Here is a 50,264-nt window from a genome sequence, read left to right on the forward strand (position 1 = left end):
AGCATGTAGGCCAGCCCGTGGGCGTCACCGGCGACGATCTCGGCCCGGGCCTTCCGGAGCCACTGTTCCCAGGGAGTCACCTCGTACCGGTGGTACAGCTCGATGCCGCGACCGAGGTTCGCCAGCAACCGGTCGTAGCGGAGATCCAGATCAGCAGGTGACCCACCGGACATGACGGACTACTCCGGGACCGCGATCCGGCCGTCGACGGCGGCGAGGCCGATGTCGGACCGGTAGTGGCCGTCGGCCATGCTGATCGTCGCGAGCTCCGCGTAAGCCTTCTCCCGGGCCTCGACCAGGGTCGCCCCGCGGCCGATGACGTTGAGGACGCGTCCGCCTGCGGACACCAGACCACCCTCACGGGCCGGATCGGCGGCGACACCGGCGGCGCGCACGCCGCGGGCCTCGTCGCCGGCGGCGGCACCCTCGATCGGCACCCCGGTCACCGGCGCCTCCGGGTAACCCCCGGCGGCGAGCACGACGGTCACGGCGTACCCGTCCTCCCACTCCAGCGGCGGCAGCTCGTCGAGCGTGCCGGTCGCCACCGCATTGAGCACGCCACCCAGCGGCGTCTTCAGCAGGTCGAGGACGGCCTGGGTCTCCGGGTCGCCGAAACGGCAGTTGAACTCGACGACCGCCGGGCCCTCGGAGCCCCACGCCAGACCGGCGTAGAGCAGACCGGAGAAGGGGCAGCCCTCGGCGACCATCTGCCTGGCGACGGGGACGCAGACCTCGTCGACGATGCGCTGCACACCGTTGACCGGCAGCCACGGCAGCGGGGTGTAGGCACCCATGCCGCCGGTGTTCGGGCCCTCGTCGTTGTCGCGGACGCGCTTGTGGTCCTGGGCCGGCAGCAGCGGGACCACGGTCTCCCCGTCGACCAGGCAGAACAGGGACACCTCGGGGCCGTCGAGGAAGCTCTCCAGCAGCACCGGATTCCCGCCGGCGTGCACGTCATGGACGTGCTGGACGGCGGCGGCACGGTCGGGGGTGACGACCACACCCTTGCCGCCTGCCAGACCGTCATCCTTGACGACCCAGACGGGGCCGAAGCGGTCGACGGCGGCGTCGATCTCCTCGTCGGTCGCCCCCGGGCCGACGGCCTCGGCGTGGGCGGTCTTCACTCCGGCGGACGCCATGATCCCCTTGGCGAAGGCCTTGGAGCCCTCGATGCGGGCGGCGGCGCCCGACGGGCCGAAGACGGCGAAACCTTCGGCGCGCAGTGCGTCGGCGACACCGGCGACCAGCGGGATCTCCGGGCCGATGACGACCAGATCAGCGGCGAGCTCCCGGGCGAGTGCGACGACTGCGGCGGCGTCCTCCCCCTTGATACCGGGGTGCAGGGTGGCCACGCCGGCGATGCCCGGGTTACCCGGGGCGACGTGCACCTCCGTCACCGAGGGGTCGAGCGAGAGGGAATAGGCCAGGGCGTGTTCGCGGGCTCCGTTGCCGATGACGAGTGTGCGCATGGGTTCCGATCTTAACGGCTGCGGTATGACTACGATCGGCAGCATGGCATCTGTCTTCAGCAAGATCATCGCCGGGGAGATCCCCGGTCGCTTCGTGTACCGCGACGAGACCGCCGTCGCTTTCCTCACCATCGAGCCGGTCGCCTACGGGCACACCCTCGTGGTGCCGGTCGAGGAGGTCGACCGCTGGACCGACCTGACCCCCGAACTGTGGGCCCACCTCAACGAGGTCGCCCAGCAGGTCGGTGCGGCGATCGTCGACGAGTTCGACTGCCCCCGCGCCGGCTACCTCATCGCCGGTTTCGAGGTCCCCCACACCCACATCCACGTCTTCCCGGCCGCCGACATGTCCGGCTACAACCTCACGAACGCCATGTCCATGGACGAGACCGATCCGGTGCAGATGGACGCCGCCGCGGAGAAGATCCGTGCCGGTCTGCGGGCCCGGGGCGTGGACGGCGTCAACGAGTAGATGGCCGTGAACGACGCCTCCCCGTCCTCCTCCGACGACCTCGCCCCGTATCTCGACGCACTGACCGCCGCTGCGGCCGGGGCGACCGCAGACCCGGGGCAGCGCTCGTGGACGGACCAGCTGGCGTCCTTCTCCGACGGGCTGCGCAACACCCTCGGTTTCACGTCTCGCCTGGTCAAGATGGCTCCGCAGCCTCCGGGGGAGGACACCGTACCGATGGGCGCCCGGCAGAGTTTCGCCGGTTACGTCGATGACCTGTGGTGGGAGAAGCCGCCCGCGTACCGGCCGTACCCGGTGGTGCTGATCCACGGGACGATCTCGTCGAAGTCGGTGTGGCAGAACCTCGTCACCGACCTGCGCGACGACGGGTTCGTGGTCTTCGCCCCCGACTACGGACGCCACGGCACCGGTGAGATCCGGCAGTCTGCCAGGGATGTCGCCGCCTACATCGACCAGGTGCTCGCGGCGACGGGGGCGGACAAGGTGGACGTCGTCGCCCATTCGCAGGGCGGCCTGCTGGCCCGGTACCTCATCAACCAGGAGGGTTTCGACGCGAAGGTGCACCACCTGGTGACGTTGTCCGCCCCGCACCACGGCACGACGGTGAGCGCCCAGTTGACCTCGATCATCGCGGCGAACGACCTGGCGGCGAAGGTCGCCGAGACGACGGTGACGCGGATGATGGGTGTGGCGGGGATGCAGCAGGTCGTCGGCTCTCCGCTGCTCACCGACCTGTCCTATTCGCCGGAGACGCGGCCCGGGGTGCGCTACACGTGTCTGGCGACGAAGGTGGACACGACCGTGGTGCCGCCGGAGTCCGGGTTCCTGGAGCCGGACGCCGCCGATGAGACGGGCATCCGGGTTCCCGTCGAGGTCGCCAACGAGTTCGTGCAGGACCTGGGGGCCGGGCGGGTACTGCACAATGAGATGCCCTCGGACCCGGACGTGCAGCGCATCGTGCACGGTCGGTTGGTGGAGGGATTGGTGGAGACCCTGGAGCGTCCGGAGGGTCTGGAGGGTCTGGAGGGGTAGGGCTCACCGGTTCACCGACGGGCGAGTTTGAGCGTCGCCAGCTGATTGAGCGACACCCCTTCCCGGCCCGCTTCCATGGCGAGGTCTCGGTGCAGGGTGGGCGGGCCACCTTTCCCCTGGTTCACCTGCAGGCAGAATGTGAGCACCGACCGCACGTCGCCGCTGCCTGTAGTCACGACGCTCCCGAAGTTTGCGTCACCGGACCAGCACTTCCATGCCACGGATCTGCCGGAACGGTGACGCGAACGCCGGTGACCATCCCCACCAACGCCCCCTCACCCCGCGTCCGCGAGGCACTCCTTCGCCCGGTCCAGGTTCTCCCGGGTCACCGCCGGATCAGTGGACCACTGCGTGTAGTCCGACGGATGCTCAAAGAGCATCTGCATCCCGCCCAACCAGTGGTCGAACGTTTCGGCGCCTTCAGCATCGTCCGGAATGCAGGCGTCGGCGAAGTAGCTCTCGATGGACCGCTTCGTCTCCTCCGCGTCCAACCGGTCCGGCGCGGTGATCCCCCGCTGCCCACTGACGCCGACGACCGGACCGTCCGGAACCTCCTGCCACCAGGAGTTGTCCACGAGATACACCCGATCCGGCAGGTCGCCGCGGAACGGGGAGGACGCGTAGAGCTGCCCCACCGTCGCCACCACAGCGTCGAGGTAGCCGGTGTTGCGGGGCTCGGTGCAGACATCCACGCCGTCACCAGTGCCCCGGCACTCCGTCTCATCGGCCGCGACAGTACTGCTCCGGTCAGTGTCCGGGACCTGGTAGGACAGCGCCATCCCGAGGACCACCGCGACAATCAACCCGACCGGTGGCAGCCAGATCCCGCGCCACCGCATTCCCGCCGACACACCGAGCACACCACCGATGATGACCATCACCAGGATGAACAGCACCATCGGCAGCGCATCCCGGAGATCAGCGGCCACCACCGGGGCATCCACCCCGTCGACGAGTGCTCCTCCGGCCGCCACGGCAAGGAACAGGACGGCCACCGCCCCGGCACCGACCACGAGCCACACCAGCACCGGACGCAGCGCTGCCCGGGTCACCGCCCCGGCCCCGCGCTCACCGAGGGTCTCCCACACGGTGAGTCCGCTGCGCCACCGGTACTGTCCGGCGATCACACCACCGGTCAGTGCCAACGGCATGCAGAAGACGAGCAGTACCGGGAAGTTCTCCCCCACCAGCAGACGGACACTGCCAACCCAGTGCTCCAACTGGACACCGAGGGTCCACGCCATCGCCACCGCAGGCAGGCCCACGATGACGGCCAGGAGCATGGCACGTGCCCGACCGCGCCGGGCCATGTCCCCGTGCCCCGCCCTACCTGTATGCCGGACCTCGTCCGCACCGATCTGCAACGCTGGCGGACGCCACCGCGTCAGCCAGACCACCGCACCGAGTGCGAACACCACCAGACAGGTCCACCAGCTGAGGTCGGGGCTGCCGTCCCAGAGGGTCAGGGTCCCCGGCATCGCCAGCGCGTAGGGGACCGTCGTTCGAAGGCGGCGAGGTTACCGGGATCCCCGGGTGCCGCGCCGGGGGCGAAGGCCCCACGCTCACCGGCCCAGACGATGCGTCCGGTGTCGATGACGGTGACGGTGTCCGCGGTGTCCGCGGTGTCCAGGATGTCCTCGATGATGTGGGTGGAGACCAGGACCACGGCGTCCCGGGAGACCTCGCGGGTGATGTCGCGCAGGATGCCGCGCTGGACGACGTCCAGACCGGCGGAAGGCTCGTCGAGTATCACCAGGCCGGGCTGTCCGATCAGTGCCGAGCCGATGCCGACGCGGCGTCGCATCCCGCCGGACAGGGCCCTGATCTTCGTGTCCGCCCGGTCACCGAGACGGACGAGACCGATCACGCGGTCCACCTCCGCCTCCGTCTGCGCCTTCGGGAGTCTGCGCAACCAGGCCATGTAGGCGAAGTGCTCGCGGACGGTGAAGCGTGACTTCCCGAGGTTCTCCTGGGGCAGGTGGCCGAGGTGGCGGCGGATGCTGGCGATCTCCCCCGATCCGCCGAAAGTCACCGAGCCGGAGGAAGGCTTCTGCAGTGTGGCGATGGTGCGGATCAGGCTGGACTTGCCCGCACCGTTGGGCCCGAGCAGGGCGTGCAGGCCGGGGCCGAAGGTGGCTGTGGCGGCGTCCACGGCAGGACGCGCCCCACCGCGCCTGCCGTAGCGGACGGTCACCTGGTCGAGGTCGAGGGTTGCCATGGCGTTCCTCCTGGCGGGAGAGTTGATTACTCGGTAACTTACCCTGTAATCTCTAGCACAACTTACCGGGTAAGCAACAGAGACGAGCCACATGTCCATCAAGTTCGCACTGCTCAGCCTGCTGGCCGAGCGACCGGCCGGCGTCGGCCAGCTGCGCAGCAGATTCGAGGAACGCACCGGCCATCTCTGGCCGGTGAACGTCGGTCAGGTCTACCAGACCGTCCAGCGCCTCGACCGCGACAAGCTCATCGAGGTCACCGGTAACGAACCCGGCGCGTCCGGACGCCACACCGACCTCTACGCTCCCACCGACGCCGGGCTCACAGAGCTCCGCGACTGGTGGTCCGCACCGGTCCTGCCGCCCCGCAACGACCGCGACGACCTCGTCATCAAGACCGCGATGGCCGCGAGTTCCCCACCAGGACAACTCCCCGAGGACCTCACCCTGCTGATCCACCACCAGCGCCTTGCGGTCCTCGACGAACTGCGGGAGCTGACACAGCTCAAGGCGTCAACCCCCGCGGTGCGCAGTGCCGCCCGCCTGCTGCTGGAGCGCCGGATCTTCGACCTGGAGTCCCAGGTCCGCTGGCTCGACCGCATCGAGTCCCTGCCGCCCGCACCTGCCACACACACCGCCTGTCCCACGCCCACCACCAACCAGGAGCACTGAGCCATGACCCGCCCCAACAGCACCTCACCCCTGTCCCCGCAGCGGCTCAGCAGCTACGGGACCTCCAACGCCCCGGCGCTGCGCCTGGAGCACGTCACCCGCACCCACCGCGACGGGCAGACCACCGTCACCGCGCTCGACGACGTCTCCCTGACCGTCGAACCCGGTGAGCTCGTCGCCGTCATGGGCCCCTCCGGGTCCGGCAAGTCCACCCTGCTCAACGTCGCCGGGACTCTCGACACACCCACTTCCGGCACGGTGCGCATCGGCGGAGTGGATGTCTCCGAGCTCTCCCCCACCAGGCGCGCCGAGGTCCGCCGCCGACACGTCGGCTACGTCTTCCAGGACTACAACCTCGTGCCCACCCTCACCGTCGCCGAGAACATCTCGCTGCCCCTGGAGCTCGACCGGGTCGGACGCCGTGACGCCCGACGCCGTGCGCTCGACGCCCTCGGGGACCTGGGGCTCACCGCTCTCGCCGACCGGTTCCCCACCGAGGTCTCCGGTGGGCAGGCGCAGCGAGTCGCTATCGCCCGGGGACTCATCGGCGACCGTCACCTCGTACTCGCCGATGAACCCACCGGGGCACTGGACTCGGTCACCGCGGACTACGTGATGGAGCTGCTGCGCACCCGGGTCACCGACGGTGCCGCCGGGCTGCTCGTCACCCACGAACCCCGCTTCGCTGCCTTCGCCGACCGCACCGTCCACCTGCGCGACGGCCGGATCCTGGGTGGTCAATGATGTCGCTTCCGACTCCGGGCCCGGGTCCGCTGCTGCGCGTCGCCGTCCGCGACCTCACCCGCCACAGGATCAGGACGCTCGTCGCCCTGCTGCTCTTCGCCCTGCCGGTGTCACTCATCGTGGGTTTCGCATCACTGATCGAGTCCGACAACCGGATGTCCCTGCCGAATCCGGTCGCCGGGTTCGACTCCGTGGTCTTCAACGACAGCGGGGACGCCTCCCGCAGCATCTTCAGGGACTCCGCCGCCCAGGACTCCCGCCTTCACGACCTGATCGGGGAGGACGCCGACGATCTCACCCTCGGCACCACCGGTGTCAGCGCCGTGACCGCCGGTGAGCGGGAGACGACCACCAGCCTGCTGTCGCTCACGGACAACACGTCCACCGACGGCCCATCCGTCAGGCCGGGGACCGCCGCCGTGGATGACCGCACCGCCTATGTCCTCGGAATCGGTCGGGGCGGTACCCTCACCGTCGGCGGCACCGACCTCACCGTCACCGACATCTACCAGGGCATCTCGGACACCGGCCTGATCGTCAACGCCAGCGATGCTCTTCCCGACCGGGGGACGGCCTTCCGGTGGTACCTCCCCGCAGAGGCGGACGGCATCAGGGAGGAACCGTGGATCAGCCTCAACGACGACGAAGTCGTTGTCGACGGTGTCTCCGTCAACGAGATCTACACCGTCAGTAACAGCCTTCCCGACAGTCCCCACCTCATCCCCTGGGGTGATCTGGGCCTCGGCGCCTTGCGCAGCAGCATCGGTTACTACGGCAACGACCTCGGTATCCTCCTCACCGTCGTCGCTGTCGCCGTCATGGCCGTCACCCTGATCTCCGCGGTGATCACCCCGGTCTTCGCCGTCGCCGCGCGCCGACTCCGGCACCAGCTGGCCCTGCTCGCCACCCACGGAGCCACACCCGCGCACCTGCGTCGCATCATGCTGTACGAGGGCCTCATCGTCGGGACTGTTGGTTCCGCCCTGGGCCTGGTGCTGTCCACCGGCGTCGGTGCTGCGGCGATCCGGCTCTTCTCCACCGGGTCCTACGCCTGGGCGTGGGATGTCGCCGTTCCGGTGGTGGCCGTCGCCCTCGTCTGCGGGGTGGCCTCGGCTCTCGTCCCGGCGGTCAGAGCAGGACACGAGAACCCCGTGACCGCCCTGTCCGACGGCAGTTCCACGGTCCTCACCCCGTGGCGTCCCCGCACCTTCATCGGTCTGCCGCTGGTCGTCCTGGGCGTTGCACTGGCACCGGCGTCCAACGATGACGCGCTGCGCGCCTTCGGCATCGCGCTGGCGGGCATCGGACTGGTGTGCTCTGCGGAGCTGGTTGTCCGGCTCGTCGGCGCGACTGCGCCACATCTGTCCACCGCCGGTCGGCTCGCGGTGCGCGACACCGTCCGTAACCGGCACCGGACCGTTCCTGCCGTGGCCGCCGTGTCAGGCGTCACCATGCTCGTGACCATGCTGGTGACATATCCGGATGGCGGGTACGCCTCAGATTCCCGGTTCAAGGACACCGTCGTCACGGCCTCCGCCACCGCCGGCGGAACCGCGGACACCGGGATCGGCGCCTACTCCGAGGACCTCGACCGGGTCGCGGGGATCGTCGGCACCGACCAGCGGGTCGACGTCTACGGTGGCGTCCTTTCCGCCGAGGCCAGCTTCACCGGTCGTGCACCACAGTTCGCCACCGCGGTCGGACAGACCCTCACCGACCCGATCTGGCAGGGTGTCGGATGGTCCCCGGTGCTGGTCACCGCGGGAGACGCGCTCAGCATCTACCGTGACATGACCACCGCCGACCTGCGGGACGCCACCGACCTGCTCGCTTCAGGCACCGCCGTGGTCGGCGATCCCGCCCTGGTGCACGACGGCCGGGTCCGCATCACCGTGGAGCCGGGGTACGACGGAGATCTTCCCGGAGCTGTCCCCACCGACCCCGACGACGGCTTCGAGGTCGACCCCTTCTGGTATGGAAGCGCCGAATCCGTCCGAGACTCCACCAGTATCTACCTGCCGGCGGTGGTCCTGCCAGGCCTGGCCGGTCACGGTGGCGTCGCGGTCTCCCCCGACACCGCGGAGTCTGTGGGTCTGCAGACCTCCTACGACGGATCCGTGTTCCTCCTCGACCACCCGGTCTCCACGCTGAAGGCCCTGGAGATCACGGCGCGCACCGGAACCCCGTCCTTCCTCGACGTCAGCGTTCCCGCACTCGCCGCAACGGACCTGCTCTGGTCCGCTGTGCCTGTCCTGTTCAGTCTTCTGACGACGGGTGCCACGGTACTGCTGGTCGTGCTCCTCGCCGCGTCGGAATCGCGGCGCGACCTGGCGACGATCACCGCGCTCGGAGCCCCGCCCGGACTGCTCCGCAGGTTCACCGCCACCCAGGCGCTGGTCGTCGCCGGTGCGGGGACGGTGGCCGGTGTGGTGGTCGGTGCGACCCCGGCGCTGATCGGCGGTGATCTGCCCGACATGTCCGGCGGGAAGTGGCTGTTGTTCGGTGTCGTCGCAGTGGCAGGACCGGTGCTGGCCCGGGTCCTCGGCAGCGTGATCGGCACCGTCTCCTCCCTCGACAGGGCACCCGTGCGGCGACGGGAGTGACCGTGGCACAGTAGTTGGAGTGAACATTCCAGCTATCGGCCGTCTTCTCGATCTCCTGCCTGACGACGCCTGGGCCGAGTCCCGCCACCGGCGCCCCCTCCCCCGCACCGATGATCCGGCGACCCGCCCGGTCGTGCTGGTCCACGGTGCTGTCGGCTCCCGCAGCAACTTCACCGGCGTCGTCGCCGAGCTGCGGGGCCCCGCGCTTCACTCCGTCGCAGGGCGTCCCGTCCTCTCCGTCTCCTACGGTCACCACGGCACCGCGCCGCTGGCCGGTAACTTCGCCGAGGTCCGCGAGAAGCTCGGGAACATTGTGGCGGACGCCGGCACCGTCGACCTCGTCGGCCACTCCCAGGGCGGGCTGCTGGCACTGGCGGCATCCGGCACCCCGGAACTGCAGGGCAAGGTCGGGCGGCTCGTCGGCCTGGGCGCGGACTTCCGCGGCGTCACCGGATTCCGGCGCATCATGCCGCTGGCGTCCCGCGTCGTCCCCGCCTGGCGCGGCCACCTCGCCGACTCCCCCGAGCTGGCGTCCCTCATGCTCTACGCGCGACGCTCGACCGTCCCGGTCACCCAGATCCTCACCACCCGCGACCGCTACATCCCCTCCGACCGGGCCCGCGCCTTCAGAACGGAGGACGCCGCCTCCGGAACACCCGCCCACCAGGGCCCCACCACCGTCATCGAGATCGACGGCATCCCCCACGAGAAGCTGCCCCACAGCCGCCGGGTCGGACGCCTCGTCGCCGGAATACTCGGTTAGGGCGCCGGTGACGAGCCAGACTACAACTCCTCGATCTCATTCTCGTCGAGCATCTCGGCGGCCGCCGGCAGGCGCACGTGGAAGGTCGTACCCTCCCCGACCACGCTCTCCACACTGATCGTGCCACCGTGCGCCTCCACCAGACTCTTCACGATCGACAGGCCCAGACCCGACCCGCCCGAAGCCCGCGACCGTGACACGTCGGCACGGTAGAACCGCTCGAACAGGTGCGGCACATCCTCGGCCGGGATACCCGCACCGTCGTCAATGACGTCGACCCCCACCGTCGCCGGTTCGACGCCGGGGGCGGACTGGGTGAGCTTGAGGACCACCGAGGCGTCGTCCCCGCCGTGGCGCACCGCGTTCGTCACGAGGTTGCCGATGACCTGGTGCAGCCGGTCGGCGTCCCCGATCGTCACCGGGATCGACCGCGTCTCGTTGACCAGCGACACTGAACGTCCCGGGAACCCGGCCCGCGCATTCTCCACCGCCGCGATCCCCAGGTCCAGCAGATCGACCGGTTCCCGGCGCATCGGGCGTCCCTCATCCATCCGCACCAGGGTCAGCAGATCCTCGACCAGCAGGCTCATCCTGCCGGCCTCCGAGGAAATCCGGTCGATGACCATGTCCGCGTCCGTCGTCGCCCCGGACTTGTACAGGTCCGCGTACCCGCGGACACTGGTCAGCGGGGTGCGCAGCTCGTGCGAGGCGTCACCGATGAACCGCCGCATCGACGCCTCCGCCTGACGCGCCTGTTTCTCGGAGTGGTTCATGGCGATGAACGCACCCTGGATCTGGGCGAGCATCCGGTTGAGGGCCCGGGAGAGTCTTCCGACCTCCGTATTCGGCGACCACTCCGGGACACGGTCGTCGAGCTGGCCCTTGGCGATCCTGCCGGCGGTGCGTTCCACCAGGTAGAGGGGCTGCAGGGCACGACGGATGAGGTAGAGACTGCCGACCACCAGCAACACGAGGACGATGGCCCCGATGCTCACCAGCACCACGAGGAGCTGGTGCATGATGTGGTACTCACCCTCCATCGGCAGGGCGACGATCACCACGGTCCCGGAATCGTTGACCACCGCCGCCGCACGCCACGGCGTGGGCGACTCCGAGTCATCGGTGGCGGGGACAGTCACCGGAGGCGTCGCCACGGTCAATGAGGAGACCTCCGGGGCGGACTTCCCCTGCTGCGGGTTCACAGAGATACTCCACCCCGAGCGGCCGTACACGGCGACGAAGAACTGACTCGGCGGACGCAACGGCCCGGGCTGGCTGTCGTCCGTCTCCGGCGAATCCAGGTCCGTCTCCGTCGGACGGGACGCCCAGTCGCGGGTCGCCGTCGTCAACTGGTCGTCGACCCGGTTGGTGAGGAACTGCTGCATCATCCCGCTGACCACGGCGCCCGAGACCGCCAGCCCCAGGGCCGCCATCGTCGTCATCACCAGGACGAGTGAGACCCGCAACGGGAAATGGGACAGGAACACACCGGGATACCGTCGCGCCGACCTGTCCTTCGTCCCCGACCGCCCGCCGGACCGCATGCTCACCACAGGTCAGTACCTCAGATTCCGTGCCGTTGCCTTGCCATTACCGTGCCAGTACCCGTGCCAGTACCGTGCTAGTTTCGGGGCGTGCGCAGCACGTAGCCCACACCGCGGACGGTGTGGATCAGGTGCGGCTCCCGGGTGTCGATCTTGCGGCGCAGATAGGAGACGTAGGACTCGACCACGTTGCCGTCGCCGCCGAAGTCGTACTCCCACACCGCGTCGAGGATCTTCGCCTTGGAGACCACCACCTCGGCGTTGATGAGGAGGTAGCGCAGCAGCTTGAACTCGGTCGGCGAGAGGTCGACGACCTTGCCCGCCTTCGTCACCTCGTGCATGTCGTCGGAGAGGGTGAGGTCCGCGTACGAGATCAACGACTCGTCCTCCTTCTCCTCCGGCTGGACGCGGCGCAGGATCACCCGCAGCCGGGTGATGACCTCCTCCAGGGCGAAAGGCTTGGTGACGTAGTCGTCGGCGCCGAGGGTCAGACCGTGGATACGGTCGTCGACGGCGTCCTTCGCAGTGAGGAAGAGAACCGGCGCGTCATCACCGGACTGACGGAGTTTACTGAGGAGGGTGAAGCCGTCCATCCCCGGCATCATCACGTCGAGGATGTAGGCGTCCGGACGGAAGTCCGCGGCGATCTCGAGTGCGGTCGCCCCGTCATTGGCGGTGCGCACGTCGAAGTCCTGGAACTCCAGGCGGGCCTTGATCAGGTCGGCGATGTTGGCTTCATCATCGACGACGAGCACCCGGGTGTCATGGGTGGAGACGGTCTGATGGTTCTGATGGGTGAGCGGCACGGTCATGCTTCCTAGTCTGGACAGACACCCCGGAAAACGGGTGCATACCGCCTGTACTTTACCTGTGGAAGCGCCGGGGGTTCACCGACACCCGGGCCCCGGCAGCTCCGATTCGCTGGTCAACAACCCCCTGAGCAGATAAAGTGGCTCGCCGTGACTACCAACTACACCTACCGCGGACGCCACCGCGCAGTCTCCGGGACCCACACGCGCCGCAACATCGCCCTGCTCGGGGCCTCCACGGCCGCCCTCGCCGGTCTCGGCTCCGCCCCGGCCATGGCATCCCCCACCGATGACCTCCGGGCGCAGGTGACCGAGGGTGCGCTCAACGCCCACGACACGGCCCTGGAGCAGTCCGGCCAGGTCCCGGAGCAGTTCCGCGACGTCTACGAGCAGGGCGTGACCGACCTGACCAACGCGGTCGCCCCCGGTGCGCTCGACCAGCGTGCCGCCGAGCAGGCCGCCGCCGCGGCCGCCGCCGCCGAGCAGGCACGGCTGGACGCCTGGAACGACACGGTCAACACCCCGTGCCCCGCCACAGCGAAGGCCTGTGTCGATCTCGACGGACGCCGCGCCTGGCTGAAGGACGGCGGCAACACCGTCTACGGCCCGGTCTACATCTCCTCCGGCGCCCCGGGCGCGGACACCGAGACCCCCCGGGGCACCTTCCACGTGACCTACAAGGTCAAGGACGAGATCAGCCGCGAGTTCAACGATGCCCCGATGCCGAACTCCGTGTACTTCACCTGGTCCGGCCACGCATTCCACCAGGGCAACCCGAACATCGACTCCGCCGGGTGCATCCACCTCGGCGGCAACGACTCCGAGGCTTTCTTCAACCAGCTCCACGAGGGTGACGAAGTCTTCATCTACTAGCGTCGCCCGAACGCCGACCGGACCCCGCACACGACTCAGGGTGTGCGGGGTCCGCCGTGTCCCGACCCGATCCAACCGGCCCGATCCAACCGGCCCCGATCACCGAAGCCGGGTGAGCACGTTCTCCGCACTGATCAGACACATCGGCACACCGACGCCCGGCGTGGTCGTCGATCCGGCGTAGAAGAGATTGTCGACCGCCCGCGACCGGTTCGTGCCGCGCAGGAACGCCGACTGCCCCAGGGTGTGCGCCAGACCCAGCGCCCAGCCGTGCCAGGAGTGGTACCTGCCGGCGAAGTCCGCCGGCCCCAGCGTGCGGCGCACGACGATACGGGACGCCAGGTCGGCGATCCCGGCACGCTCGGCGATGAGACCGACCACCGCGTCCGTGATCCCGGCCACCGCGGCGTCCTCGGCGCCGTAGGCCGACCCGTGGCCGAGGTCGGTGTCGGCGGCGACGGGCACGAGCACGAACAGGTTCTCGTGGCCGGCCGGGGCGACACCGGGGTCCGTCGCCGAGGGCTTCGAGACATAGACGGATCGTGAGGCGCCGCCGTGCTCGAACACGGCGGCGAAATCGGGTGTCCAGTCCTCGCTGAAGATGAGGGTGTGGTGCGCCAGCTCCGGTAGCGGCCCCCGCACCCCGAGCATCACGACGACCGCGCCGACGCCGGCGTCGACACCCCGCCAGTGCGGCTCCGGGTAGGTCCGTAACCCGGCGGGCAACAGGGCGGTCTCGGTGTGGTGCAGGTCGGCGGCGCTGACGACCAGGTCGGCGTCCAGGACCGTCCCGTCCGCCAGCTCCACCCCGGTGGCGGTGGCCCGGCCCGGCCAGATCCGGCCCAACCCGGGGATCCGGCGCAGCGGGTTGGCGGACGCCCGGTCGGTGCGGACACGCACGACCTCGGCGCCGGTGCGGACCACCGCACCGTTCTCCTCGGCGAGCCGGCGCAGTGCGTCCACCACGGCGTCAAACCCGCCGAGCGGGTACTTCACTCCCTGGACCAGGTCGGTGTAGCTCATGAGCTGGTACAGCGCGGGGGTCCGCGAGGGACGTGAGGAGAGGAACACCGCAGGATACGACAGGATCTGGCGCAGGCGACGGTCGGCGAAGCGGCTGTCGACGAGGTTCTCCAGGGAGCCGGTGAGCAGCCGGGCCAGGCGTGACGCCCGACGCAGCACCGGCCGCCCCAGGAAGGGACGCGGTGAGGAGAAGTGTGTGTAGAGGAAACGCTCGACAGCGATGCGGTAGGTGTCGCCAGCCTCGGCGAGGTAACGGCGGACCTTCTCCCCCGCCCCCGGCTCAATGCCCTCGAAGAGGTCCGCCACGGCGTCGGCCCCCACCGGCACGTCCACCGGGTCCAGTCCCTCGGGCAGGACGCGGTACCCGGGGGTCAGGTCGACGAGGTCGAGCTCCGCCTCCGTCGAGGTGCCCATGAGCCGGAAGAAACGGTCGAAGGCCTCGGGCATGAGGTACCAGCTCGGGCCGGTGTCCCAGCGGAACCCCGGGGCATCGTCGACGGTGAGCGATCCGGCGCGACCACCGACGGTGTCCCCCCTCTCCAGCAGGGTCACCCGGTACCCGTCGCGGGCGAGCAGTCCGGCCGTCGCCAGGCCCGCCACGCCCCCACCGATGACGATCGCCCGGCTCACCGGAGAATCGCCTTCATCGCCGCCCGCACGGTGACCAGGGCTTTCCTCGGTGCGGGCACGCTGACCCGCACCGCGTCCGGCCCGGTGAGGTCGGCGGCGGGAGTCTCCCGCAGCCGGTCGACGAGCCCGCGGTAGAGCGCGGACGCGGCGGCCACCCCGACCCGGGCGCCCCGGGGCAGGGCGGGGATGCGCTCGCACCCGGCGTCCAGCTCGGCGACGCACTCGTCGAGCAGCGCGGTCTTGGCGCTCTCGGTGAGGGTCCCGTCGGCGGTCGTGGGAAGGTAGTGGCGGCGCAGGACGGTGGTGTCCGCGCCGATGTCGCGCAGGAAGTTGACCTTCTGGAACGCCGACCCGAGGGACGCCGCCCCCTCGGCGAGCCAGGCCCGGTCAGCGGTGACGGTGCCGTGCGTGCCGAAGATGTCGAGGCACATCAGACCGATGACCTCGGCGGACCCGTGGATGTAGGCGGCGAGGGACGCCCCGTCGTGGACGCCGGGGTCCAGGTCGGCGCGCATCGAGGCGAAGAAGGCCCGCAGGTGCGCGGTATCGAGCCTGCAGCGGCGGGCGGTACCGGCGAAGGCGTGGAGCACCGGATCGGTGTGGAAGGCGGTGGCGCCGGGGGCGGCCGGCTCGGCGGCGGCGAGCACGGCGTCCTCGTAGGCGTCGAGGTGCGCGCGGATGCCGGTGCCGTCCTCCCCCGCGGCCGCCGCGGCGCCGTCGACGATCTCGTCGGCGATCCGGACGACGGCGTAGAGGTTGCACACGTCACGACGCACCGGCGGGGACAGCAGACGCGTGGCCAGAGTGAACGATGTCGAGTACCGGGCGATGACGTCGGCGGCGACGCGATCGGCCATGGCCCGGTACCGGTCCTCCGTCGTCTTCCTCAGCTTCATCACCAGCCCACCGTACCGCCAGGCGTACCGTTTCCCACATGGAAGGTCCACGAACCAGCAGCGTCACCCACACCGTCCGGTTTCTCACCACCGACAAGAGCGGCGGCATCCTCCCGGTGGCTTACGGCGTCATCATCGCGCTGGCGGCGTCGCTGCTCTCGGCGATCCTCGCCGGGGTGTACCTGACGGTGCACAACCGGATGTACGCGTGGAAGGGGGCGGTGGCCGATGACGACATCAAAGAATGATGGGTACCATCACGGCAACCTCCGGCAAGCACTGGTGGAGGCGGCCGTCGCGATACTCGAGCGCGGCGACACGTTCTCACTGCGAGCTGTCGCCCGGGAGGCCGGAGTGTCCCCGACCGCACCCTACCGCCACTTTTCCGACCGGAGCGAGTTGGAATCCGCCGTCGCCGCCGAAGGGTTTCAGAGTCTCGGCGACAGCCTCCTCGCCGGGGGTGACCTGCCGTCGACGTCCGGCGGTCTCACCGAGTTCGCCGTTCGGTACGTGCGGTTCGCCCTGCGACGGCCGCGTATGTTCAGCCTCATGTTCGGCACGGTCTGCGACGACCGAGACGATGACCGGGTCCTCGCCTCCGGTCGGCTCCACGAGAACCTTGGCTTGGCGCTCGCCCGCGTCTACCCCGGGAGGTCGGAGACTGAGATCACTGCGTTGTCAACAGGCCTGTGGTCGACCGCCCACGGGCTGGCCTGCCTGCACGTGGACGGGAAACTCTCCGCAGCCGATCCCGGCGAAGTGGACGACCGGGTCCGCGAAGCCTTCAGCGCCATTCTCCCACCGGCCTGAGCTCCGCCAGCATCCCGACCCCGCTTCTGCCCGGCCCTGCTCCAGGTAGTGCAACCGCACACTAATGTTGACAGCGCTTACATAGGCGCCTACCGTCGTCCACACCATCGGAGAACCATGTCCACAAAGGAGACACCACACCATGACTGCAGTCCTCATGGCCGTAACCGCGGCCCGCCACTGGACACTGACCGACGGCACCCGACACCCCACCGGCTTCTGGGCCGAGGAATTCCTCGTCCCCTACGGCATCTTCACCGACGCCGGCTTCGACGTCACCGTCGCAACCCCCGGGGCCGCCACCCCTGTCGTCGACGAACTCAGCCTTGGCCTCACCGGCGGCGTCCTGCCCCACACCGTGAAGAAGTTCCGCACCCGGCTCGCCGACCTCACCCCGGTCCTCGACAACCCCGCCGACCTGCACGCGGTCAACCAGGACGACTACAACCTGGTCTTCTACCCCGGTGGCCACGGCCCCATGGAGGACCTCGCCGTCGACTCGGTCTCCGGCACGATCCTCACCGAACGCCTCACCTCCGGACGCCCGCTCGCCCTGCTGTGCCATGCACCCGCGGCCCTGCTCGCCACCGTCGACAACAACGGAGAGACCCCCTTCGCCGGGAAGCACGTGACCGGCCTGTCCAACCGAGAGGAACTGGTCAACTCTTTCGCTAAGAAGGCCCCGTGGTTGCTCGAGGACAAGCTCCGCGAGATCGGCACCGACTACGACAAGGCACTGATCCCCTTCCGCCCGCACGTGGTCCGCGACGGCAACCTCTTCACCGGCCAGAACCCGCAATCGTCGAAGAAGCTCGCCACAACCCTGGTCAACGTACTGTCCCAGCCCCGGTAACGGATCAGAGGAACGACCATGCAGACCATCCTCGGAGCCAACGGCCAGATCGGCACTGGACTCGCCCACGAACTCCACGACAACTACACCACCGACCTCCGGCTCGTCAGTCGCCACCCGAAGCGGCTTCACGAGACCGACCAACTGGTCGCAGCTGACCTCATGAACCCCGGCGACACCGACGCCGCCGTCGCCGGCAGCGACATCGTCTACCTCACCGTCGGCCTGCCACCGGACAGTGACCTCTGGGCCAGACAGTTGCCGACGATGATGGCCAACACCATCGACGCCTGCGAGAAGCACGGTGCCAGGCTCGTCTTCTTCGACAACACCTACATGTACCCGATGACAGCAACACCTCAGACCGAGGACACCCCCTTCGCCCCGGTCGGCAGCAAAGGGCGAACCCGGGCCACGATGACCACCCTGCTGCTCGACGCCATGGAACAGGGCCGGGTGGCGGCGGTCATCTGCCGGGCGCCTGAGTTCTACGGCCCCGGGCAAACGCAGAGCTTCACCAACTCCCTGGTCTTCGACGCCGTCGCCGACGGGAAGAAGGCCCGCATCCCGTTAAGCGCCGACACTCGACGCAGCCTCATCTGGACCCCGGACGCCAGCCGCGCCATGGCACTGATCGGCAACACCGTCACCGCCTACGGCCAGACCTGGCACCTCCCGGTCGACACCATGCGCCCCACCTACCGGGAACTCGTCCACCTCACTTCACAGGAATGGGAACGCCAGATCGGCCTCACCGTCGTACCGAAGCCCGTGTTCGCCGTCGGGAAACTCTTCAACAGCAACATCCGTGAATTGTGGGAACTCCTCCCCCGGTACGCGGTCGACAACACCTTCGTCACGGACAAGTTCACCTCAGCGTTCCCGGGCTTCCGGGTGACGACCATCAGCGAGGGAATAGCCACCCTCCGCCGGGAGCGTGACCGAGTCTGATCGCGGCCGGTCGCCCCCGCACAAACCACCCTCCCGGATGGTTTCGGCGCACACCGTATCCTCAAGGACATGACCGCCCCCACCCCGGCACCTGACACCGCCACCGCCACCGCAACCCGCACCGACCGCCGCACGGTCACCGCCTGGGCCTTCTGGGACTTCGGCTCCGCCGCCTTCAACGCCGTCCTCGTCACCTTCATCTTCGCCGTCTACCTCACCGACTCCGTCGGCGACACACTCGGCGGCTCCGTCAGCGCGTCCACCTGGTACGGGGCGGCCATCGCCGCCGCCGGTGTCATCATCGCGGTGACAGCCCCGGTGGTCGGACGCCGCGCGGACGCGCGGGGGAAACGCCGCAGCGCGGTGCGGACGTGGACGATCGTCACAGTGGTGCTGATGCTGATGCTCGTCTTCGTCGGCGATGACGCCCCGGGCTACTTCTGGCTGGGCGCGGTGATCATGGCGGTCGCCTCGGTGACCTTCCAGTTCGCCGAGGTCGGCTACTTCGCGATGCTCAACCAGGTCTCCACGAAGGAGAACGTCGGCCGGGTCTCCGGCTTCGGCTGGGCGATGGGCTACTTCGGCGGCATCTTCCTGCTGCTGTTCTGCTACGTCGGCTTCATCGCCGGCGACGGCGACACCCGCGGCCTGTTCAACATCACCACCGACGACGGCTGGAACGTCCGCATCGTCGCCCTGATCGCCGCCGTGTGGTTCGGACTCTCCGCGATCCCGCTGTTCCGCCGCGTCCCGGAGGTCGAGCCCAACGGCACCGGGACCACCGGGTGGAAGGACTCCTACAAGGCACTGTTCCGCGACATCGCCGTACTGTGGCGCACCGACCGCAAAGCCGTGTGGTTCCTCATCTCCTCGGCCGTCTTCCGCGACGGTCTGGCCGGCGTCTTCACCTTCGGCGCGATTCTCGCGGTGTCGGTCTACGGACTGTCGGACGCCGATGTCCTCATCTTCGGTGTCGGTGCGAATATCGTCGCCGCCCTCGGGGCACTCTTCGCCGGACGCCTCGACGACCGTCGTGGCCCCGTGCCCGTCATCGCTGTCTCCCTGGTGCTCATGGTGGCGATCGCCCTGGTGCTTTTCGTCGTCTCCGGTCCGCTGATGTTCTGGATCTTCGGCCTGGCACTGTGCCTGTTCGTCGGCCCGGCGCAGTCTGCCTCCCGCTCCTACCTGTCCCGGATCTGCCCGCCGGGCCGCGAGGGTGAGATGTTCGGCCTCTACGCCACCACCGGCCGGGCGGTGAGTTGGCTCGCGCCGACGGTCTTCGCCCTGTTCACCGGGCTGGCGGGTGACGACCGGGCGGGGACCCTCGGCATCGGCCTGGTGCTGCTCGTCGGGGTGGCGCTGCTGCTGCGGACCGCGAAGTAGCCGGAGGGCGTGGCCGGCCTCAGTCGAGGAAGACCTGCATGAGCGTCATACCGAGGCGGCGTCCGAACTTGGTCCCGACCTCCAGCAGTATGCCCACCGTGGCAAACCCGAGCTTCTCATGCAGTTTCAGTGACGCCGTGTTCCCCGACTCGATCGCGGCGACCATGACGTGTGCTCCCCCTGCTCTGGCCCGGGTGAGGAGCCCGGCCATCAGCGCAGTGCCCACCCCACCGGTGCGGGCGTCGGCGGCGACGTAGACGGAGTTCTCCACGGTGTCACGGAAACCGTCGTAGTGGCGGAACTCGCCGTAGGTCGCGTAGCCGAGGACCCGGCCGTCAGCATCGACCGCTGTGAGTGCGGCCGTACCGGGAATCTGGTGGGCCCGGAGCCAGTCACGCCGGTTGCCGACATCGACGGTGTCGTTGTTCCACACCGCGACCGTGTTGACGACGGCGTCGTTGTAGATGTCGGTGATGGCGGGGAGGTCGGCGTCGCAGGTATCACGCACGGTGATGCTGGTATCGGTCACAGGCGAAGTCTATCTGCCGTCCCGCCGCAGCGGTGCGATGACCGGAAGATTCGCATACTCTCACATTACTATGTATTCTTCAATAGCCACAGCAGTGGTTTCACACATAAGTTAAGGGCATTTTTAAATGAAGCACCGCATGACATATCGCGGACGCTCCCTCACCGTCCTCACCACCGCCGTCCTGGCCGCCGCCGGCGCGGTAGCCGCCACCGTCAACGTCTTCTCTCCGGACGCCACAGCGGACCCCACCCACAACGGCAACATCGTCACCTTCGGCGATTCCTTCACCGCCAACCCCGACCAGATCCACAACTTCCTGGTCAGCGCGCCCGGCAATATCGGGGAACGGGCACGCGACTACCCGTCGACCGAAGGATGCCTCCAGGCACCGGACAACACTCCCGCGAAGCTCGGCGAGCGCACCGGACGACCGGTCTCCGACTGGTCCTGCTCCGCCCAGACCAGCCGGACGATACTCCACCGCATCGATCAGGCCGTGAGCCACGGCGCCGTCCACGATGACTCGACCGTGATCATCGCCGTGGGCATGAACGACTACGGCCCCTTCGGCGCCGCAGACAACGGAAACCTCGGTCTGATCGACCCCGCCGCCGTACAGCGCGACTACGTCGCCAACCTGCAGACCGCCGCGACGAAGATCCGTGCCGCCGCACCGCAGGCAGAGATCATCATCTCCGGGGCACTGCCGACCGTAGACCGGACCAGCACCATGTTCTGCCCGCTCAACGTCATCCCTGACGCCCCACTGGGCCTCCCCGTGCCGCTGCTGCGTGACGTGGAGAACTGGAACCGCGGCAACCAACAGCTCGCCGCCGACCGGATCGGCGCCGGGTACGTGGAAATCATCGACGGAGCCCGCGGCCACGACACCTGCGCCGCAGACGCGCAGCGCTTCGTCGCCGGTGTGATCGACACGACCACCCCGGACTACCACATGGCCTTCCACCCGTCGGCCGCCGGATCACAGTTCGTGGCGGACACCATCGCTGACCACCTCTGACCCCGTAGGAGCCTGTCGGCACCCGAGGACGACTGTGGGGGTCACAGCCGCGTCAGCGCCGAAAACGCCTCTGCAGACCATCCTGCAGAGGCGTTTTCGCTGTTCAGAGAGCTGGAGACGAGACTTGAACTCGCAACCTACGGTTTACAAGACCGTTGCGCTACCGATTGCGCCACTCCAGCGGGTGCGGAATACACCGCACGAGACTCTATCAGGCCCGTCCCCGATCCGTGGGTTCGCCCACCACCACGCAGTGTCGTAGTGTGTCGACTGACCGGACCGACGTCGGAGGGAAGTCTCTCATGGGTGGCAGCGAGACGCTCGCGCGGACACGTCTGGCGCAGTGGCGTCGTCAGGCATCAGACCTGCTGTTCGGGGGAAACCGGTCCACCATCGACACGATCCGGATGGCCCCGCCGCCCTCCCCGTTGGCGCCCGTGGACCTCACCGACCCGTTGGCGATCCACCGCGTGACCGATGTCGCCGCCCGCATCGGTGACCTGCTGCTGTCCTCGGGCACCAGCAACTCGGACACCAAGGCCCAGATCCTCGCGGTGACCTCCGCTTACGGCCTCTACGGCTGCCACGTGGACATCACCCTCAACACCATCACCGTCTACACCCGCACCATCGCCCACGCCGACCCGCCGGTCATCACCTTCCGGGTGGTCCATGCCCTGAACACCGACTTCTCCCGGCTCACAGAGGTCGACCGGCTGATCCGTTCGATCGTCAACGGGGCCACCCCGGTCGAGCAGGCCACCGCTATCGTCGAGGAACTGGAGCAGCGGCCGCTCCCCTACCGGATGAGGTGGGTCCCGCCGTCCTGGGGGATCTTCGCCGGCTTCGTCGGCCTGCTCCTCGGCGGTGGCGCGGTGGTGACGTTGATCGCCATGGTAACCACCACCATCATCATGGCGGTGAACCTCTGGCTCAGCGGAAAGCGGCTACCGCTGTTCTTCCAGAACCTCATCGGCGGCGTCATCGCGACGATCCCCGCGGCGGTGACCTACAGTTTCGCCCGTGACCTGCATGTCCACGTCTCACCCTCGATCGTCATCGCGTCCTGCATCATCGCCATGCTCGCCGGGCTGACGCTGGTCCAGGCGTTGCAGGACGGTGTCACCGGAGCGCCGGTCACCGCGTCCGCCCGGTTCTTCGAGACGGTGCTCATGACCGGCGGCATCATCGCCGGCGTGGCGATCGGCATCCAGCTGATGAGCAGGCTCGGGATGACGCTGCCCCCGCTGGACACCTCCACCCCCGACCTCGGCGGGGTCGGCGGGGTAGCACTGCGCATCCTCGGCGGGGTCGGGGCGGCGGCGTTCTTCTGCGTCGCCGAGTTCTGCGACCGTCGCGCCCTCGTCGTCGCGACGTTCACCACCTTCGTCGCCTTCACCGTCCACCAACTGGCTATGCCGGTGATAGGGCTGGACCGGGTGACCGCCGTCGGTGCGGTCGCCGTGCTCATCGGTCTGGCCGGTGGCCTGCTGTCCCGCCGGTACCTCATCCCGCCCCAGATCACCGCAATCGCCGGCATCACCCCGCTGCTGCCCGGCCTGTCACTGTACCGCGGCATGTACTCCCTGCTGTCCGACCAACTTGTCCTGGGCCTGTCGAGCCTCGGCATCGCACTGGCCACCGCCACCGCCCTGGCCGCCGGGGTGACCTTCGGCGAATGGCTCGCCCGACGCCTGCGCAAGCCCCGCATCCTGCACCGCGACCTGGGTCTGCGGCGGCCGCGGGTGCGCCGCGCACCCCGGCACTGGAAACTGCGGGTGGAGCGTGCAGGACGCAGACGGCACGGGTAGAATGGCACTCTTGCAACCGCACGACCATATCTAGAGGGAGCACCAGTGCCGCCGAAGGTCACCGACAACCAGACCACCAGCGCAGAATCCCTGCACACCGTGGAGGAGGACACCGCCGCCGCAGCGCAGCGGATCGTCGCCACCTACGCCCAGGACCATCTTGACGCAGCCACCCTGATGTGCATGCTGGGCGTCGAGCCGGAGGGTCTGATCCACCGTAAGGTTCTCGCCGAGTTCACCGAGCCTGAGCCGGAGAAGAAGACCCGGAAGAAGACGACGAAGAAGACCGCAGCGAAGAAGACCACCAAGAAGGCCGCGCCGAAGAAGACGACGAAGGCGGCCTCGAAGAAGACCGCTGACGAGGCCTGACCGTCATGCCCGTCACGCCCCGTGACATGGTCGTGGTCGCCAACCGCCTACCGGTGGACCGCACCACCGACCGCACCGGCGAGACCGTGTGGACCACCAGCCCCGGTGGCCTCGTCACCGCCCTGCGCCCGGTGCTCGAGAGCTCCCGGGGCTGCTGGGTCGGATGGCCCGGCACCACGGCCGATTCGCCGGAGGAGGAGATCCGTGCCGCGGACATGCCCGAGGGGGCGATCACCCTCCTGCCGGTGAACATGTCCACCGAGGAGTTCACGACCTATTACGAGGGTTTCTCCAATGACACCCTCTGGCCGCTGTACCACGATGTCATCGTCCACCCGGAGTTCCACCGGTCCTGGTGGCGGTCCTATATGACGGTCAACCGGCGCTTCGCCGAGGCCGCCGCCGAGGCCGCCGCACCCGGTGCGACGGTGTGGGTCCAGGACTACCAGCTCCACCTGGTACCCGGGATGCTACGGGAACTGCGTCCCGACCTGAGGATCGGGTTCTTCCTGCACATCCCGTTCCCCGCCCCGGAACTGTTCCGCCAGCTGCCGTGGCGCTGGGATGTGCTGCTCGGAACACTGGGCTCCGACCTCATCGGTTTCCACACGCCGGACTCGGCGTGGAACTTCCTCTACACCCTCCGCGCCCTCGGAGCGGACGTCTCCTTCGCCAGGGTCGGCGCGGGGGACGCCTGCGGTGCCGACGACGGCGCCGAGGGCACGGACGAGGAGGGCGTCTCCTATATCCGAGGGGCTCGCCTGCCCCGGCGGGACGCGGTGGCCGGCACGGTCCATGTCGAGGGTCCCGACGGTACCCGGCGGGATGTGCAGGTGGGTGTCTTCCCGATCTCCATCGACTCCGAGGGGGTGTCGGAGAAGGCGTCCTCCCCGGAGACCATCGCCGCAGCCTCCGCGCTGCGCCGACGGGTCGGTTCCCCGGGCGTCCTGCTGGCCGGGGTGGACCGGCTGGACTACACGAAGGGCATCCTGCAGCGGCTCAGGGCCCTCGAGCAGCTGCTGGACCGTGGCCAGCTGGACGCCGACGACGTCTGCCTGATCCAGGTCGCCACGCCCTCGCGTGAGCGGATCGACTCGTACCAGCGAACCCGCAACGACGTGGAACTGGCTGTCTCCCGGATCAACGGGCGGCACGGCAGTCTGGGCCACACCGTGGTGCACTACACCCACGCCGGACTGCCCTTCGACGAAGTGGTCGCACTGTACGCGGCGGCGGACGTCATGCTCGTCACCGCATTGAAGGACGGGATGAACCTCGTGGCGAAGGAGTACGTCGCGGCCCACTCCGACGGATCGGGGGCGCTGGTGCTCTCCGAGTTCACCGGAGCCGCCACCCAGCTCACCCAGGGCTACCTGTGCAACCCCTATGACGTCGATTCCACCGCGGCGGCGATCATGAAGGCTATCGAGTCCCCGGAGGAGGACCGGCGCGAACGGATGACCGCCATGTGGAACGAGGTCCGCGTCCACGACGTGCACGCCTGGGCGCGCCGTTTCCTCAGGACCCTGGCGGACGTGAAGTGATGCGTGGTCTCCGCCGGGTGCGTAGCGGCGTCGCGGCGACAGCTGTCCTGCTGACTCCGCTGACCGTGCTCGCGCTCACCGCCTGCGGCTCCGCCGACGCACCCGACGATGTCGTCGATGTCCGCTGGCAGGTCACAGCCGTCGGCGACGCCGGCACAGATGTCGCGACGCAGGCCCGCACCTCCTTCGCCGTGGGAGCGGACACCTTCACCGCCACCATCGGCTGCGAGCTGATCACCGGCTCGGTGGACTGGAACGGCTCCGGAGATGACGCGAGGGTGACCTTCTCAGACACGGACACGCGCACCAGCGGGGACTGCGCGCCCGGCGATTCCCACCTCGCCGAACAGATCACCGACCTGCTCGGGACCCCCGACCTGCGGTGGCGGTTCGATGACCGCAACGCGCTGCGCGAGTTCCGGCTGTGGGTCGACGGCACCCCGGAGACCGGCGTCACGTTCGCCGGGTGACGCTACCCTGGGGGATATGACTTCCCCTGTCCCCGGCCCTGTCACCGACGCTGACATCGCGGATCTGGCGTCCGCCCCCTCCCTGCTGCTCGCCCTCGACGTGGACGGCACCCTCGCCGACTTCTCCACCGATCCACTGTCCGTCCGGCTGGTGCCGGGGTCAGACCGCGCGGTCAACATCCTGCGTCGACTGCCGGACACCACCGTGATGCTGCTGTCCGGGCGTGACCTGAAGCAGCTGCGGATCATCACCGGCTTCGATCCGTTGGACACCCCCGGTCCCGACGATGTGCGCCTGGTCGGGTCGCACGGCGCGGAGCCCGCCGAGAAGGACGCCGACTCCGACGGCGCGACTGATGTCCTCACCACGGAACAGAAGGACCTGCTGGAGCAGATCACGGCGCTCGCCGAGGAGCAGGCGGAACGGGACGAGGGACTGTGGGTGGAGTACAAGCCCTTCTCCCGTGGACTGCACCGGCGTACCGCCGTCGACGCCGCCGCCGGCGAGGCTGCCACCGCGGCACTGCGGGAGGCGGTGAAGGATCTGCCGGGTGTTCACCTGACCGACGGCAAGATGATCCTCGAGGTCGCGGTGACCGACATGACCAAGGGCCGCTACCTGGAGTGGTTCACCGGTGCGACGGCCCCTGAGAAGGTCCTGTTCATGGGCGACGACACCACCGACGAGACCGCGCTACGCGTCCTGCGTCCGCAGGATCTCGGGGTGAAGGTCGGTGAGGGCGAGACCGCGGCGTCCCGCCGGGTGGCGGACACGACCGAGGTCGCTGAGGTCCTGCTCAGGATCGCGGCTGCGCGGGGGGAGACGCGACAGTGACGCCCTCGTGCCAGTGGGTGGCGAGCACGATGCGTCCGTCCGGCTCCGACCAGGAGGTGTCCGCACCGGTCCGCCGGTGACTGGGACGCAGCGCCGCCTCACGGCGACGGATCAGCGCGGCGAGCACGTTACCGCTGGTGAAGCCCTTCTCCCGGTTCGGCTGCACGACGGTCGACAGGCCCCGGTCGAGGGCACGGGGGATGCCGTCGAAGCCGGTGACGGAGAGATCACCCGGCACACTGATCCCCATCCGGTCGGTGTAGTCGAGTACGCCGAGAGCCATGGAATCCGTCGTGCAGATCACGGCGGTGAGGTCGGGATGGTTCTCCAGCAGCTCTGCGGCGGCCGAGGCGCTCGTCTCCGGGGTGTTCAGGTGACGTTCGATGACCGGCACCGACGCCCGGTCGATCCCGGCGTCCTCCAGCACGTCGAGGGCGCCGGTCACGCGGTCACGCTGGACGTGGAGATGCGCGTTCACCAGACGTTCAACACTGACCGGGCCGTTGTTGGGGGTGCGGTCCAGCCGGATGCAGAGAATACCGATGCGGGTGTGGCCGGCGTCCACCAGTGCCTGCGCGGCGGGGCGGATCGCAGTCGCGTCATCGATGCCGACGAAGTTCACACCATGGTCGTCTGCCGGTTGGTCGCAGATCACGGTGGGTATGTTGCGGGCTGTCACCGAGGCGAGGAAGGGGTCGTCTGCGGCGACGGAGTAGACGATGAACCCGTCGACGACGGCCTGGTTGACCAGCGTGGCGGGCCGGTCATCCTCACTGGTCTCCGCACCGGCGGGAATGAGCAGCATGGAGGTGTCCATACCGACGCACGCCTCGGAGATGCCGGACATGAACTCCAGGGAGGCCTGGTCCTCGAAGGCGTAGGTCATGTCATCGGTGAGAAGGACACCGATCGCGCCGGCGTGCCGGGTGCGCAGGGACCTGGCCATGGGGTCGGGACCGGAGTACCCCATGACTTCAGCGGTGCGCAGGATCCGCTCGCGCAGTTCCGTGGAGAGCTGCTCGGGGCGGTTGTAGGCGTTGGAGACGGTGGTCCGGGAGACGCCCAGCTCGGCGGCGATGGATGCGAGGGTGCCGCGTCGGCCCTGCCGGCCCTGCTGGCCCTGCCGGGGTCGGCCACTCTGCCCGCTCTGGCCGCTTGATCGGTTCACGATCGTCCAGTCTAGCCGGTGGATCAGGTCGGCCCCGCCCGACCGGGAGGAACCGGTTGCCGGCGCAGCAGGGGAACACGCACGGCAGGGCGAGCACGGGTCCGTGAAGATCCGGAGGGGGCCGTGCGATCCGCCGGAGGTTGTCGTCGCCGGGAGTCTCCGGGTCGGCTCTCCTGCGCAGGAGAACCTCCGGCACCCCCGAAACCCGGCCACCACTGCAATTGACAATCATTCCCAACAGTTTTACGTTCTTCTTCATGAGAAGCCCCCGCCACCCCCTGCGCACCGCACTCGCCGGTGCCGCCACGCTCACCCTGACACTCGGTCTCACCGCATGTTCCGGCGGATCCGACGACGCCGACGCCGACAACGCCGACCTCCGGATCGTCGCGTCCACCGCGGTCTGGGGGTCAATCGCCCAGGAGGTCATCGACGACGGGAAGGACGCCGGATCCGACCTCGACGTCCGGGTCTCCACCATTCTCTCCGGAACCGACGGCGACCCCCACGAGTACGAGGCCACCGCCCAGGACATAGCGGAGATCCGGGACGCCGACGTCGTCCTCGGCAACGGCGCGGGATACGACAACTGGCTCACCGACAATGCGGCGACCGACGCGGAGGTGATCACCGCCGCACCCACCGCCGAAGGGCACGACCACGACGACCACGACGACCACAATCACGACATCAACCCCCACGTCTGGTTCAACCTCCCCCTGGTCGAACAGTTCGCCACCAACCTCGCTTCGTACCTGCACAGCAGGGACGCGTCCTTCCCCACCACCTCCGCGTCCGTCACAGCCGACATCGCGGACGCCACCACCCGCCTGCAGGCCCTGCCGGCGGCACATGTTCTGCTGACCGAACCGGTCGCCGCACTCCTGCTCGACGGCACGGCACTCACCGACGTCACCCCGCAGGGCTTCGCCCACGCGACCCTGGAAGAGTCCGAGCCCTCCGCCGCCGACCTCGCCACCGCCCGTGGCCTCATCACCGACGGCACCGTCGACGTGCTCATCACCAATGCACAGGCCGAGACCGCGGCCGCCGGCCAACTGACCGACGCCGCCAGGGACAAAGGACTCACCGACAGGGATGCCGTGGTCAACGTCAACGAGTCCCCGGACAACGGCCAGTCCTACGTCGACTACCTCGACAATCTCGTGGGCGCGCTGGAGAAAGCCACCTCGGAGGAGACCCCCGCCAAGTGACCGCGCTGACTTTCACCGACGCCGCCGTGGAACCGCTGTGGCGTCATCTCGACCTGACCGTCGAACCGGGCGAGTTCCTGACCGTCCTCGGCCCCAACGGTGTCGGCAAGTCGACGCTGCTCGGCACCGTACTCGGCACCCGGGCGCTGAGTCACGGCGCCGTGACGGCACCCGGACGGGTCGGCTACCTTCCCCAGCAGCGCATGTTCGACCCGGATCTGCCGGTGCGTGTACGTGACCTGGTGAGCCTGGCACTCGGGCACGGCGTCCTGCGGAACCGACGTCCCCCCGGGTCCGTGGTGGACCGGGCCCTCGCCGAGGTCGGCGCCACCGGTCTTGCTGACCGACGCATCGGCACCCTGTCCGGCGGCCAGCAGCAGCTGGTACGGCAGGCACAGGCCCTCGCGGGTGACCCCGAACTGCTGCTCTGCGATGAGCCGCTGCTCAGCCTCGATCTGCGGGCCCAGCGTGCGGTGGTCGGACTGCTGGACCGCCGCCGCCGCGCACACGGCACGGCCGTCATCTTCGTCACCCACTCGGTCAACCCGGTCCTGGAGGTCACCGACCGCGTCCTCTATCTCGGGCCGGACGACCATGTCATCGGCACTGTCGAGGAGGTCATGACGACCGAGGTGCTGTCACGGCTGTACGGTACACATGTCGAGGTCGCCGAGGTCAACGGAAAGCTGGTGGTGGTGTGAGCACCTGGGATCTGCTCCAGGTCGACTTCGTCCAGCACGCGCTGTGGGCGTCCCTGCTCCTCGGCATCGTCTCCGGGGCCGTCGCCCCGCTGATCGTCATGCGCAAGATGAGCTTCGCCGCGCACGCCACCGGGGAACTCGCCCTGATGGGCGCGGCCGCCGCACTGCTGATCGGGGTGAGTGTCACCCTGGGGGCGGTACTCGGCGCGATCCTGGCGTCCGTGGTACTCGCGCTGCTCGGCATGCGTGAGCAGGATGCCACCACCGGCGTGGTCCTCGCCTTCGGCATGGGCCTGTCCGTACTGTTCATCTACCTCTACCCCGGTCGCACGTCCCAGGCCTACGCCCTGTTGACAGGGCAGATCGTGGGGGTGTCCGGGGCGTCCCTCGGGGTGCTCGCGGTGGTCACCGCGGTGGTGGTCGTCGTCGTCGGCGTGATCTGGCGTCCGCTGCTCTTCGCCACCGTCGACCCCGTGCTCGCTGCGGCGCACGGGGTGCCGGTCAAACTGCTCGCCGCGGTGTTCGCGGTAATCAGCGGCATCGTCGCATCTCAGGGGGTGCAGATCGTCGGGGCGCTGCTGCTGCTCGCACTGCTGATCACCCCGGGGGCGGCGGCGGTGAAGGTGACGGCGAACCCGGTGGTCTCCGTGGTCCTCTCCGCGGCCTTCGCCGTGGTCTCCGCGGCAGGCGGACTGGTCCTGTCACTCGGACCGGGCCTGCCGGTGAGCCCGTTCGTCACCTCGATCAGCTTCGGTATCTACCTGGTGTGCCGGATCATCGGTCACCTCCGGGGACGCCGCGTGAACCGCGACATCTCCCGCGACATCTCCCGCGACGCCACGCCCGAATTCTCCCCCACCGAACCCGGCGCGGGAACCCACCACCACCGGGAGGTCGCGCCCGGCGGCCACGGGGCGGTCACCGGACCATGAGGACTCCCCCGGGTCGTGCGGAACAGGGCCCGGGTAGGGGGGTGTGGCGGCGTGGCGGGGACGCTATCCGCGCACCCGCCGCTGCCTGGCGAACTCGCTGAGCACCACGCCTGCGGCGACCGAGGCGTTGAGTGACTCGACCGTCGAGGTCATCGGGATCGACAGGATGTCGTCACAGGTCTCCCCCACCAGCCGTGACAGGCCCTTGCCCTCCGACCCCACGACGACGACCACCGGGGTGGTGCCGTCGTAGGTGTCGAGGGTGTGACTGCCGCCGGCGTCGAGACCGACAACCTGGTAGCCGTTCTGCTGGAACTTCTTCAGTGAACGGACCAGGTTCGTCGCCCGGGCGACGGGCAGCCGCGCGGCGGTGCCGGCCGAGGTCCGCCAGGTCACCGCGGTGACCGAGGCGGAGCGTCGCTCCGGGATGACCACGCCGTGCCCGCCGAACGCGGCGACGGAGCGGATGACCGCACCGAGGTTGCGGGGGTCGGTGATGTTGTCGAGGACGACGATGAGACCGGGGCGTCCGGAATCCCTCGCCCTGTCGATGAGGTCATCGTCGGTGGCGTACGTGTACGGCGGGACCTGCAGGCCGATGCCCTGGTGCATGCCGTTGCCGGTCATGCGGTCGAGCTCGTCACGGGCGACCTCGAGCACCGGGATGCCGCGCTCGGCGGCGGTGTGCACGGCCTCCGACAGCCGGTCGTCGTTGCCGGTGCCCAGTGCCACGTAGAGGGCGGTCGACGGGACGCGCGCGTGGAGGCACTCGATAACAGGGTTACGCCCCACCACCAGCTCGGGCGTGGTGTCCGGGTCCCTCTTCGCCTGGCGGCCGGAATCCCGGCGTTCAGCGGCCTTCTTCGCCTTGTACTTCGCGTGGTAGACGCGGTCCTCCGCCTTCGGGGTCGCCTTCTTGCCCTTGAGCCCCCGCCGGACCTGCCCGCCGGACCCCTTTGTCGATCCCTTGCGCTCGGTCTTGCGCACCGCGCCACGGCGCCTGTCGTTTCCTGCCATGGGGGCCATACTATCCGTCTGTACCGGTCAACCTCTATTCATGACCCTGTCCCCCGCGCGGTGGTGGGCGTATCCTGATCGGTCATGGAAACCACGCCACCGTTCTCGGCATCCTCACCATCCTCGCTCTCCACCGGGTCGCTCACCCGCACCGAACGCCTCGACCGGCTACCGGTGAAGAAGAAGCACACGAGACTGCTCACCGGCTCGGGCATCGGCTGGGCACTCGATGCCATGGACGTCGGACTCATCGGTTTCATCATGGCGGCCCTGACCGTCCACTGGGATCTCTCCAGGACGGAAACCTCCTGGATCGCCTCGATCGGATTCATCGGCATGGCCCTGGGTGCGACCTTCGGGGGCCTGCTCGCCGACCGGTTCGGACGCCGCCACGTCTTCGCCGTCACGCTGCTGGTCTACGGCCTGGCGACGGGAGCGGCGGCCCTGTCCACCGGGCTGGTCATGCTGCTCGTACTGAGGTTCATCATCGGACTGGGCCTGGGCGCGGAACTGCCGGTGGCGTCCACCCTGGTCTCGGAGTTCTCACCGCGTGCGGTACGTGGCCGGATGGTTGTCCTGCTCGAGGCGTTCTGGGCGGTCGGGTGGATCGCTGCGGCAATCATCGGCACGCTGGTGGTCCCGATGAACGACGACGGCTGGCGCTGGGCCTTCGCCATCGGAGTCATCCCCGCAGCCTATGCGTTGGTGGTGCGGCTCTCACTGCCGGAATCGGTGCGCTTCCTCGAGTCGAAGGGACGCCACGCCGAGGCGGAGGCCACGGTCCGCGAATTCGAGGCGAGTGAACCGACGGCCGGGTTCCTTCAGGCACCGACCCCGTCCGCGACCGACCGTATCCTCGACGAATCCCAGCGGGACGCCGCGATCACCGGTTCCGCCGAACCGGTGGACTCCATCTGGGCGCCGTCGATGCGCCGGCGCACCGCCGCGTTCTGGACCGTGTGGTTCTGCATCAACCTCAGCTACTACGGGGCGTTCACGTGGATCCCGTCGATCCTGGCGTCCAACGGGTACTCCCTGGTGAAGTCCTTCACCTTCACCCTGATCATCACCATCGCACAGTTGCCCGGCTACGCCTGCGCGGCCTGGCTCATCGAGAAGTGGGGACGCCGCATCACGCTCACCACCTTCCTCATCGGCTCGGCGTGCGCCGCCGGGCTCTACGGACTGGCGGACGCCGAGTGGTCGATCATCGTCGCCGGCTGCCTGCTGTCCTTCTTCAACCTCGGTGCCTGGGGTGCGCTCTACGCCGTCGGGCCGGAGCTGTACCCCACTCCGATGCGGGCGACAGGGACGGGCGCGGCGACCGGCTTCGGACGCATCGCCTCGATCATCGCCCCGCTCATCGTGCCGCCACTGCTGGTCTTCGGTGGCACCGGTATCCTCTTCGCCCTGTTCGGTGTGGCCTTCGCCATCGCCGCGGTGGCCGCGTTCACCCTGCCGGAGCTCAAGGGCACCGCGCTGGCGGAGCGGTAGGTTTTTTTGGGGGGGTGTCCCTCCGTCAGCACCGGTACCGAGCGTGCTGCAGAGGCGCTGCTGTGTCGCCGGTGTCGCCGCCAGTGTCGCCGCCGGAACCGAGCGTGCTGCAGTGTCGCTACCAGTACCGTGATGCGGAAGTCAGGTACCTGATTACCGCATCTCGGTACTGGTGGCAGATGTGCTGCCATCTCGGTACTGGTGGCTGCAGGTCATGGAGCGATCAGTCCTCTCGCATAGCTCCGCCAGGCCGAAGCGCATCTGCTACGACCACCTGATTCTTCCCGTAATCCGTCGGCGGAGGACGGGTTCCCCGTTTCCCCGGAGACTCCGGATGCACTATCCGGTGACCGGTGAGAGTCGGGGCACTTACGCATCGTCGATGGGCTGGCCACACTCGGCCGCGATCCCGCCCTCACCGATGAAGGCGTGGAGACCCTGGAATTCGTCCAGAATCAGTCCGACGCAGAACCGATGACGCTCCCGACCGTCCTCGGCATCGGTCAGCGAACCTCCTCATGCAACATGTTCACGGTACTCACAGATCCCGCTGTCCCCGCCACAGAATCCCGGATCTGTGAGCGCCGCAGTCCGTGGACAGTGTGTTCGGGACGCATGGGTCACCCCTGACACACCACCAGTTCATCGGCGTCCTGCACTGCGCCGAGGGCACCACCCGCAGGTCCAGCCGTCCGCACCCGGGTGTTCCACACCTCAGCGGAACGGGCGGTCTGTCACCGGAAGACTGCGCGGCAACCCGTCCCCGCACCGTCAGCGCCCACCGGAACGACTTCCGGCACCGGAAGATCCGGTGGCAGGACTCCGGTCACCAACTACCCCAGCGACCAGGTCGCACCGTCCGCCGAATCGGCGACGGCGATGCCGGCCGACTTCAACCGGTCGCGCACGGCGTCCGCGGTGGCGTAGTCCTTCTCTGCACGCGCCGTCGCCCGGCGCTCCAGCTCGGCACGCACCAGCACGTCAAGGGCATCAAGAGCCTCGGAGGACGCCCCGGCGCCGATGCCCTGGCCACGACCCCGGGAATCCTCCCCGGCCCAGGTGTCCGAGAGCGGGTCCACGCCGAGGACGCCCATCATCGCGCGCACCTCACCTGCGATCCGCCCGACAACGTCACGGTCACCGGCGTCGAGCGCGGCATTGCCCGAACGCACGGCGTCCTGGATGACGGCGAGCGCGGCGGGCACGGCGAGGTCGTCGTCCAGGGCCTCCTCGAACTCCGGACGCCACTGACCGACAACGACCGAATCAGCACCCAGCAGCTCCACCGCCCGGTCGAGGAACTTCTCGATCTTCCGGAAACCGGCGGCGGCGTCCTGCAGGGCCTTCTCCGAGTACTCCAGCATCGAGCGGTAGTGCGCCGAGCCGAGGTACCAGCGCAGCTCGATCGGCCGCACCTGGGTCAGCACGTTGGGCACGGAGAGCACGTTGCCCAGGGACTTCGACATTTTCTCCCCCGACATCGTCACCCAGCCGTTGTGCATCCAGTGGTTGGCGAAGGCGTCCCCCGCGGCGTGCGCCTGGGCTGCCTCGTTCTCGTGGTGCGGGAACTGCAGGTCCATCCCACCGGCGTGGATGTCGAAGGATCCGCCGAGATACTTCCGGGACATCGCCGAGCACTCGATGTGCCACCCGGGACGGCCGAAGCCCCACGGGGTGTCCCAGCCGGGCTCGCCTGGCTTCGCTGCCTTCCACAGGGCGAAGTCACGCGGGTCCTCCTTGCCGGCGGCGGCGTCCTCCCCCTGGTCGAGCTCGTCGAGCTTCTGGTGGGACAGGAAACCGTAGTCCGGCACCTGCGCGGTCCGGCAGTACACCGATCCGTCGGCGGTGGCGTAGGCCAGACCGTTGTCGATGATGCGCCGGATATAGGCGATCATCTCCGGGATGTGCCCGGTCGCCCGGGGTTCGATCGACGGCGGGGTGACGCCCAGCAGGTCGTACGCGCGGGTGAAGGCACGCTCGTGGGTCGCCGCCCACTCCCACCAGGGGCGGTTGTTCTCCGCGGACTTGGCGAGGATCTTGTCGTCGATGTCGGTAACATTGCGGACGAACGCGACATCGAGACCCTTCGCCGTGAGCCAGTTACGCAGGATGTCGAAGGCCACACCGGAACGCACGTGCCCGATGTGCGGAACGGACTGCACGGTCGCACCGCACAGGTAAACGCTCGCATGCCCCTCCCGCAGGGGGACGAAGTCACGGAGTTCACGGGTCGCGGTGTCGAAGATGCGCAGAGTCACACCGTCATTGTAGGAGAGAAGCAGATGAAACTTGCCACAGCCCGGATCGACGGCGCGGGAACCGTCGCCACCGTCCTCGTCGACGACAGCACCACCGCAGACGCCGCCACCATCACCGGCCGCGTGGTGGAGCGCTGCGATCTCGGCACCCTGCTGGCGAAGACCCCCGGTGACCTCACCGCCAAGGTGGAGACCGGCCTGCGCCGCGACGGAACCGCCGTCACCCTGGGCCGCGCCGACCTCCTCCCGCTGATCCCCCGGCCGGGCAAGGCACTGTGCGTCGGCCTGAACTACCGGGAGCACATCGTGGAGATGGGGCACCCCGTCCCCGAGCACCCGACCCTGTTCGCCAAGTTCGCCACCGCCCTGACCGGGCCGTTCACCGACGTCACTGTGCCGGAGCACCTGTCCGCGAAGGCCGACTACGAGGGCGAGCTGGCGGTCGTCATCGGCCGCCGCCTTGCCGGCGCCGCCGGTGGTGCCTCCGAGGAGGACGCCCGTGCCGCCATCGTCGGCTACGCGGTCGCCAACGACTTCTCGCAGCGCGACTGGCAGTACCGCACGCAGCAGTGGCTGCAGGGCAAGAACCTCGACGCGTCCTCCGGCCTCGGTCCCTGGCTGACCACGGGCGTCGACCCCGTCGCCGAGGGTGCGGTGCTGCGCACCCGGGTCAACGGGGAACTGCGCCAGGAGCACTCCACCGCCGACCTGGTGTTCAAGCCGGTGGACCTGGTGCGTTACATCTCCGAGTTCACGACCCTGGAGCCGGGTGACGTCATCATCACCGGCACCCCGGAAGGTGTGGGCGCCGGGACGGACCGCTTTCTCGCCGACGGCGACGTGGTCACCGTGGAGATCGACGGCCTCGGTTCCGTGGAGACGACCGTCCGGATCGGATGATTTTGCTAGGGTGTACTAAAAGCTGACGCCAGCGTCGATCACCAGTGATCCCCACCCGAGGAGAATGCCGATGACCATCACCCTGTCTCTCCGATCCCCCGTCGCCCGCCGTTCCGCCGCCGTCGCCGCAGCCGCCGTCCTCGGCCTCGGGATTGCCGCCTGCTCGGGCGACGACGATACTCCGGAGGACGCCAACGCGCGGGCCTCCGAGGCCGCCGAGCAGGCGATCTCCGAGCTCGACCAGGGGACGGGGGAAGGCAGCCCCGACACCCCGGACACCCCCGCCGGCGACCCCGGTGACCCGCAGATCACCGCGGACAGGACCCAGGATCTCGCCGACGGTGACGAGATCACCGTCACCGTCCGCGGTCTCGACACCTCGGCCGGGTACTACCTGGGGATCTGCAAGGTCGGCACCGGAGCGGACGCGGCGGGCGAGGGCGGTGCACCGGACTGCACCGGCGACCGTTCCTCCTCGAAGTGGATCGCCGCGGCTTCCGAGCAGCGCGCCACCGATCATTTCGATACCGACGGCAATGCCGAGGTCACCCTCACCGTCGCTGAGCGGGGGGACGCCGTGGACTGCTCCGTCGACGAGTGCGCCATCAAGGTCTTCGGCGACCACAAGAACGGGTTCCGCGCCGTGGGCGAGGCCCCGGTCGCCTTCGCGTCCTGACCCCACCCCGACCCCGGGGCCCGACCCGGAACTTGTTCACGGGACCTGTTTGCGGGGCTCTGCGGAGCGTCAGTCCTCGTCGAGCTCCTCATCGAGGTCGACGGTGTGCTTCGGATCCTCACCGGCGGCTGCGGCGGCACGGGCGGCGGCTGCGGCCTCACGGTGGCGGACCACTGCGTGTTCCAGCCAGCCGATGACCTCGTCGGCCTTCTTGTCGTCGACACCCTCGGCGAGCGCGAGCTCCCCGACGAGCACCTGACGGGCCTTGGCCAGCATGCGCTTCTCGCCGGCGGACAACCCGCGGTCCTGGTCGCGGCGCCACAGGTCGCGGACGACCTCGGCGACCCGGTTGACGTCGCCGGAGGCGAGACGCTCCTGGTTCGCCTTGTAGCGACGGGACCAGTTACCCGCCTCCTCGACATCGGTCTCGCGCAGGACCGAGAAGACCTTCTGCAGCCCCTCCTCGCCGACGACATCGCGCACGCCGACGAGCTCCGCGTTGGCCGCCGGAACCTTCACCAGAAGATCACCCTGGAGGATACGTAGAACCAGGTAGTCGACGGTCTCGCCCTTGAACTCCCGCTGCTCGATTCCCTTGACCTCTGCGGCACCGTGGTGGGGGTAGACGACAACGTCCCCGATGTTGAACTCCATGACGGTCAAGTCTACCACCGCGCTCCCCCCGCCCTCCCCCGCCAGGGCCGCTCCGGCGGGCCGCTGAGTAGGTAACCGCGGTGTGCAGGGGCTACGCTGGACCTCGACTGCAGTACGACGTATGCCTCAATGGAGGAGAAGACAGTGAAGCACCTGAAGTCCCCCGCCGCCCGCGGCGCACTCGCCCTGGCCGCCGGTTCCGTGGCACTGACCCTCACCGCCTGCGGTGCCGGCCAGATCTCGCAGACCGCCAACCAGGTCCCCGCCGTGAACGGCACCAACGGTCAGATCGGTGACGCGGTGGTCCGCGACGTGAGCCTGATCATCCAGGAGGACAACTCGGTGGCGCTGAAGTTCAACGCCTCCAACCAGGCCATCAAGGACAACCCGATCACACTGTCCTCCGTCAAGGTCGAGGACGCCACCTTCGACCTCGGCGGCGCGAAGACCATCGACGGCCGCTGCAACCTTGTCGCGGATTCCGCCCAGGGTCTCGAGGACATGCGGGCGGACGCCGCCGACGCGGCCCTCGGCGCCGACTCCTGCACCAAGTACCTGGCCACCTCGCTCGAGGGTGCTGACTTCTACCCGGGCGCGTCCCGCAACGTCACCTTCACCTTCGACGAGGGCCAGATCGAGATCAACGCCCCGATCGCGTCCTACTACGCCCCGGCAGGCGCCCTGCACCGCGACCAGGACGGCGTGACCAAGGACGGCGGCAAGCTCGGCGACCTTCCCGCCCACTAGGCGGCATCAGGCCGACGACCTGACTCATCGAACGCGCGTTCCCCTTGTACGGGTGGCGCGCGTTCTCCGTGTCCGGGTCGCGGATAGGCTGTCATCCATGGCGAAGAAGTCCCCAGGCTACGAATGCTCCTCCTGCGGCCACCGCGTGTCCAAGTGGGTGGGCAGGTGCCCGTCCTGCGGTGGATGGGGAACCGTGGAGGAGGTCTCACCCGCACTTCTCACTGCGTCCACCCCGGCGACCGGAGCAGGTTCGCGGAGAGGGGTGGTGTCCCTGTCCGGTCTGGCACCCGCCTCACCTGCCCGGAAGGTCACCGACATCGACCCCACCGGGGCGGTGCACCGGCCCAGCGGCATCGGCGAACTCGACCGCGTTCTCGGCGGTGGTGTGGTGCCCGGCAGTGCGGTTCTGCTGGCCGGGGAACCCGGCGTCGGCAAGTCGACACTGCTGCTCGAGGTCGCCAACCGGTGGGCGCGGCAGGAGCGCAGCGTCCTGTACATCACCGCCGAGGAATCGGTCGGTCAGGTCCGGCAGCGGGCCGGGCGCACCGACGCCCTGTCACCGAACCTCTGGCTCGCCGCCGAACATGACCTGGAGACCGCCCTGGGGCAGATCGAGGTGACCCGTCCCGAACTGGTCATCGTGGATTCGTTGCAGACCCTGCACGCCACCGGGGTGGAGGGGGTGGCCGGTGGTGTGGCGCAGACCCGGGCCGTCGCCGCGGCACTGACCACCTTCGCCAAGACCACCGGCATCCCGGTGCTCCTGGTCGGTCACGTCACCAAGGACGGCGCCGTCGCGGGCCCGCGGACCGTCGAGCACCTGGTGGACGTGGTGCTGCAGTTCGAGGGCGACAGGCACAGCGCACTGCGGTTCCTCCGCGGTCAGAAGAACCGTTTCGGGGCCACCGATGAGGTCGGCTGTTTCGAGCAGACCGGCGAGGGGATCCGGGAGGTTCCCGACCCCTCCGGCCTGTTCCTCAACCAACGGGACGAACCGGTCTCGGGTACGGCGGTCACCGTGCTCATGGACGGACGACGTGCGATGCCCGGGGAGATCCAGACGCTCGCCCTGGACACCGACCAGCACAATCCCCGCCGGGTGGTGACCGGCGTCGACACCGGTCGGGTGGCGACCATCCTCGCCGTGCTCGCCCGTCGCTGCGGCATCGATCTCATGGGGCACGAGGTGTACGTGGCGACGGTCGGCGGCATGAGGATCAGTGAACCGGCGGCGGATCTGGCCACCGCGATCGCGCTGGCCTCCACCCGGCATGACAGGGTCCTGCCGGACGGTCTCGTCGCAGTCGGCGAACTCGGGTTGGGAGGTGAGGTCCGGCGCGTCCCGGATCTCCGCCTGCGACTGTCCGAGGCCGCCAGACTGGGGTTCACCTCGGCCATCGTGCCGGCGTCCACCCGCGACGCCGACCGGGTGCGGGTGAAGGGCCTGCGCATCATCCCCGTACGGACGTTGGGTGAGGCCCTGGACCACCTGGGGCTGGCCGGACGCGCCGAGCGCAGGCACCCGGAGCGCCGGAGGCGGGACCGGGACTGACCGCTCCCCGGTGCTCAGGCGAGGTTGAAGGTGCCCGGTTCGGACACCTTGTCACCGAGGTGCCCGTAGAGCAGGAAAGCCCCGGTGCCGGCATCCGCCCGGTCGGTGCACTCGTCCGGGGCTGAGGTGGTGCGCGACCAACCGTTCAGTGCGAAGTTGCGGGATTCCCCGGCGGTCAGGTCAATGTCCTGGGTCACTGTCGGCTCGTTGCAGTCCGTGTCACCCCAGATCCGCTCGTAGGAGGCGAGGTTGAAAACCTCGAAGCTCATCGGGTTCGCCGCGAGATCCACGGTGCAGTCGGCCCCGGAGGTGTTGGTGACGCTCATGATGAAGTCCGGAAGCTGACCTGCGGCGTACGTCGGGGCGCCGGCGCGGACCTCCAGCCGCAGCACGTCCGGGGAGCAGACGGTGCCCGGCTCAACGGCCCCGGTGGTCTCCCCGTCCCGGTGGTCGGCGGCACTCCCCTGCCCGGAGGTGCCGGTCGCCTCCTGTGTCGACGCCCCGGCGGAGCGGGCGGACCCGGTCGCGCCCGTGGCACGGGACACGGTGCCGGAGGTCGTCACAGGACCCGTTGAACCGTCCGCCACGGAGTCTGATCCGCCACCACCGGTGATCGCGCGGACGATGAGCACCAGTACCACGACAATCGCCAGCAGTCCGACCCCGGCGGCGATACGACGGCGACGGTAGATCTCCGGGGGCAGGGGGCGGTTGTACGGACTCGTGGGCTGGCTCACGCCGACCAGTCTATCCAGCGGATGCCCGGCTTTCCGGTCACGACACGGTCACGACACGATCACGACACCGCCACGCCACAGCCACGCCACAGCCACTCCCGGTGCCGCCGCCGGTCTGTGCCCGGTCTGTGCCCGGCCTGTGCCCGGCGCGTGCCCGGCACGTGCCCGGCACGTGCCCGGCACCTGCTCAGTCCAACGGCTGCCGGGGGACACCGTCGATGGTCGTCCCGTAGTTCACGACTGGTTCGGTCAACCCGTCGGACAGCCGGTAGCGCATGCCGACGACCCCCACGGTGCCCTCCTTCAGCCGGTGGAGGATCTGCGGGGAGCGGTCCACGATGTGCGCCGCGATCTCCACGACGTGGTGACGCTCGAAGTCCGCGGTGGACTCCCTGCCCTGCGCGCGGGACGCCAGGAGCGAGGGTGTCACCTTCTCCACCAGTACCCGTTGGAAACCGGAGGGCAGCTCACCGGTCTCCAGAGCCTTCTGCGCGGCGCCGACCGCACCACAGCTCTCGTGGCCGAGCACCACGACCAACGGGACGCCGAGACCGACGACCGCGAACTCCAGCGACGCCAGCACCGAGAGGTCGGTGATCTCCCCGGCGGTGCGGATGACGAAGATGTCACCGAGGCCCTGGTCGAAGATGATCTCCACCGGGACACGTGAGTCGGAACAGGCCAGAACGACGGCGAAGGGACGCTGTCCGGTGGTCATCAGTTCACGACGGGCGCCGTCCTGCCGGGGGTGGGCGGATTCCTCGGCCATGAACCGGGCGTTACCGCGGATGAGGGAATCCAGCGCCTCCTGTGGGGTGCGGGACGCCGCGGACACTGCAGTCTGATCTGTGGTCATGGAAAACTATTGTGCCACCCCCGTGCCGCCGGGCCGGATCAGACCTGCCGCCGGCGCCCACCGGTTGGTCCGACGCCCGCCGCTGAGGCACAGTGGACCATCATGACAGCACCCGCTTCCGCCGACCGCGCCCCGTCAGAGCCCCACCGTGCGCCCGGTGCGCCGCACTCACTGGGAGAACTGCTCAACGAGTGGTTCGACCGGACCGCCCGTCCGCTGCCCTGGCGTGAGCCCGGCACAACCGCCTGGGCGGTGGTTCTCAGTGAGGTCATGTCGCAGCAGACCCCCGTCGCCCGCGTGGAACCGCTGTGGCGGGACTGGATGGAGCGGTGGCCGACCCCGACGGATCTGGCTGCTGCCCCCGTCGACGAGGTTCTCCGTGCCTGGGCGAACCTCGGCTACCCGCGCAGGGCGCTGCGGCTGCGCGAGTGTGCCCGGACGATCGTCGCGCGGCACGGTGGCGAGGTCCCCTCGACCGTTTCCGAGCTGCTCGCCCTGCCCGGTATCGGCGGCTACACCGCCAGGGCTGTCGCCGCCTTCGCCTTCGGGACGGCGGTCCCGGTCGTGGACACGAATGTCCGACGGGTCCAGCGCCGGATCGTGCGCGGGGAGTACCTGCAGGGCCCGGCGAAGGCCCGCGATCTCGCCGACGTCGCCGACCTCATGCCGTGGGTCGACGAGGACCCTGACCTGACGAAACGCGGTTACACCAGCCCGCTGCACGACCGTGGACGCCGCCGTGAGGCGTTGGGGATGTGCGCCTCCCTCATGGAGCTCGGGGCGACGGTGTGCACAGCCCGGTCCCCGCGCTGCGGGGAGTGCCCGGTCGCCTCACGTTGCCGCTGGCTTGCCCTGGGGCGCCCCGAGCCCTCCGATGCCGCGAAGGCGGAGGCGAAGCGGCGGGTGCAGAAGTTCGAGGGCACCGACCGTCAGGTGCGTGGCCGGATCATGGCGGTGCTGCGTGCCCGGGGGTCGGCGGAGAGCTTCCCGGATTCCGGCCCGGACGCCGCACAGCGTGACCGTGCCCTGGCGTCCCTGCTCGCCGACGGACTGGTGGAACGCCACGACGGGGGCTACCGCCTGCCGCGGTAGCCCCCGTCGGGGCGGAGGCGTCAGGATGACGTCCCCGGGTGACGCTACTGGGAGTCGCCGGCGTCCGCCGTGGCGTCGACGGTCGCGATGTCGTCTTCGGCGTCGTCCGCGATCTCGGGGATGACGACCGGAGCCGGCTTCGGCTTCGATCCGAAGACGAACCTTGCGGTGTCGGTCCGGGAACCGCCGTCCCAGTTCTCGACGTCGACGGTGACGATATCGCCGGCGTGGACATTGCCGAAGAGGATCTCCTCGGACAGGTGGTCCTCGATCTCCCGCTGGATGGTCCGACGCAGCGGCCTGGCACCGAGCACCGGGTCGAACCCCCGCTTGGCGAGCAGGTCCTTCGCCTGCTCGGAGACCTCCAGCGCCATGTCCTTGTCGGCGAGAGCCTTGCGCAGCCGGCCGAGGAGCAGATCGACCATCTCCACGATCTGGGCCTGGGTGAGCTGGTGGAAGATCACGATGTCGTCGATGCGGTTGAGGAACTCCGGCCGGAAGTGCTTCTTCAGCTCGTCGTTGACCTTCGCCTTCATCCGCTCGTACTGGCCCTTCTCGTCCGTCTCACCGGTCGAGGAGAAGCCCATGCCGACAGCCTTGGAGATGTCCCTGGTGCCGAGGTTCGAGGTGAAGATGAGGACCGTGTTCTTGAAGTCCACGACCCGGCCCTGACCGTCGGTGAGACGGCCCTCCTCGAGCACCTGCAGCAGGGTGTTGTAGATCTCGGAGTGGGCCTTCTCGATCTCGTCGAACAGGACCACGGAGAACGGCTTGCGGCGCACCTTCTCGGTGAGCTGGCCGCCCTCGTCGTAACCGACGTATCCGGGGGGTGCACCGAACAGGCGGGACGCGGTGAACTTGTCGTGGAACTCGCCCATGTCGATGGAGATGAGCGAATCCTCGTCACCGAACAGGAACTCCGCGAGCGCCTTGGACAGCTCCGTCTTACCGACACCGGACGGGCCGGCGAAGATGAAGGAACCGGAGGGACGCTTCGGGTCCTTCAGACCGGCACGGGTGCGGCGGATGGCCCGGGAGACCGCCTTGACGGCGTCCTCCTGGCCGATGATCCGCTTGTGCAGCTCGTCCTCCATGTGGAGCAGACGGGAGGTCTCCTCCTCGGTGAGCTGGACGACGGGGATACCGGTCCAGGCCCCGAGGACCTCCGCGATCTCCTGTTCGCCGATCTCGGCGACGTCGTCGAGTTCACCGGCGTGCCACTGCTTCTCCTTCTCCGCCCGCTCCTCGGAGAGCTTGCGCTCGTCGTCGCGCAGCGAGGCGGCCTTCTCGAAGTCCTGGTCGTCGATGGCAGCTTCCTTGGCGCGGCGGACCTCGGCGATCCTGTCGTCGACGTCCTGGATGGCCTTCGGCGCGGTCATCCGCTTGATGCGCATACGCGCGCCTGCCTCGTCGATGAGGTCGACGGCCTTGTCCGGCAGGAAGCGGTCGTTGATGTACCGGTCCGACAGCCGGGCCGCTGCGACGAGCGCCGAGTCGGTGATGGACACCCGGTGGTGCGCCTCATAGCGGTCACGCAGACCCTTGAGGATCTCGACCGTCATCTCGACGCTCGGCTCCGGTACCTGGACGGGCTGGAAACGACGCTCGAGGGCGGCGTCCTTCTCGATGTGCTTACGGTACTCGTCGAGGGTCGTCGCACCGATGGTCTGCAGTTCACCGCGGGCCAGCTTCGGCTTGAGGATGCTGGCCGCGTCGATCGCGCCCTCGGCGGCACCCGCACCGACGAGGGTGTGGATTTCGTCGATGAACAGGATGATGTCGCCCCGCTGGTTGATCTCCTTGAGGACCTTCTTCAGCCTCTCCTCGAAGTCGCCGCGGTACCGGGAACCGGCGACGAGGGAACCCAGGTCCAGCGAGTAGAGCTGCTTGTCCTTGAGTGTCTCCGGGACGCGGCCGTTGACGATGTCGAGGGCCAGACCCTCGACAACGGCGGTCTTGCCCACACCGGGCTCGCCGATGAGCACCGGGTTGTTCTTGGTACGCCGCGAGAGCACCTGCATGATGCGCTCGATCTCCTTCTCACGGCCGACCACCGGGTCAAGCTTGCCGTCCTTGGCCGCCTGCGTCAGGTTGCGTCCGAACTGGTCGAGGACCAGGGAGTTCGACTTCTGGCCCGGCTTACCGGACGGGGCCGACGGAACGCCGTCGCCGCCACCCACACCGGCACCGGCGGGTTCGTCGGAGGCGTGCTCACTCTCCGGCTCGCCTCCCTCGTAGCCGCTCAGCAGCTGGATGACCTGCTGACGCACGCGCGACAGATCAGCCCCGAGCTTGACCAGCACCTGGGCGGCGACACCCTCACCCTCGCGGATCAGGCCGAGCAGAATGTGCTCGGTGCCGATGTACTTGTGGCCGAGCTGCAGGGCCTCGCGCAGGGCCAGCTCCAGCACCTTCTTGGCGCGGGGGGTGAACGGGATGTAGCCGCTCGGCGGGTGTCCGCCGGTCCCGATGATGTCCTCGACCTCGGTACGGACGGCCTCCAGGGAGATCCCCATGGACTCCAGGGCCTTGGCGGCGACGCCCTCCCCCTCGTGGATCAGGCCGAGCAGGATGTGCTCGGTGCCGATGTAGTTGTGGTTGAGCGCGCGGGCTTCCTCCTGCGCCAGAACGACGACGCGCCGCGCCCGGTCAGTGAACCTCTCGAACATGAGCTCTCCCTTACTCGCGGGGTCGGATACGGGCACCACCTTAGTGACTTCCCGACCCACCGTTGACTCACCATCGTCAACGTCACCCCTCCGGCGGGTGTTCCCGGTGCCGACGACCCCCTCGAGCCCCATGAACGTGCAGGTCACCATGGTTTTTTCTGATGATTCACGACGTTGTACGCCGTCAGCGAACAGACGCATCCGGTGCTCGCTTCCTCAAAAACAAGTAAACGGCCGAATCCGGACATTTCTATCTGTAACCTGGATTACACAAGGGCGTGTGGACCACCGCCCGTCACCACCTGCCATCCCGCAACATCAGAGAGAAGGACCACCATGAGCGGATCTGATCCCGCCGTCACCCTCAGGGAGCTACCGAAGCTCGCCGAGGGCACCCTGCCCCTGTTCAAGTCCGGCGTCCTGGGACTCATGGGCCCGCTGGCGATGGGTAAGGCCCTGAAGTCGATATACCAGTGGTCCTTCACCCCCGCCGGTCTGCTCTCTCTCGGGGCGGCACAGGACCCGTACCACACCGCCGTCATCGACGACGCCGGCTCGATCACCTACAGCGAGCTCCACGACCAGACGAACAAGCTGGCCCAGGCACTGTACCGCACCGGTGTCCGGGAGCGCGACAGGATCGGGATGCTCAGCCGCAACCACCGTGGCTTCCTCATGACCCTGTGCGCCCACGGCCGCCTCGGCACCGACATCGTCCTGTTCAACACCGGTGCCTCCGCGTCCCAGACCCGCGCGGTGATGAAGGAGCAGAAGATCGACCTGCTGTTCATCGACGAGGAGTTCATCCCGCTGCTGCCCAAGGGCTTCGACGAGTGCCCGGTGATCATCAACTGGGAGGAGAACCAGGATTCCGCCGCCGCCCCACTGACCGACGAGGAGAAGGAGCGTAAGGCCTCCCTCGGCTACGACGTCATCGAGTACGCCTCCAACGTCGCCGAGGCGAAGGAGTCCGAGGACCATGCGGTGCGCAACGCCCAGTGGCCGACCCTCACCGAGGTGCTGCGCACCTCCCCCGGCACCGAGAAGATCCCGGGCCACCCGCGCCGCGGACGCACCATCATCCTCACCTCCGGCACGACCGGCACCCCGAAGGGCGCCCGACGCCCGGAACCGAAGACCTACCTGCCGGCGTCCTCGATCATGTCGCGCATCCCGCTGAAGCACCACCGCGGCTACTACGTGCCGGCCCCGATGTTCCACCTCTGGGGCTTCTGCCAGATCCAGCTGGGTCTCGCACTGCGCGCGACGTTCATCCTGCAGCGCAAGTTCAACCCGCGGGACGCCGTGAAGCTCATCGAGGCGAACCGGCCGGACACGATCGCCATCGTCCCGACGCAGCTGCGCCGTCTGCTGGAGGTTGTCCCGGAGAAGTTCAACCCCGGCGTGCGCAACATCGTCGCCTGTGGTGAGGCACTGCCGCCGCGCGTCATCCGTGACACCCACGAGAAGTTCGGCAAGGTGCTCTACAACCTCTACGGGTCCACCGAGGTCTCCTGGGCGTCCATCGCGAAGCCGGACGAGCTCGAGGCCCACCCGACGACCGCCGGCAAAGCCCCGATGGCGACGACTCTGAAGGTCGTCGACGACGAGGGCAACGACCTGCCCGAGGGTGAGATCGGCCGCGTCTTCGTCGGCAACGACCTCCTCTTCGACGGCTACACCCGTCCGGGCGTGGACAAGGAGAACCTGCACGGTCTGGTCTCCACCGGGGACCTCGGCTACTTCAAGGACGGCCTGTTCTACCTCGCCGGGCGCAGCGACGACATGATCGTCTCCGGCGGCGAGAACGTCTATCCACAGGAGGCGGAGGACGTGATCTCGGACCTTCCGGAGGTCTACGAGGTCGCCGTGCACGGTGTGCCCGACCCCGATTTCGGCCAGGCACTGGCCTGCTACGTCGTCCTCAACGAGGGCGAGACCGAGGACGGCTTCGCCGAGAAGGCCAAGCTCGCGGTGAAGGCCAAGCTGGCCCGCCACAACGTGCCCCGCTACTTCGTGTTCATGGACGTGCTGCCGCGCAACGCGGTCGGCAAGATCGTCCCGCGTGAGCTGCCGAAGATCGACAACGGCATGGAGGACTGAGCGGACGCCGCCTGAGGCACCCCTCTCCTGCCCTGCCCCGGCCCGCCGCCCGTGCGGTGGACCGGGGCTTCGTGCTGTCCGGGCCGCGGCTCGCCGTTCTCATACCCGGGGATGACGACCGGTGCCAGGCACAGCGGCACCATGGAGGAGACAGTGTCATCAGTTCCCAGGAAGGAGCAGCGTTTCCACCATGATCCACCTCGCAGAAACCACCGGCACCTCCGATTCCGGAGGATGGTGGTTCGTTGTCCTGATCCTCGTCGCGGCGGTCGTCATCGCGCTTGCGGTGCTGTTCATTGCAGCGCTCGTCAGCATTCTGAGAACCCGCACCCTGACTGTCGGTGGCAAGGTCCTGTGGGTCATCGCAGCCTTCGTGTTCCCGGTGCTGGGACCGCTGGTCTGGTTCCTCTGGGGGCGCGGCGCGCAACTCTCCAGGGGTCCGTACAGGGATCCGTACAGGGATCCGTACGCACCGACGGACACCAACTGGCGGGCACCGGGCAGCGGACGGTTCTGATCCCCTGCTCCGTCTACCGGCCCGCCGCCCTGTGCAGCCACCAGTACCGTCACGCGGAAATCAGGTACCTGACTACCGCATCTCGGTACTGGTAGCGACCGTGAAGCCCCCTCGGTACTGGTGGCGACACCCCGCGTGCCCATTCCCCGGGGTCCTGAGCCGCCTCACTTCCACCCCCAGGGCTGCGGATCTGCGTCAGGCACGGAAGCGGCGCCCGGTCATTGTGACCGGGCGCCGCTGTCGCGTCTGCCCTGGACGGGTACGGGTACCACCGGTACCCACTCTGACCTGCTACTTCAGCTGGGCGGAGGAGAGGTTCAGCTCGCGGCGTGCGACGACGAGCTGCTGGATCTGCTGGGTACCCTCGAAGATGTCGAGGATCTTGGAGTCACGGGCCCACTTCTCGAGCAGGGAGCGCTCGGAGTAACCGAAGGAACCGGCGAGCTCCACGGCGCGCAGGGTCAGCTCGGTCGCCATGCGACCGGCCTTCGCCTTGCACTCGGAGGCCTCCTTGTTGTTCGGCTGCTTGTTGTCGGCCATCCATGCGGCCTTCAGGGTCAGCAGGTAGGCCGCCTCCCAGTCGGCCTCGAGGCGGATGTACTCGGAGGCTGCCGCGGTCTGGTTCCAGGCCGGGGCGTCGTAGTCGATCTCCACGCCGGCCTCGGTGAGGATCTCACGGAGCTTCTCGAGGGAAGCCCGGGCGACACCGACGGCCATGCCGGCGACCAGCGGGCGGGTGTTGTCGAAGGTCGCCATGGCACCCGCGAAGGACTTCTTGGTGTCGATCTCCGGGGAACCGAGCAGGTTCTCCTTCGGCACGCGGACGTTGTCCAGGATGAAGTGGGCGGTGTCCGAGGACCGGATGCCCAGCTTGTGCTCCAGGCGAACCAGCTCGAAACCGGGGGTGTCGCGCGGGACGAGGAAGGACTTGATGGCGGCGCGGCCGGCGGACTTGTCGAGGGTCGCCCACACGACGACGTGGTCACAGCGTTCACCGGCGGTGACGAAGATCTTCTCCCCGTTGAGGACGTAGTCGTCACCGTCGAGCTTGGCGGTGGTGGCCACGGCGGCGGAGTCGGAACCGAACTGGGGCTCGGTGATGGCCATGGCGGCCCACACCTTGCCGAAACGCTTGAGCTGCTCATCGGTGGCGACGGCGGCGACAGCTGCGTTGCCCAGGCCCTGGTACGGCAGGGACAGGGTCAGTCCGACGTCGCCCCAGCAGGTCTCGATGACGTTGATCAGTGACGCCATGTTGCCGCCGTTGCGGACACCGGCGTCCTTCTTCCTGTCACCACGGCCACCGGACGCGCCGGCCATGTCGCCGCCACCGTCGGTCATCCCCTCGACGAGGGAGGCCATGGTGTCGAGCTCGACGGGACGCTCGTGCTCGGCGAGGTCATACTTGCGGGAGATCGGACGGAAGATCTGCGCTGCGGCCTGGTGCGCCTGGTTGGCGGTGGCCCGCAGCTTCTTCGGGAGTTCGAGGTTGATCATTTCTTATGCTCCTTCGAGTGGTTGCGGACTAGAGGACGACGACGCCCTCGGCGACACCGACGGCACGCAGGTCGCGGTACCACCGCTCGACCGGGTGCTCCTTGGTGAAGCCGTGGCCGCCGAGCAGCTGGACGCCGTCGGAACCGATCTGCATGCCCTTGTCAGCGGCGAAGCGGCGGGCGAGGCCGGCCTCACGGTTGAAGGAGCGGCCCTGGTCGAGGCGGGAGACGCCACGGTAGGTGATCAGCTGGAGGGCATCGAGTTCGATGCGGATGTTGGCGACCATGAAGGCGACGGCCTGACGGTTGGCGATCGGCTCGCCGAAGGCGGTGCGCTCCAGGACGTAGGGCTTGACGTACTCGAGGACGGCCTCGGAGGTGCCGGTGGCCAACGCCGCCCAGCCGAGGCGGGCGCGGCGGATGATCTCGGCGTAGTTCTCGCCGCGGGTGTCGGCGTCCAGCTCGGCGCCGCCGAGCAGGTTGGCGGCCGGGACCTTGACGTCCTTGAGCAGGACACGGCCCAGGGACGCTGCACGCAGACCCATGGACGGGTCGGCCTCGACAACGACGCCTTCGGTGGAGGACTCGACGATGGCGAAGGTGTTCACACCGTCGAGGTCGACGGCGATGACGAAGAGCTCGGCGGAACCCGCGTTGGGGACCATGGTCTTCACACCGTTGATGACGATGTGGTCACCCTCGCGCTTGGCGGTGGTCTGCAGGACGAAGGGGTCGAACAGGGCGCGCTGTTCGTTGACGATGACCGCGGAGACCGGGACGTTCTCACCGGAGAACTCCGGGAGGTAGGTCTTCTGCTGGGCGTCGTCACCGTAGTTGGTGATGGTGTTCGCGACGCCGGCGGGGGCGAGGATCGCGACGGCCTGGCCCATGTCGCCGAAGGCGAGGGCCTCGGCGACCATGGCCCCGGTGGTGGCGGATGACTCGGCGGCGAGTCCCTCGTACTCCTCCGGGAGGTTGATCAGGGAGATACCGAGCTCGGCAGCGGCCGCGAGAACCTCGGGGGAGGTGACGGCGGCCTCGTTGGCGTCGTGGGCGACGGGGCGGAGCTGGTCCTCGGCGAACTCGCGGACGGCACCGACGAGCATCTCCTGGTCTTCGGTCGGGGTGAGGTCGAAGAGCACCTTCGCGGGGCGCG

Annotated in this window: 47 protein-coding genes and 1 tRNA gene; 29 read left to right on the forward strand and 19 right to left on the reverse strand. The window is 68.7% G+C overall.

The features are described from left to right. Positions 1-179: 179 nt before the first annotated feature. Positions 180-1,469: a phosphoribosylamine--glycine ligase gene (purD, locus tag QZV72_RS06625; RefSeq protein WP_297006499.1), complete on the reverse strand. Its 1,290-nt coding sequence runs from the start codon at positions 1,467-1,469 to the stop codon at positions 180-182. Between the two features lie 43 nt (positions 1,470-1,512). Between purD and QZV72_RS06630 the strand changes: the two genes are divergently transcribed. Further along, entirely contained in the window at positions 1,513-1,941 is a 429-nt protein-coding gene (locus QZV72_RS06630) for an HIT family protein (protein ID WP_297006501.1), read from the forward strand. Further along, positions 1,942-2,973, forward strand: coding sequence for a triacylglycerol lipase (locus QZV72_RS06635; protein ID WP_297006503.1), 1,032 nt, complete (start codon positions 1,942-1,944; stop codon positions 2,971-2,973). 11 nt (positions 2,974-2,984) lie between these two features. Here QZV72_RS06635 and QZV72_RS14905 read toward each other — a convergent pair whose 3' ends face one another. The 3 genes from QZV72_RS14905 to QZV72_RS06645 are packed head-to-tail and all read right to left on the reverse strand — an operon-like array spanning position 2,985 to position 5,191. After that, positions 2,985-3,194, reverse strand: coding sequence for a toxin-antitoxin system HicB family antitoxin (locus QZV72_RS14905; protein WP_367119091.1), 210 nt, complete (start codon positions 3,192-3,194; stop codon positions 2,985-2,987). Between the two features lie 54 nt (positions 3,195-3,248). Next, the gene (locus QZV72_RS06640; protein WP_297006505.1) at positions 3,249-4,451 is read right to left on the reverse strand and encodes a hypothetical protein; all 1,203 of its coding nucleotides are present in this window, start codon (positions 4,449-4,451) and stop codon (positions 3,249-3,251) included. Then, positions 4,436-5,191, reverse strand: a complete 756-nt coding sequence (locus QZV72_RS06645; protein WP_297006508.1) for an ATP-binding cassette domain-containing protein — start codon at positions 5,189-5,191, stop codon at positions 4,436-4,438. The genes QZV72_RS06640 and QZV72_RS06645 overlap by 16 nt, the downstream gene beginning before the upstream one ends. Positions 5,192-5,282: 91 nt before the next feature. Between QZV72_RS06645 and QZV72_RS06650 the strand changes: the two genes are divergently transcribed. From QZV72_RS06650 to QZV72_RS06665, 4 genes are read left to right on the forward strand one after another with little or no spacing between them, the layout of a single operon-like run. Beyond that, entirely contained in the window at positions 5,283-5,861 is a 579-nt protein-coding gene (locus tag QZV72_RS06650) for a PadR family transcriptional regulator (protein ID WP_297006510.1), read from the forward strand. Between the two features lie 3 nt (positions 5,862-5,864). Further along, positions 5,865-6,605, forward strand: coding sequence for an ABC transporter ATP-binding protein (locus tag QZV72_RS06655; RefSeq protein WP_297006512.1), 741 nt, complete (start codon positions 5,865-5,867; stop codon positions 6,603-6,605). Then, positions 6,605-9,208, forward strand: coding sequence for an FtsX-like permease family protein (locus QZV72_RS06660; RefSeq protein WP_297006514.1), 2,604 nt, complete (start codon positions 6,605-6,607; stop codon positions 9,206-9,208). The genes QZV72_RS06655 and QZV72_RS06660 overlap by 1 nt, the downstream gene beginning before the upstream one ends. A gap of 19 nt (positions 9,209-9,227) precedes the next feature. Further along, a complete protein-coding gene (locus QZV72_RS06665) occupies positions 9,228-9,971 on the forward strand; it encodes a triacylglycerol lipase (protein ID WP_297006515.1) in 744 nt (247 codons plus the stop codon). 20 nt (positions 9,972-9,991) lie between these two features. Here the strand turns inward: QZV72_RS06665 and QZV72_RS06670 are convergent, their stop codons facing one another. Together QZV72_RS06670 and QZV72_RS06675 are read right to left on the reverse strand one after the other, a co-directional pair. Further along, positions 9,992-11,458 (reverse strand): sensor histidine kinase, encoded by a 1,467-nt coding sequence (locus QZV72_RS06670; RefSeq protein ID WP_367119092.1) that lies wholly within the window; start codon positions 11,456-11,458, stop codon positions 9,992-9,994. 134 nt (positions 11,459-11,592) lie between these two features. Beyond that, positions 11,593-12,327, reverse strand: coding sequence for a response regulator transcription factor (locus tag QZV72_RS06675; protein WP_297006519.1), 735 nt, complete (start codon positions 12,325-12,327; stop codon positions 11,593-11,595). A gap of 147 nt (positions 12,328-12,474) precedes the next feature. Here QZV72_RS06675 and QZV72_RS06680 point away from each other — a divergent pair, with 147 nt between their 5' ends. Beyond that, positions 12,475-13,197, forward strand: a complete 723-nt coding sequence (locus tag QZV72_RS06680; RefSeq protein ID WP_297006521.1) for a L,D-transpeptidase — start codon at positions 12,475-12,477, stop codon at positions 13,195-13,197. A gap of 99 nt (positions 13,198-13,296) precedes the next feature. Here QZV72_RS06680 and crtI read toward each other — a convergent pair whose 3' ends face one another. Both crtI and QZV72_RS06690 read right to left on the reverse strand, forming a co-directional pair. Continuing rightward, positions 13,297-14,850 carry a phytoene desaturase family protein gene (gene crtI / locus QZV72_RS06685; protein ID WP_297006523.1) on the reverse strand — a complete coding sequence of 518 codons (1,554 nt, stop codon included), beginning with the start codon at positions 14,848-14,850 and terminating at the stop codon, positions 13,297-13,299. After that, entirely contained in the window at positions 14,847-15,707 is an 861-nt protein-coding gene (locus tag QZV72_RS06690; RefSeq protein WP_297006526.1) for a squalene/phytoene synthase family protein, read from the reverse strand. Before QZV72_RS06690 ends, crtI begins: the two co-directional genes overlap by 4 nt. 77 nt (positions 15,708-15,784) lie before the next feature. On the opposite strand from QZV72_RS06690, the gene QZV72_RS06695 reads away from it, so the two are divergent. The 5 genes from QZV72_RS06695 (at position 15,785) to QZV72_RS06715 (ending at position 19,743) form a co-directional block, all read left to right on the forward strand. After that, complete coding sequence (locus QZV72_RS06695; protein WP_297006527.1) at positions 15,785-15,994, forward strand: hypothetical protein; 210 nt, start codon at positions 15,785-15,787, stop codon at positions 15,992-15,994. Next, the gene (locus QZV72_RS06700; protein ID WP_297006529.1) at positions 15,975-16,556 is read left to right on the forward strand and encodes a TetR/AcrR family transcriptional regulator; all 582 of its coding nucleotides are present in this window, start codon (positions 15,975-15,977) and stop codon (positions 16,554-16,556) included. The genes QZV72_RS06695 and QZV72_RS06700 overlap by 20 nt, the downstream gene beginning before the upstream one ends. Before the next feature lie 142 nt (positions 16,557-16,698). Next, on the forward strand, positions 16,699-17,409 hold the full coding sequence (locus QZV72_RS06705) for a type 1 glutamine amidotransferase domain-containing protein (RefSeq protein WP_297006531.1): 711 nt from the start codon (positions 16,699-16,701) through the stop codon (positions 17,407-17,409). An 18-nt stretch (positions 17,410-17,427) separates the two neighbouring features. Then, complete coding sequence (locus QZV72_RS06710) at positions 17,428-18,360, forward strand: NAD-dependent epimerase/dehydratase family protein (protein ID WP_297006534.1); 933 nt, start codon at positions 17,428-17,430, stop codon at positions 18,358-18,360. Between the two features lie 69 nt (positions 18,361-18,429). Further along, complete coding sequence (locus QZV72_RS06715; protein ID WP_297006535.1) at positions 18,430-19,743, forward strand: MFS transporter; 1,314 nt, start codon at positions 18,430-18,432, stop codon at positions 19,741-19,743. 19 nt (positions 19,744-19,762) lie between these two features. Here the strand turns inward: QZV72_RS06715 and QZV72_RS06720 are convergent, their stop codons facing one another. Then, on the reverse strand, positions 19,763-20,272 hold the full coding sequence (locus QZV72_RS06720; protein WP_297006537.1) for a GNAT family N-acetyltransferase: 510 nt from the start codon (positions 20,270-20,272) through the stop codon (positions 19,763-19,765). Between the two features lie 139 nt (positions 20,273-20,411). Between QZV72_RS06720 and QZV72_RS06725 the strand changes: the two genes are divergently transcribed. Further along, positions 20,412-21,296, forward strand: coding sequence for a GDSL-type esterase/lipase family protein (locus QZV72_RS06725; RefSeq protein WP_297006539.1), 885 nt, complete (start codon positions 20,412-20,414; stop codon positions 21,294-21,296). 109 nt (positions 21,297-21,405) lie between these two features. On the opposite strand, the gene QZV72_RS06730 is transcribed toward QZV72_RS06725, so the two are convergent. After that, positions 21,406-21,478 (reverse strand) — tRNA-Thr (locus tag QZV72_RS06730). Between the two features lie 120 nt (positions 21,479-21,598). Here QZV72_RS06730 and QZV72_RS06735 point away from each other — a divergent pair. Genes QZV72_RS06735 through otsB form a run of 5 tightly spaced genes read left to right on the forward strand, consistent with a single transcriptional unit; the run spans position 21,599 to position 26,325 of the window. Then, positions 21,599-23,107, forward strand: coding sequence for a threonine/serine exporter ThrE (locus QZV72_RS06735; RefSeq protein ID WP_297006540.1), 1,509 nt, complete (start codon positions 21,599-21,601; stop codon positions 23,105-23,107). Between the two features lie 45 nt (positions 23,108-23,152). Beyond that, complete coding sequence (locus QZV72_RS06740) at positions 23,153-23,476, forward strand: hypothetical protein (RefSeq protein WP_297006541.1); 324 nt, start codon at positions 23,153-23,155, stop codon at positions 23,474-23,476. Positions 23,477-23,481: 5 nt separating this feature from the next. Next, positions 23,482-25,020: a trehalose-6-phosphate synthase gene (locus QZV72_RS06745; protein WP_297006543.1), complete on the forward strand. Its 1,539-nt coding sequence runs from the start codon at positions 23,482-23,484 to the stop codon at positions 25,018-25,020. Next, positions 25,020-25,490: a hypothetical protein gene (locus QZV72_RS06750; protein ID WP_297006545.1), complete on the forward strand. Its 471-nt coding sequence runs from the start codon at positions 25,020-25,022 to the stop codon at positions 25,488-25,490. Before QZV72_RS06745 ends, QZV72_RS06750 begins: the two co-directional genes overlap by 1 nt. Positions 25,491-25,506: 16 nt before the next feature. Then, complete coding sequence (gene otsB, locus QZV72_RS06755) at positions 25,507-26,325, forward strand: trehalose-phosphatase (protein ID WP_297006547.1); 819 nt, start codon at positions 25,507-25,509, stop codon at positions 26,323-26,325. Here otsB and QZV72_RS06760 read toward each other — a convergent pair. After that, positions 26,288-27,493 carry a LacI family DNA-binding transcriptional regulator gene (locus QZV72_RS06760; RefSeq protein ID WP_297006549.1) on the reverse strand — a complete coding sequence of 402 codons (1,206 nt, stop codon included), beginning with the start codon at positions 27,491-27,493 and terminating at the stop codon, positions 26,288-26,290. The genes otsB and QZV72_RS06760 overlap by 38 nt on opposite strands. Positions 27,494-27,750: 257 nt before the next feature. Here QZV72_RS06760 and QZV72_RS06765 point away from each other — a divergent pair, with 257 nt between their 5' ends. The 3 genes from QZV72_RS06765 to QZV72_RS06775 are packed head-to-tail and all read left to right on the forward strand — an operon-like array spanning position 27,751 to position 30,340. Then, positions 27,751-28,707 (forward strand): metal ABC transporter solute-binding protein, Zn/Mn family, encoded by a 957-nt coding sequence (locus QZV72_RS06765; RefSeq protein ID WP_297006551.1) that lies wholly within the window; start codon positions 27,751-27,753, stop codon positions 28,705-28,707. Then, positions 28,704-29,408, forward strand: coding sequence for a metal ABC transporter ATP-binding protein (locus QZV72_RS06770; RefSeq protein ID WP_297006552.1), 705 nt, complete (start codon positions 28,704-28,706; stop codon positions 29,406-29,408). The genes QZV72_RS06765 and QZV72_RS06770 overlap by 4 nt, the downstream gene beginning before the upstream one ends. Beyond that, on the forward strand, positions 29,405-30,340 hold the full coding sequence (locus QZV72_RS06775) for a metal ABC transporter permease (RefSeq protein WP_297006553.1): 936 nt from the start codon (positions 29,405-29,407) through the stop codon (positions 30,338-30,340). Before QZV72_RS06770 ends, QZV72_RS06775 begins: the two co-directional genes overlap by 4 nt. A 63-nt stretch (positions 30,341-30,403) precedes the next feature. Here QZV72_RS06775 and rlmB read toward each other — a convergent pair whose 3' ends face one another. Next, the gene (rlmB, locus tag QZV72_RS06780) at positions 30,404-31,357 is read right to left on the reverse strand and encodes a 23S rRNA (guanosine(2251)-2'-O)-methyltransferase RlmB (RefSeq protein WP_297006554.1); all 954 of its coding nucleotides are present in this window, start codon (positions 31,355-31,357) and stop codon (positions 30,404-30,406) included. An 84-nt stretch (positions 31,358-31,441) separates the two neighbouring features. Between rlmB and QZV72_RS06785 the strand changes: the two genes are divergently transcribed. After that, complete coding sequence (locus QZV72_RS06785) at positions 31,442-32,851, forward strand: MFS transporter (RefSeq protein ID WP_297006556.1); 1,410 nt, start codon at positions 31,442-31,444, stop codon at positions 32,849-32,851. 833 nt (positions 32,852-33,684) lie between these two features. Here QZV72_RS06785 and cysS read toward each other — a convergent pair. Continuing rightward, positions 33,685-35,109, reverse strand: a complete 1,425-nt coding sequence (cysS, locus tag QZV72_RS06790; protein ID WP_297006558.1) for a cysteine--tRNA ligase — start codon at positions 35,107-35,109, stop codon at positions 33,685-33,687. Positions 35,110-35,133: 24 nt separating this feature from the next. Between cysS and QZV72_RS06795 the strand changes: the two genes are divergently transcribed. Next, a complete protein-coding gene (locus QZV72_RS06795) occupies positions 35,134-36,009 on the forward strand; it encodes a fumarylacetoacetate hydrolase family protein (RefSeq protein ID WP_297006559.1) in 876 nt (291 codons plus the stop codon). A 70-nt stretch (positions 36,010-36,079) separates the two neighbouring features. Then, a complete protein-coding gene (locus QZV72_RS06800) occupies positions 36,080-36,685 on the forward strand; it encodes a thiamine biosynthesis protein (protein ID WP_297006561.1) in 606 nt (201 codons plus the stop codon). Positions 36,686-36,754: 69 nt separating this feature from the next. Here QZV72_RS06800 and QZV72_RS06805 read toward each other — a convergent pair whose 3' ends face one another. Beyond that, positions 36,755-37,339 (reverse strand): CarD family transcriptional regulator, encoded by a 585-nt coding sequence (locus QZV72_RS06805; RefSeq protein ID WP_297006563.1) that lies wholly within the window; start codon positions 37,337-37,339, stop codon positions 36,755-36,757. Between the two features lie 144 nt (positions 37,340-37,483). On the opposite strand from QZV72_RS06805, the gene QZV72_RS06810 reads away from it, so the two are divergent. Further along, positions 37,484-38,086 (forward strand): hypothetical protein, encoded by a 603-nt coding sequence (locus tag QZV72_RS06810; protein ID WP_297006565.1) that lies wholly within the window; start codon positions 37,484-37,486, stop codon positions 38,084-38,086. A 97-nt stretch (positions 38,087-38,183) separates the two neighbouring features. Next, a complete protein-coding gene (gene radA, locus QZV72_RS06815; protein ID WP_297006567.1) occupies positions 38,184-39,638 on the forward strand; it encodes a DNA repair protein RadA in 1,455 nt (484 codons plus the stop codon). Positions 39,639-39,652: 14 nt separating this feature from the next. Here radA and QZV72_RS06820 read toward each other — a convergent pair whose 3' ends face one another. Continuing rightward, positions 39,653-40,375, reverse strand: a complete 723-nt coding sequence (locus tag QZV72_RS06820) for a hypothetical protein (RefSeq protein ID WP_297006569.1) — start codon at positions 40,373-40,375, stop codon at positions 39,653-39,655. A 187-nt stretch (positions 40,376-40,562) separates the two neighbouring features. Then, on the reverse strand, positions 40,563-41,231 hold the full coding sequence (locus QZV72_RS06825) for a carbonic anhydrase (protein WP_297006571.1): 669 nt from the start codon (positions 41,229-41,231) through the stop codon (positions 40,563-40,565). A 102-nt stretch (positions 41,232-41,333) separates the two neighbouring features. On the opposite strand from QZV72_RS06825, the gene QZV72_RS06830 reads away from it, so the two are divergent. After that, complete coding sequence (locus tag QZV72_RS06830; RefSeq protein WP_297006573.1) at positions 41,334-42,323, forward strand: A/G-specific adenine glycosylase; 990 nt, start codon at positions 41,334-41,336, stop codon at positions 42,321-42,323. Positions 42,324-42,367: 44 nt separating this feature from the next. On the opposite strand, the gene QZV72_RS06835 is transcribed toward QZV72_RS06830, so the two are convergent. After that, positions 42,368-44,992, reverse strand: coding sequence for an ATP-dependent Clp protease ATP-binding subunit (locus tag QZV72_RS06835; protein WP_297006575.1), 2,625 nt, complete (start codon positions 44,990-44,992; stop codon positions 42,368-42,370). 336 nt (positions 44,993-45,328) lie between these two features. On the opposite strand from QZV72_RS06835, the gene QZV72_RS06840 reads away from it, so the two are divergent. Beyond that, the gene (locus QZV72_RS06840; RefSeq protein WP_297006576.1) at positions 45,329-47,095 is read left to right on the forward strand and encodes an AMP-binding protein; all 1,767 of its coding nucleotides are present in this window, start codon (positions 45,329-45,331) and stop codon (positions 47,093-47,095) included. A 190-nt stretch (positions 47,096-47,285) separates the two neighbouring features. Continuing rightward, positions 47,286-47,612: a PLD nuclease N-terminal domain-containing protein gene (locus QZV72_RS06845; protein WP_297006578.1), complete on the forward strand. Its 327-nt coding sequence runs from the start codon at positions 47,286-47,288 to the stop codon at positions 47,610-47,612. A 291-nt stretch (positions 47,613-47,903) separates the two neighbouring features. Here QZV72_RS06845 and QZV72_RS06850 read toward each other — a convergent pair whose 3' ends face one another. Together QZV72_RS06850 and QZV72_RS06855 are read right to left on the reverse strand one after the other, a co-directional pair. Next, the gene (locus QZV72_RS06850) at positions 47,904-49,109 is read right to left on the reverse strand and encodes an acyl-CoA dehydrogenase family protein (RefSeq protein WP_297006580.1); all 1,206 of its coding nucleotides are present in this window, start codon (positions 49,107-49,109) and stop codon (positions 47,904-47,906) included. 28 nt (positions 49,110-49,137) lie between these two features. Beyond that, positions 49,138-50,264 (reverse strand): acyl-CoA dehydrogenase family protein (locus QZV72_RS06855; RefSeq protein ID WP_297006581.1); only part of this gene is annotated, 1,127 nt, incomplete at its 5' end.

The organism is uncultured Corynebacterium sp. (assembly GCF_902782855.1).
GTDB lineage: Bacteria > Actinomycetota > Actinomycetes > Mycobacteriales > Mycobacteriaceae > Corynebacterium.

Bases quoted from the DNA above. Each gene is read 5' to 3' on its own strand.
- otsB (WP_297006547.1), top strand. From the start codon at position 25,507: ATGACTTCCCCTGTCCCCGGCCCTGTCACCGACGCTGACATCGCGGAT.
- QZV72_RS06640 (WP_297006505.1), bottom strand. From the start codon at position 4,451: ATGCCGGGGACCCTGACCCTCTGGGACGGCAGCCCCGACCTCAGCTGG.
- QZV72_RS06695 (WP_297006527.1), top strand. From the start codon at position 15,785: ATGGAAGGTCCACGAACCAGCAGCGTCACCCACACCGTCCGGTTTCTC.
- QZV72_RS06635 (WP_297006503.1), top strand. From the start codon at position 1,942: ATGGCCGTGAACGACGCCTCCCCGTCCTCCTCCGACGACCTCGCCCCG.
- rlmB (WP_297006554.1), bottom strand. From the start codon at position 31,357: ATGGCAGGAAACGACAGGCGCCGTGGCGCGGTGCGCAAGACCGAGCGC.
- QZV72_RS06630 (WP_297006501.1), top strand. From the start codon at position 1,513: ATGGCATCTGTCTTCAGCAAGATCATCGCCGGGGAGATCCCCGGTCGC.
- QZV72_RS06660 (WP_297006514.1), top strand. From the start codon at position 6,605: ATGTCGCTTCCGACTCCGGGCCCGGGTCCGCTGCTGCGCGTCGCCGTC.
- QZV72_RS06835 (WP_297006575.1), bottom strand. From the start codon at position 44,992: ATGTTCGAGAGGTTCACTGACCGGGCGCGGCGCGTCGTCGTTCTGGCG.
- QZV72_RS06825 (WP_297006571.1), bottom strand. From the start codon at position 41,231: ATGACCACAGATCAGACTGCAGTGTCCGCGGCGTCCCGCACCCCACAG.
- QZV72_RS06655 (WP_297006512.1), top strand. From the start codon at position 5,865: ATGACCCGCCCCAACAGCACCTCACCCCTGTCCCCGCAGCGGCTCAGC.
- QZV72_RS06725 (WP_297006539.1), top strand. From the start codon at position 20,412: ATGACATATCGCGGACGCTCCCTCACCGTCCTCACCACCGCCGTCCTG.
- QZV72_RS06800 (WP_297006561.1), top strand. From the start codon at position 36,080: ATGACCATCACCCTGTCTCTCCGATCCCCCGTCGCCCGCCGTTCCGCC.
- QZV72_RS06690 (WP_297006526.1), bottom strand. From the start codon at position 15,707: ATGGCCGATCGCGTCGCCGCCGACGTCATCGCCCGGTACTCGACATCG.
- QZV72_RS06765 (WP_297006551.1), top strand. From the start codon at position 27,751: ATGAGAAGCCCCCGCCACCCCCTGCGCACCGCACTCGCCGGTGCCGCC.
- QZV72_RS06710 (WP_297006534.1), top strand. From the start codon at position 17,428: ATGCAGACCATCCTCGGAGCCAACGGCCAGATCGGCACTGGACTCGCC.
- QZV72_RS06675 (WP_297006519.1), bottom strand. From the start codon at position 12,327: ATGACCGTGCCGCTCACCCATCAGAACCATCAGACCGTCTCCACCCAT.
- QZV72_RS06830 (WP_297006573.1), top strand. From the start codon at position 41,334: ATGACAGCACCCGCTTCCGCCGACCGCGCCCCGTCAGAGCCCCACCGT.
- QZV72_RS06700 (WP_297006529.1), top strand. From the start codon at position 15,975: ATGACGACATCAAAGAATGATGGGTACCATCACGGCAACCTCCGGCAA.
- QZV72_RS06650 (WP_297006510.1), top strand. From the start codon at position 5,283: ATGTCCATCAAGTTCGCACTGCTCAGCCTGCTGGCCGAGCGACCGGCC.
- QZV72_RS06745 (WP_297006543.1), top strand. From the start codon at position 23,482: ATGCCCGTCACGCCCCGTGACATGGTCGTGGTCGCCAACCGCCTACCG.
- QZV72_RS06785 (WP_297006556.1), top strand. From the start codon at position 31,442: ATGGAAACCACGCCACCGTTCTCGGCATCCTCACCATCCTCGCTCTCC.
- QZV72_RS06735 (WP_297006540.1), top strand. From the start codon at position 21,599: ATGGGTGGCAGCGAGACGCTCGCGCGGACACGTCTGGCGCAGTGGCGT.
- purD (WP_297006499.1), bottom strand. From the start codon at position 1,469: ATGCGCACACTCGTCATCGGCAACGGAGCCCGCGAACACGCCCTGGCC.
- radA (WP_297006567.1), top strand. From the start codon at position 38,184: ATGGCGAAGAAGTCCCCAGGCTACGAATGCTCCTCCTGCGGCCACCGC.
- QZV72_RS06715 (WP_297006535.1), top strand. From the start codon at position 18,430: ATGACCGCCCCCACCCCGGCACCTGACACCGCCACCGCCACCGCAACC.
- QZV72_RS06750 (WP_297006545.1), top strand. From the start codon at position 25,020: ATGCGTGGTCTCCGCCGGGTGCGTAGCGGCGTCGCGGCGACAGCTGTC.
- QZV72_RS06645 (WP_297006508.1), bottom strand. From the start codon at position 5,191: ATGGCAACCCTCGACCTCGACCAGGTGACCGTCCGCTACGGCAGGCGC.
- QZV72_RS06840 (WP_297006576.1), top strand. From the start codon at position 45,329: ATGAGCGGATCTGATCCCGCCGTCACCCTCAGGGAGCTACCGAAGCTC.
- QZV72_RS06805 (WP_297006563.1), bottom strand. From the start codon at position 37,339: ATGGAGTTCAACATCGGGGACGTTGTCGTCTACCCCCACCACGGTGCC.
- QZV72_RS06845 (WP_297006578.1), top strand. From the start codon at position 47,286: ATGATCCACCTCGCAGAAACCACCGGCACCTCCGATTCCGGAGGATGG.
- QZV72_RS06795 (WP_297006559.1), top strand. From the start codon at position 35,134: ATGAAACTTGCCACAGCCCGGATCGACGGCGCGGGAACCGTCGCCACC.
- QZV72_RS06850 (WP_297006580.1), bottom strand. From the start codon at position 49,109: ATGATCAACCTCGAACTCCCGAAGAAGCTGCGGGCCACCGCCAACCAG.
- QZV72_RS06705 (WP_297006531.1), top strand. From the start codon at position 16,699: ATGACTGCAGTCCTCATGGCCGTAACCGCGGCCCGCCACTGGACACTG.